General features: G+C 62.3%; 60 protein-coding genes and 1 pseudogene (2 of these 61 cut by a window edge). 50 read left to right on the plus strand and 11 right to left on the minus strand.

Features of this window, described 5'->3' with window-relative positions; genetic code table 11:
- The 7 genes from DBO86_RS01140 to DBO86_RS01170 form a co-directional block, all read left to right on the plus strand.
- Positions 1-3,652 carry the 3' end of a glycoside hydrolase family 94 protein gene (locus DBO86_RS01140; protein WP_167399090.1) on the plus strand. It extends 4,970 nt beyond the left edge of the window, so 3,652 of the gene's 8,622 nt are visible here — the last part of the coding sequence; its start codon lies beyond the left edge, outside the window; the stop codon is at positions 3,650-3,652.
- Positions 3,653-3,657: 5 nt separating this feature from the next.
- Positions 3,658-3,873, plus strand: coding sequence for a CsbD family protein (locus tag DBO86_RS01145; RefSeq protein ID WP_037002018.1), 216 nt, complete (start codon positions 3,658-3,660; stop codon positions 3,871-3,873).
- A gap of 558 nt (positions 3,874-4,431) precedes the next feature.
- Entirely contained in the window at positions 4,432-5,163 is a 732-nt protein-coding gene (locus tag DBO86_RS01150; protein ID WP_108232766.1) for a trypsin-like peptidase domain-containing protein, read from the plus strand.
- 107 nt (positions 5,164-5,270) lie between these two features.
- A complete protein-coding gene (locus tag DBO86_RS01155) occupies positions 5,271-5,519 on the plus strand; it encodes a hypothetical protein (protein ID WP_093051285.1) in 249 nt (82 codons plus the stop codon).
- Positions 5,516-5,728: a CsbD family protein gene (locus DBO86_RS01160; RefSeq protein ID WP_013715900.1), complete on the plus strand. Its 213-nt coding sequence runs from the start codon at positions 5,516-5,518 to the stop codon at positions 5,726-5,728. Before DBO86_RS01155 ends, DBO86_RS01160 begins: the two co-directional genes overlap by 4 nt.
- Positions 5,729-5,963: 235 nt before the next feature.
- Entirely contained in the window at positions 5,964-6,122 is a 159-nt protein-coding gene (locus DBO86_RS01165) for a DUF3309 family protein (protein ID WP_041769480.1), read from the plus strand.
- Positions 6,123-6,295: 173 nt separating this feature from the next.
- Positions 6,296-7,129: a BON domain-containing protein gene (locus DBO86_RS01170; RefSeq protein ID WP_108232767.1), complete on the plus strand. Its 834-nt coding sequence runs from the start codon at positions 6,296-6,298 to the stop codon at positions 7,127-7,129.
- Positions 7,130-7,327: 198 nt separating this feature from the next.
- On the opposite strand, the gene DBO86_RS01175 is transcribed toward DBO86_RS01170, so the two are convergent.
- The gene (locus tag DBO86_RS01175) at positions 7,328-7,870 is read right to left on the minus strand and encodes a hypothetical protein (RefSeq protein WP_108232768.1); all 543 of its coding nucleotides are present in this window, start codon (positions 7,868-7,870) and stop codon (positions 7,328-7,330) included.
- 222 nt (positions 7,871-8,092) lie between these two features.
- Between DBO86_RS01175 and DBO86_RS01180 the strand changes: the two genes are divergently transcribed.
- On the plus strand, positions 8,093-8,794 hold the full coding sequence (locus DBO86_RS01180; RefSeq protein ID WP_108232769.1) for an alpha/beta fold hydrolase: 702 nt from the start codon (positions 8,093-8,095) through the stop codon (positions 8,792-8,794).
- A gap of 36 nt (positions 8,795-8,830) precedes the next feature.
- On the opposite strand, the gene DBO86_RS27005 is transcribed toward DBO86_RS01180, so the two are convergent.
- A complete protein-coding gene (locus tag DBO86_RS27005) occupies positions 8,831-8,953 on the minus strand; it encodes a hypothetical protein (protein WP_269084503.1) in 123 nt (40 codons plus the stop codon).
- A gap of 678 nt (positions 8,954-9,631) precedes the next feature.
- Between DBO86_RS27005 and DBO86_RS01190 the strand changes: the two genes are divergently transcribed.
- Genes DBO86_RS01190 through DBO86_RS01200 form a run of 3 tightly spaced genes read left to right on the plus strand, consistent with a single transcriptional unit; the run spans position 9,632 to position 12,087 of the window.
- Entirely contained in the window at positions 9,632-10,027 is a 396-nt protein-coding gene (locus DBO86_RS01190; RefSeq protein ID WP_108232770.1) for a DUF4398 domain-containing protein, read from the plus strand.
- Complete coding sequence (locus DBO86_RS01195; protein WP_108232771.1) at positions 10,024-10,815, plus strand: OmpA family protein; 792 nt, start codon at positions 10,024-10,026, stop codon at positions 10,813-10,815. Before DBO86_RS01190 ends, DBO86_RS01195 begins: the two co-directional genes overlap by 4 nt.
- Positions 10,816-10,860: 45 nt before the next feature.
- Entirely contained in the window at positions 10,861-12,087 is a 1,227-nt protein-coding gene (locus DBO86_RS01200) for a diguanylate cyclase domain-containing protein (RefSeq protein ID WP_108232772.1), read from the plus strand.
- Positions 12,088-12,108: 21 nt separating this feature from the next.
- On the opposite strand, the gene DBO86_RS01205 is transcribed toward DBO86_RS01200, so the two are convergent.
- Positions 12,109-12,825 (minus strand): Crp/Fnr family transcriptional regulator, encoded by a 717-nt coding sequence (locus tag DBO86_RS01205; RefSeq protein ID WP_055985584.1) that lies wholly within the window; start codon positions 12,823-12,825, stop codon positions 12,109-12,111.
- A gap of 119 nt (positions 12,826-12,944) precedes the next feature.
- Positions 12,945-13,673 (minus strand): Crp/Fnr family transcriptional regulator, encoded by a 729-nt coding sequence (locus DBO86_RS01210; RefSeq protein ID WP_108232773.1) that lies wholly within the window; start codon positions 13,671-13,673, stop codon positions 12,945-12,947.
- A 282-nt stretch (positions 13,674-13,955) separates the two neighbouring features.
- Between DBO86_RS01210 and DBO86_RS01215 the strand changes: the two genes are divergently transcribed.
- The 9 genes from DBO86_RS01215 (at position 13,956) to DBO86_RS01255 (ending at position 21,258) form a co-directional block, all read left to right on the plus strand.
- Positions 13,956-14,291 carry a hypothetical protein gene (locus DBO86_RS01215; protein ID WP_244185490.1) on the plus strand — a complete coding sequence of 112 codons (336 nt, stop codon included), beginning with the start codon at positions 13,956-13,958 and terminating at the stop codon, positions 14,289-14,291.
- A 189-nt stretch (positions 14,292-14,480) separates the two neighbouring features.
- The gene (locus DBO86_RS26395; protein WP_244185491.1) at positions 14,481-14,645 is read left to right on the plus strand and encodes an ATP-binding protein; all 165 of its coding nucleotides are present in this window, start codon (positions 14,481-14,483) and stop codon (positions 14,643-14,645) included.
- 438 nt (positions 14,646-15,083) lie between these two features.
- The gene (locus tag DBO86_RS01225; protein ID WP_108232774.1) at positions 15,084-15,596 is read left to right on the plus strand and encodes an antirestriction protein ArdA; all 513 of its coding nucleotides are present in this window, start codon (positions 15,084-15,086) and stop codon (positions 15,594-15,596) included.
- A gap of 506 nt (positions 15,597-16,102) precedes the next feature.
- The gene (locus DBO86_RS01230; protein WP_108232775.1) at positions 16,103-16,474 is read left to right on the plus strand and encodes a helix-turn-helix transcriptional regulator; all 372 of its coding nucleotides are present in this window, start codon (positions 16,103-16,105) and stop codon (positions 16,472-16,474) included.
- Positions 16,475-16,485: 11 nt separating this feature from the next.
- Entirely contained in the window at positions 16,486-17,313 is an 828-nt protein-coding gene (locus DBO86_RS01235) for a replication initiator protein A (RefSeq protein WP_108232776.1), read from the plus strand.
- Positions 17,314-17,557: 244 nt separating this feature from the next.
- Positions 17,558-18,196, plus strand: coding sequence for a ParA family partition ATPase (gene parA, locus DBO86_RS01240; RefSeq protein WP_108232777.1), 639 nt, complete (start codon positions 17,558-17,560; stop codon positions 18,194-18,196).
- Positions 18,193-18,435, plus strand: a complete 243-nt coding sequence (locus tag DBO86_RS01245) for a hypothetical protein (RefSeq protein WP_108232803.1) — start codon at positions 18,193-18,195, stop codon at positions 18,433-18,435. The genes parA and DBO86_RS01245 overlap by 4 nt, the downstream gene beginning before the upstream one ends.
- Entirely contained in the window at positions 18,432-18,959 is a 528-nt protein-coding gene (locus DBO86_RS01250; protein WP_108232778.1) for a S26 family signal peptidase, read from the plus strand. Before DBO86_RS01245 ends, DBO86_RS01250 begins: the two co-directional genes overlap by 4 nt.
- A 349-nt stretch (positions 18,960-19,308) precedes the next feature.
- Positions 19,309-21,258 (plus strand): relaxase/mobilization nuclease and DUF3363 domain-containing protein, encoded by a 1,950-nt coding sequence (locus DBO86_RS01255; protein WP_108232779.1) that lies wholly within the window; start codon positions 19,309-19,311, stop codon positions 21,256-21,258.
- A 17-nt stretch (positions 21,259-21,275) separates the two neighbouring features.
- Here DBO86_RS01255 and DBO86_RS01260 read toward each other — a convergent pair whose 3' ends face one another.
- Positions 21,276-22,130, minus strand: a complete 855-nt coding sequence (locus DBO86_RS01260) for a helix-turn-helix transcriptional regulator (protein ID WP_108232780.1) — start codon at positions 22,128-22,130, stop codon at positions 21,276-21,278.
- Between the two features lie 156 nt (positions 22,131-22,286).
- Here DBO86_RS01260 and hemA point away from each other — a divergent pair, with 156 nt between their 5' ends.
- From hemA to DBO86_RS01315, 11 genes and pseudogenes are all read left to right on the plus strand, one after another.
- Entirely contained in the window at positions 22,287-23,519 is a 1,233-nt protein-coding gene (hemA, locus tag DBO86_RS01265) for a 5-aminolevulinate synthase (RefSeq protein WP_108232781.1), read from the plus strand.
- Between the two features lies 1 nt (position 23,520).
- Entirely contained in the window at positions 23,521-24,024 is a 504-nt protein-coding gene (locus tag DBO86_RS01270) for a GNAT family N-acetyltransferase (RefSeq protein WP_108232782.1), read from the plus strand.
- Positions 24,021-25,091 carry a Gfo/Idh/MocA family oxidoreductase gene (locus tag DBO86_RS01275; protein WP_108232783.1) on the plus strand — a complete coding sequence of 357 codons (1,071 nt, stop codon included), beginning with the start codon at positions 24,021-24,023 and terminating at the stop codon, positions 25,089-25,091. The genes DBO86_RS01270 and DBO86_RS01275 overlap by 4 nt, the downstream gene beginning before the upstream one ends.
- Positions 25,092-25,113: 22 nt before the next feature.
- Positions 25,114-26,967 (plus strand): asparagine synthase (glutamine-hydrolyzing), encoded by a 1,854-nt coding sequence (asnB, locus tag DBO86_RS01280; RefSeq protein ID WP_108232784.1) that lies wholly within the window; start codon positions 25,114-25,116, stop codon positions 26,965-26,967.
- An 85-nt stretch (positions 26,968-27,052) separates the two neighbouring features.
- A pseudogene (locus DBO86_RS01285) lies at positions 27,053-28,251 on the plus strand (MFS transporter).
- A gap of 13 nt (positions 28,252-28,264) precedes the next feature.
- The gene (locus tag DBO86_RS01290; RefSeq protein ID WP_108232785.1) at positions 28,265-29,191 is read left to right on the plus strand and encodes a LysR family transcriptional regulator; all 927 of its coding nucleotides are present in this window, start codon (positions 28,265-28,267) and stop codon (positions 29,189-29,191) included.
- The gene (locus DBO86_RS01295) at positions 29,191-29,472 is read left to right on the plus strand and encodes an EexN family lipoprotein (protein WP_108232786.1); all 282 of its coding nucleotides are present in this window, start codon (positions 29,191-29,193) and stop codon (positions 29,470-29,472) included. Before DBO86_RS01290 ends, DBO86_RS01295 begins: the two co-directional genes overlap by 1 nt.
- 70 nt (positions 29,473-29,542) lie before the next feature.
- Entirely contained in the window at positions 29,543-29,950 is a 408-nt protein-coding gene (locus tag DBO86_RS01300; RefSeq protein ID WP_108232804.1) for an antitoxin Xre-like helix-turn-helix domain-containing protein, read from the plus strand.
- Complete coding sequence (locus DBO86_RS01305) at positions 29,950-30,645, plus strand: RES family NAD+ phosphorylase (RefSeq protein ID WP_108232787.1); 696 nt, start codon at positions 29,950-29,952, stop codon at positions 30,643-30,645. The genes DBO86_RS01300 and DBO86_RS01305 overlap by 1 nt, the downstream gene beginning before the upstream one ends.
- Before the next feature lie 243 nt (positions 30,646-30,888).
- The gene (znuA, locus tag DBO86_RS01310) at positions 30,889-31,842 is read left to right on the plus strand and encodes a zinc ABC transporter substrate-binding protein ZnuA (RefSeq protein ID WP_105446803.1); all 954 of its coding nucleotides are present in this window, start codon (positions 30,889-30,891) and stop codon (positions 31,840-31,842) included.
- Between the two features lie 353 nt (positions 31,843-32,195).
- Positions 32,196-33,500, plus strand: a complete 1,305-nt coding sequence (locus tag DBO86_RS01315) for an MFS transporter (RefSeq protein WP_105446802.1) — start codon at positions 32,196-32,198, stop codon at positions 33,498-33,500.
- A gap of 18 nt (positions 33,501-33,518) precedes the next feature.
- Here the strand turns inward: DBO86_RS01315 and DBO86_RS01320 are convergent, their stop codons facing one another.
- The 4 genes from DBO86_RS01320 to DBO86_RS01335 form a co-directional block, all read right to left on the minus strand.
- Complete coding sequence (locus DBO86_RS01320; protein ID WP_105446801.1) at positions 33,519-34,538, minus strand: amidohydrolase family protein; 1,020 nt, start codon at positions 34,536-34,538, stop codon at positions 33,519-33,521.
- 194 nt (positions 34,539-34,732) lie between these two features.
- Positions 34,733-35,443, minus strand: a complete 711-nt coding sequence (locus DBO86_RS01325; RefSeq protein ID WP_105446800.1) for a transmembrane anchor protein — start codon at positions 35,441-35,443, stop codon at positions 34,733-34,735.
- A 12-nt stretch (positions 35,444-35,455) separates the two neighbouring features.
- Positions 35,456-36,193: a HupE/UreJ family protein gene (locus DBO86_RS01330; protein WP_105446799.1), complete on the minus strand. Its 738-nt coding sequence runs from the start codon at positions 36,191-36,193 to the stop codon at positions 35,456-35,458.
- A gap of 48 nt (positions 36,194-36,241) precedes the next feature.
- Entirely contained in the window at positions 36,242-36,571 is a 330-nt protein-coding gene (locus DBO86_RS01335) for a hypothetical protein (RefSeq protein ID WP_226033785.1), read from the minus strand.
- Positions 36,572-36,698: 127 nt separating this feature from the next.
- On the opposite strand from DBO86_RS01335, the gene DBO86_RS01340 reads away from it, so the two are divergent.
- The 4 genes from DBO86_RS01340 (at position 36,699) to DBO86_RS01355 (ending at position 38,437) form a co-directional block, all read left to right on the plus strand.
- Positions 36,699-36,986 carry a metal-sensing transcriptional repressor gene (locus tag DBO86_RS01340; protein WP_105446797.1) on the plus strand — a complete coding sequence of 96 codons (288 nt, stop codon included), beginning with the start codon at positions 36,699-36,701 and terminating at the stop codon, positions 36,984-36,986.
- Between the two features lie 67 nt (positions 36,987-37,053).
- Positions 37,054-37,494 carry a YqaA family protein gene (locus DBO86_RS01345; protein WP_105446796.1) on the plus strand — a complete coding sequence of 147 codons (441 nt, stop codon included), beginning with the start codon at positions 37,054-37,056 and terminating at the stop codon, positions 37,492-37,494.
- Positions 37,491-38,198 carry a TraX family protein gene (locus DBO86_RS01350; protein ID WP_105446795.1) on the plus strand — a complete coding sequence of 236 codons (708 nt, stop codon included), beginning with the start codon at positions 37,491-37,493 and terminating at the stop codon, positions 38,196-38,198. The genes DBO86_RS01345 and DBO86_RS01350 overlap by 4 nt, the downstream gene beginning before the upstream one ends.
- A gap of 104 nt (positions 38,199-38,302) precedes the next feature.
- Positions 38,303-38,437 carry a YHYH domain-containing protein gene (locus tag DBO86_RS01355; protein WP_105446794.1) on the plus strand — a complete coding sequence of 45 codons (135 nt, stop codon included), beginning with the start codon at positions 38,303-38,305 and terminating at the stop codon, positions 38,435-38,437.
- Between the two features lie 63 nt (positions 38,438-38,500).
- Here the strand turns inward: DBO86_RS01355 and chrA are convergent, their stop codons facing one another.
- Positions 38,501-39,862 carry a chromate efflux transporter gene (gene chrA, locus DBO86_RS01360; protein ID WP_105446793.1) on the minus strand — a complete coding sequence of 454 codons (1,362 nt, stop codon included), beginning with the start codon at positions 39,860-39,862 and terminating at the stop codon, positions 38,501-38,503.
- Positions 39,855-40,802, minus strand: coding sequence for a chromate resistance protein ChrB domain-containing protein (locus tag DBO86_RS01365; RefSeq protein WP_105446792.1), 948 nt, complete (start codon positions 40,800-40,802; stop codon positions 39,855-39,857). The genes chrA and DBO86_RS01365 overlap by 8 nt, the downstream gene beginning before the upstream one ends.
- 420 nt (positions 40,803-41,222) lie before the next feature.
- Between DBO86_RS01365 and DBO86_RS01370 the strand changes: the two genes are divergently transcribed.
- From DBO86_RS01370 to DBO86_RS01440, 15 genes are all read left to right on the plus strand, one after another.
- The gene (locus tag DBO86_RS01370; protein ID WP_108232788.1) at positions 41,223-43,214 is read left to right on the plus strand and encodes a conjugal transfer protein TraG; all 1,992 of its coding nucleotides are present in this window, start codon (positions 41,223-41,225) and stop codon (positions 43,212-43,214) included.
- On the plus strand, positions 43,211-43,645 hold the full coding sequence (locus DBO86_RS01375) for a CopG family transcriptional regulator (RefSeq protein WP_108232789.1): 435 nt from the start codon (positions 43,211-43,213) through the stop codon (positions 43,643-43,645). Before DBO86_RS01370 ends, DBO86_RS01375 begins: the two co-directional genes overlap by 4 nt.
- Positions 43,642-44,649: a P-type conjugative transfer ATPase TrbB gene (gene trbB, locus DBO86_RS01380; protein ID WP_108232790.1), complete on the plus strand. Its 1,008-nt coding sequence runs from the start codon at positions 43,642-43,644 to the stop codon at positions 44,647-44,649. The genes DBO86_RS01375 and trbB overlap by 4 nt, the downstream gene beginning before the upstream one ends.
- Positions 44,646-44,987, plus strand: coding sequence for a TrbC/VirB2 family type IV secretion system protein (locus DBO86_RS01385; protein WP_108232791.1), 342 nt, complete (start codon positions 44,646-44,648; stop codon positions 44,985-44,987). Before trbB ends, DBO86_RS01385 begins: the two co-directional genes overlap by 4 nt.
- A complete protein-coding gene (locus DBO86_RS01390) occupies positions 44,984-45,256 on the plus strand; it encodes a VirB3 family type IV secretion system protein (RefSeq protein ID WP_003116617.1) in 273 nt (90 codons plus the stop codon). Before DBO86_RS01385 ends, DBO86_RS01390 begins: the two co-directional genes overlap by 4 nt.
- 10 nt (positions 45,257-45,266) lie before the next feature.
- On the plus strand, positions 45,267-47,696 hold the full coding sequence (gene trbE / locus DBO86_RS01395) for a conjugal transfer protein TrbE (protein ID WP_108232792.1): 2,430 nt from the start codon (positions 45,267-45,269) through the stop codon (positions 47,694-47,696).
- Complete coding sequence (gene trbJ / locus DBO86_RS01400) at positions 47,693-48,427, plus strand: P-type conjugative transfer protein TrbJ (RefSeq protein WP_108232793.1); 735 nt, start codon at positions 47,693-47,695, stop codon at positions 48,425-48,427. Before trbE ends, trbJ begins: the two co-directional genes overlap by 4 nt.
- A gap of 12 nt (positions 48,428-48,439) precedes the next feature.
- Positions 48,440-48,625 carry a hypothetical protein gene (locus tag DBO86_RS01405; protein WP_108232794.1) on the plus strand — a complete coding sequence of 62 codons (186 nt, stop codon included), beginning with the start codon at positions 48,440-48,442 and terminating at the stop codon, positions 48,623-48,625.
- On the plus strand, positions 48,622-49,782 hold the full coding sequence (trbL, locus tag DBO86_RS01410; protein WP_108232795.1) for a P-type conjugative transfer protein TrbL: 1,161 nt from the start codon (positions 48,622-48,624) through the stop codon (positions 49,780-49,782). The genes DBO86_RS01405 and trbL overlap by 4 nt, the downstream gene beginning before the upstream one ends.
- Before the next feature lie 12 nt (positions 49,783-49,794).
- Positions 49,795-50,502 carry a conjugal transfer protein TrbF gene (trbF, locus tag DBO86_RS01415; RefSeq protein ID WP_108232796.1) on the plus strand — a complete coding sequence of 236 codons (708 nt, stop codon included), beginning with the start codon at positions 49,795-49,797 and terminating at the stop codon, positions 50,500-50,502.
- A complete protein-coding gene (gene trbG / locus DBO86_RS01420) occupies positions 50,499-51,485 on the plus strand; it encodes a P-type conjugative transfer protein TrbG (protein WP_108232797.1) in 987 nt (328 codons plus the stop codon). The genes trbF and trbG overlap by 4 nt, the downstream gene beginning before the upstream one ends.
- Before the next feature lie 2 nt (positions 51,486-51,487).
- Positions 51,488-52,750 (plus strand): TraB/TrbI/VirB10 family type IV secretion system protein, encoded by a 1,263-nt coding sequence (locus DBO86_RS01425; protein WP_108232798.1) that lies wholly within the window; start codon positions 51,488-51,490, stop codon positions 52,748-52,750.
- The gene (locus tag DBO86_RS01430; RefSeq protein ID WP_108232799.1) at positions 52,747-53,001 is read left to right on the plus strand and encodes a DUF2274 domain-containing protein; all 255 of its coding nucleotides are present in this window, start codon (positions 52,747-52,749) and stop codon (positions 52,999-53,001) included. Before DBO86_RS01425 ends, DBO86_RS01430 begins: the two co-directional genes overlap by 4 nt.
- 294 nt (positions 53,002-53,295) lie before the next feature.
- Complete coding sequence (locus DBO86_RS01435) at positions 53,296-53,592, plus strand: helix-turn-helix domain-containing protein (RefSeq protein ID WP_017679281.1); 297 nt, start codon at positions 53,296-53,298, stop codon at positions 53,590-53,592.
- On the plus strand, positions 53,589-54,650 hold the 5' portion of the coding sequence (locus tag DBO86_RS01440) for a type II toxin-antitoxin system HipA family toxin (protein WP_108232800.1). 177 nt of this gene lie beyond the right edge of the window; the window shows 1,062 of its 1,239 coding nt (coding positions 1-1,062); the start codon lies at positions 53,589-53,591; its stop codon lies beyond the right edge, outside the window. The genes DBO86_RS01435 and DBO86_RS01440 overlap by 4 nt, the downstream gene beginning before the upstream one ends.

The following is a 54,650-nucleotide window of genomic DNA, read 5'->3' on the forward strand; positions in this document are numbered from 1 at the left end:
CGCCAGAGCCGAATTCCGCGTGCGCGAACGGGATATCGACACGCACACTGAGATCGTCGTTTCCCCCGAGGACAATGCCGAGCTGCGTCGTCTGCATATCAGCAATCGTGGCGCCACGCGTCGCTCCATCGAGCTGACCAGCTACGCAGAAGTGGTGCTGGCGCCACAGCGCAGCGACTCGGCCCATCCAGCCTTCAGCAAGTTGTTCATAGAGACCGAGCTGCATGCGGATCTACAAGCGATTCTGTGTACCCGCCGACCGCGCTCGAAAACGGAACGCAGCACTTGGCTATGTCATTTGCTGGCAGCCCATGGCGTGGACATCCAAGCGATTTCCTACGAAACCGACCGAGCCCGATTCATCGGCCGCGGGCGCAACCTCGCACAACCGGCGGCGATGGACGTCGATGAGCTCTCAGGCACCGCCGGCGCCGTGCTCGATCCAATCGTGGCGATACGCTGCCGATTCGTTCTGGAGGCCGGCCAGGGTGCAATCATCGACCTGGTAAGCGGCGTCAGCGACAGCCGCGCCGGGTGCCTGCATCTGATCAACAAATACCGCGACCGTCACCTCGCCGATCGCGTCTTCGATCTGGCCTGGACGCATAGCCAGGTACTGCTGCGGCAATTGAATATCAGCCACGCCGATGCACGCCTGTTCGAGCAGATGGCCGCGTCGATCCTCTACAGCGCGCCCACATTGCGTGCGTCCCCTCAGATTCTGGCGGCCAACCAGCGTAATCAGAGTGGGCTATGGGGCCAGGCCATCTCGGGCGATCTGCCAATCGTACTGCTGCAAATTTCCAGCGCCGGTAACATCGAACTGGTGCGGCAACTGGTACAGGCCCACGCCTACTGGCGCCAGAAAGGGCTGGTGGTCGATCTTGTGATCTGGAACGAAGACCAGGCCGGCTATCGACAAAACCTGCAAGACCTCATCCTGGGCCTGGCGACCTCCGGCAGCGAGGCCCATCTGCTGGATCGACCCGGCGGCATTTTCGTGCGCCCGGTACAACAGTTGTCCAGCGAGGATCGGATTCTAATGCAGGCGGTGGCGCACCTCGTGCTCAGCGACAGGCACGGCCGTCTTTCCGAGCAGATCCGCCATCGCAAAGCCGGTCCGGCCTTGCCCGCATTCGATGCGCGTTTGCTGCGTAAGCCCGCGTGCAGCTCAATAATTCCGGAGCCAGATCCAAGCCTGTTGCTGAGCAATCCCTATGGAGGATTCAGCGCCGATGGCAACGAATACGTCATTGACCTGACACCAGGCCAACCCACACCGGCGCCCTGGGTCAACGTGATCGCCAACCCTCACTTCGGCACGGTGATCTCGGAAAGCGGCAGCGCCTACACCTGGCATGAGAATGCTCACGAATTCCGTCTCACGCCGTGGTGCAACGACCCCATCACCGACGCCAGCGAAGAGGCTATCTACGTGCGTGATGAGGACAGTGGCCACTACTGGTCGCCGACTGCCCTGCCCTGTCCGGGAAACGGTCGTTACCTCACCCGCCACGGGTTCGGCTACAGCCTGTTCGAGCATGATGAGGACGGCATCCAGACCGAGCTGCGCATCTACGTGGCACTGGAGGCACCGATAAAGTTCTCGCAGTTGCTGGTGCGCAACACCTCGGATTTGCCACGGCGACTCTCTATCACCGGCTATGTGGCCTGGGTTCTGGGCGAACTGCGCAGTCAATCGACCATGCACATCGTTACTGATGCAGACTTGGACACTGGCGCCCTGTTCGCACGCAACGCCTACTCGATCGAGTTCCCTGGCCGGGTGGCGTTCTTCGATGTCGATATGCCGCTCATGAGCAGTACGGCCGACCGCAGCGAATTCATCGGCCGCAATGGCAACCTCAAGGCACCGGCAGCCATGGCCCAGGAGCAGCTGTCAGGGCGTAGAGGTACTGGGCTCGACCCCTGCGCCGCGCTGCGCGTGGAGATCGAACTGGCGCCAGGGGAAAGCCGTGAGGTGATCTTTCGCCTCGGCGCCGAGCAGAACGCAAAAAGCGCCTCTCGCCTGGTTCAACGCATGCGTGGTAGCGCGACAGCAGCGATCGAGCTGGAAACCGTGCGCACCCACTGGCGCTCGACGCTGGCAGCGGTGCAGATTGAAACACCCGAGCCGGCGCTCGATGTCCTGGTGAACGGCTGGCTGATGTATCAGATCATCGCCAGCCGCTTCTGGGCACGCAGTGGTTACTACCAGTCTGGCGGCGCCATCGGCTTTCGCGATCAATTGCAGGACGGCATGGCCATGCTGCACACCGAGCCGGCAGCGGTGCGCCGACATCTGCTGCTGTGCGCAGCACACCAGTACATCGAGGGCGATGTGCAGCACTGGTGGCATCCACCGATGAACCGTGGTGTGCGTACTGGCTGTTCCGATGACTATCTCTGGCTGGCACTGGCAACCAGCCGCTACGTGCAAGTCACGGGTGACCACAGCGTACTTTCGGAAAGCGTTGGATACTTGGAAGGGCGCGCACTCAATAACGGAGAGGAATCCTACTACGACCTGCCCGGCCAGTCGGCCCGGTACGAGACCCTCTATCAGCACTGTGTGCGTGCCATCGACCACAGCCTGCCACGCGGCGTTCACGGCCTGCCGCTGATGGGGCATGGTGACTGGAATGACGGGATGAACCGGGTCGGTGAACAGGGCAAGGGGGAAAGCGTCTGGCTAGGTTTCTTCGGCCACGAGGTGTTGCGCCAGTTCGCGACAATCGCCGAGCTCAATGGCGACCCGGACTTTGCCCGCCTCTGCCTGGAACAAGCCGCAGCCCTCGGTAACAGCCTGGAAGCATCCGCCTGGGATGGTGCCTGGTATCGTCGTGCCTACTTCGACGACGGCACGCCGCTGGGCTCTGCCAGCAACGATGAGTGCCGTATCGACTCCATCACCCAGAGCTGGTGCGTACTCTCGGGCGCGGCCCCCGAGAAGCGCCAGCGCATGGCCATGGAGTCGCTCGACCATCACCTGTTTCGTCGCGACATGGGCCTGATCAAGCTGCTCACCCCGCCCTTCGACAGCGGCGCCATGGATCCTGGCTATATCAAGGGTTATCTACCCGGCATCCGCGAAAACGGCGGCCAGTACACCCACGCTGCGGTCTGGGCAAGCATGGCCTTCGCCGCGCTGGGCGACAGCGCGCGGGCCTGGGAAATCCTCCACGCCATCAACCCCATCACTCATGGTGACAGTGCCACTGCGATTGCGACCTACAAGATCGAGCCCTACGTGATGGCTGCCGATGTCTACGGCATGCCACCTCATGAGGGGCGTGGCGGCTGGAGTTGGTACACCGGCTCCGCCGGGTGGATGTACCGCTTGATCGTCGAGTCCTTGCTCGGTGTGCAACGCAACGGCGCCTGCCTGCATATTCGTCCGCTGTTGCCGGCACATTGGCCCGGTTTCACCTTGCACTACCGCTATGGCGCCACGCCTTACCGAATCACGGTGCTACGCACAGAGCAGAAAGAACAGACGATCGACCTCGATGACATCCGTCTTGAAGGCGATAGGGTGCCAATGCGTGATGATGATCGGGAACACCATGTGGACATCAAGCTGCCGCTGAATCTCATCAGCAGCCCTAATCCCGTCATGCCGCCCACTCAGCCTTTGGACATCACGGAGTAAGTCAAATGAGCAGACTACTTAGCGACATCATCAAAGGAAAATGGCGGCAGCTGGCTGGTCCGGCCATGATCAACTGGGATGAGTTGACCCTTAATGAACTGATCAAATCCGAAGGGGATCAAGATAAATTGACCCACCTCGTAGAGGCACGCTACGGCATGACCCACGAAGAAGCAGAAAAACAGGTGCTGAGCTTCTTCGAGCGCAATCGCACCACCTGATACCTACGCACGTCTTGAAGACGCAGCCTGCTGGAATGACCGAGCAGACGAGCAAAAGCCACCAGCCGAGCTAGCTATCCATCAAGTCATCTTGCAAGTCTCGTGTCGATTGTTCGCGCTTATCGCGCCTGAGAAGTCGACGCTCACGCTGCTCAACCTCTTGCTGGTGACTGCTCGAATCAGAGCTCCCGGGCAAGTACTGGTCAGCAGGTTTACTTGGTTGGTCAGATTTCTTGGGCTTGTGCATATCGTTCACCAATCGGAATTATCCGACGCGAAGCAGACGCGCCATCCATACGGATACTGCCACCCCGTATTCACTCGATCCGTACGCTGGCACGCATACGCTGCGGTCTTCACCCGATAGACTGCACTGCACCGAAACGAGGGATGGCCTCGCATTCATCGGTGATGCCATGGCTGGCTGCAGAATGGATGAAAGATCAGGACGCAATGGCACAAGTAGCACCGCTGGTTTGACTGTTTGCGGGCTAGCCCAAGGACTTGATGCAACATGTCAGTCGGTAAGCAAATTATCGACCGGAGGCCCTTAAGACGATGATCGATTCCCTGATGTTGAGCGTGGCACGTATCACCACCATTGCGGGTACGCAGGTGCTGACGAATGCCAGCGGCTTCTTCTTCGCCCGCGATGAGCGCTTGTTCCTGGTCACCAGCCGCCACGTGTTGATCGATGAGCCCACTGGTCATCACCCGGACAGCCTGGAGATAGAGGTCCACACCGATTCGAGCAACATGGCCAGTTCCACAGGCTTTTCCATCCCTCTTTACCGCAACGGCGGCAGTCTATGGCGCCAAGGCCTGGATAGTGCCGGCGAGATCGATGTGGCCGCCATCGAAATCGAGCGTTCAGCACTGCCCGATGCCATCGCCTACCACGCCTTCAGACCGGAACATTTAGTGCAGCCTCAGGAACATATCGAGATCGGCGCCCAGTTGCTGGTGGTTGGTTTTCCGCTCGGCTTCCATGACAGCCTTCACCACATGCCAGTGGTACGCCACGCAATTCTCGCGTCCTCTTTCGGCCTTCGCTTTCAGGGTCTCGGTTATTTTCTCACCGACGCTCGCACTCACCGCGGCACCAGTGGCTCACCGGTGGTGATGCGGACCAGCAATCCCGCGGCCGGGCAGCAATCCCTGCCGTGGCGCCTGCTGGGTATTCACTCGTCCCGGGTCGACCTGGGCAGCCGTGACCTGTTGCTGGACGAGGCGTTGGGCCTTAACTGCACCTGGTACGCCGATATTCTGATGACGCTGACCGAGCACTGACTTCCAACCTAAGCGCGACAACGCACCGACTGGCCCTTACCAGCCTGTCACAGTCCTCTTCCCGGCACCTCGCACCTTTGCAGTTGCCGGTTTCACCAGAGGTCACCATGCACAAGCCCACCTATCAACAACCGGCCAAGAATTCGGGTAAAGCCGAAGGCCAAACCCAGAAACCGTCAACCGCCAGCACCGCCCAGCCGTTCTACAAGGCGGATCGCGATCCGGTCATCAGCAAGGACACCTTCGAGGGGCCCGCCAAGTCGCCTCAACAACCCAAGGAAGCGGCCAACCAAGCCAAGCCGCAGGCCACTCAGGACAAGCGCAACGCGCAGAACCGGGAGCCGAAAAAGTCATGAGCCTGCCCAGTACGGATGCCCTCAAAGGCAAATGGCAGCAACAGGTCGGCGCCGCCAAGATCGCTTGGGGCAAACTGACCGAGGACGAGTTGCTGAAAACCGAAGGCCAGGAGCAGAAACTGGCTGGTCTGATCAAAGAGCGTTACGCCCTCACGCGTGACGAGGCCGACAAACAGGTCAAGAGCTTCCTGCAGAAATGCAAAAGCTGATCTGACCGCGCACTCCATCGCTCCGCCCTCTGCGGAGCGTTTGGCTTCCTGGCGTTCAGCGCCAAGCTCCCCTCTCCTGCCCGCCGCAACAGCTTGCAGCGCTATCGCCAGCTTACGTGCGCAGCCGTACAGATCGGCAGCCCTGTCTACGCCATGCTGATGTCATGTAGAGCACGGACCCACCACCGCGCTCCTGCTACACCCACCCCATCATCAATACCGCAAGGAGCCTGCCATGAGCCTGGGCACCATTCTGCTGATCGTGCTGATCCTGCTACTGGTCGGCGCCATTCCCACCTGGCCCCACAGCCGCAGTTGGGGCTACATGCCCAGTGGCGCCCTGGGCCTGATCGTCATCATCCTCGTCATTCTGGTGCTGCTCGGCCGGATATGAACCTGGGTCTGCCCTCGGTTCGCCAACGCACCGACTGCCGGCCCACGGGCTGCCAAGCTGCATCATCCGGTATCGGCCATAGCCGATACCGGTGCAACGCCCTCCCACCTACCATCGGCCAGGCGCCAGCTGCACGCGCATCGCCGCCGGTTCTCTCGTAAAGGACTCTTATCATGCACACGCAACCGCGCCCCCTTCTGCTGGCTTCATCGCTCGCTCTGGCCATCGCCACAGCGAGCGGTGGTGCGCTAGCGGAAAACATGTCCCAGGACATCACTGAGGCACGCCAGGAAAGCCAGATCTCGACAGCCTACTCCATCAGCCCCTATCTGCGCGCCAGCGACCTCAAGGTTTCGGTAGACAACGGCAAGGCGACCCTGAGCGGCCGAGTGACCGAAGAAGCCAACAAGGAACTGGCCAATGAGATCGCGCTCGGCGTCAGCGGCATCGATTCGGTGACCAACAACATCGTCGTCGATGCGAAGTTCACCCCGAGCAAATCCAGCGGCGAACGCAGCTTCGGCGACACCATAGACGATGCCAGCACCACGGCGGCGATCAAGTCCAAGTTGCTTTGGAGCCGATATGCTGAAGGTATGGATACCAAGGTGGTCACCCGCGACGGCAAGGTCACCCTCAGCGGCACCGTGGGCAGTAGCGAAGCCCGCGAGCACGCGGTTAGTCTGGCGATGAGCACCAATGGCGTGACTGCCGTCGACAATCAGCTCAGAGTCAAGGCGGACAAACCGGGCATGATCGACAGCGGCAAGCAGGCCGCCAGCGAAGCCGGCGACGACATCGCCGACAGCTGGATCACCACCAAGGTGAAATCCACTCTGCTCTATTCGCGCAATGTGGGCAGTACGGGGATCGATGTCAGCACCGAGAACGGTATTGTCACTCTCAGCGGCAAGGTTCACGATGGTGCCGAACGAGCCCTGGCGGTGAAACTTACGGAAAATGTACGCGGGGTGAGAAGCGTGCAATCGAAGGCGCTGACCTTCTAAGACGAGGAGGATATGCCAGGTCAGCCCTAGCAGGCTGACCGGCCATCGCCACTGCAAATTACGCCGCGCTAGCTGCCATGTATCAGGCAGACCGAGCGGGCTGATGCCGGACATGGCGCGCAACGCGGCGGCTGTACTGCTGGCACGAGGCAGTCGCCAGCAGGCGCTGAATGCGACCGTCACCGCCCTCTCAGCCCACTAGCTTAACCAGCCGTCACGCCCACTCTGGAGCATATCCACATCCTTGCAAGTACCACTGGAAGCCGTCAGCACTTCACGGACCATACTGGTTTGCTCGGCACTGCGGGTATTGGCCAACAGCACGCTACCGCCGGCGGCTATCTCCTCTGGAGTCAGGCTCGGACGCCACGGGACAACTGCAGCGAGGCCGGCCAGGGCACCTAGCAAGGCCCCAAGAAAAGCACCCCAGCCCATCAGCATGATCGGCGCAAGCGATGGGCTGGCAGTCAGCAGGCCCATGTCCGAGATGACCAGAGCAGCTTGGGCCAGTGCGCCCAGTACCCCGCCGACCACAGCACCGATGGCGCCATAGGTCAGCATCGCATTGCGCACCGAGCGGCTTTTGAGCCGAGCCGCCAGGCCCAGCGGCGTGTGCTCACTAGCATCCAGTATCTGCAACTGCTCACGTGATAAGCCGCGCTTGAGCAGCTTAGACAGGACGCGATCGGCCGCTGCACGCTGGGCAAAACTGGCGGATACATTATGACGATAGGTGTCCATCGCTCTACTCCCGATTGGCTCCACGCACAAAGCGCGTACGACTTCAGGCTATTGCCACGGTGGCGTGGCGTCTGTGCGTTCGCGTACCTCCACAGATCAGTGCCGCCGCCCCTGGGTGTGCTAACGCACGGTCGCCACGCTGCGCATGGCGCAACCTGAGCGGAAGCTGTGCCCAGCCTGTCCAGATTCCCATCATCTGCCGATAAAATTGCGAGGCCGACCATGACCAGACCACACCTGCTGCTGCTTCCGGGATTACTCTGCGATGCACGCCTTTGGCAATATCAGGCCGCAGCTCTCGCCGTCACCGCGCACGTTTCGGTCGCCGACATCAGCGATGAAGACTCCATTGCCGCCATGGCCAGCGCGGTGCTCGCCCTGGCACCGGCCGATGAGTTCGCCCTGGCCGGTTTTTCCCTGGGCGGCTATGTCGCCCTGGAAATTCTCCGCCAGGCACCGCAGCGCGTGCTAGCCCTGGCCTTGCTGGATACCAGCGCCAGGCCTGACACGGACGGAAATAGCGAAGCCAGAATGCAGTCGATACGCCTGGCGGCAATGGACTTTCCTGCCGTCATCGAAGGGCTGCTACCAAAACTGGTGCACCCGGCACATCTGGATGATCCGGGCTTGCTGGAGGTGATCCGTGCCATGGCCAACAGTCAAGGTGCGCAAGTCTGTATCAACCAGCAGCGGGCCATGATCGGCCGTATAGATAGCCGTCCGGACCTTTACCGGATCGCCTGTCCAACCCTGGTGCTGTGCGGCAGCGACGATGCCATTACACCACCGGAAGTCCACCGGGAAATGGCCGACGCCATCACCGCCGCGCATCTGGCCATTATCGAGACCTGTGGCCACCTGGCTCCGCTGGAGCAGCCGGACGCCGTCTCAAAGGAACTAAAACACTGGCTGGCTAGGCTGTAGCCGCAAACGGCGCCAGAGATCAGGCGTCCAGCGGGCTCAAATCAGGCGCTGCCAGACCTCCGTATCGGCCAGATCGTCGAGTGTGGCGTGGCGCGCCTGGCCGTACAGCGGATTGAGCTCATAGCTCCAGGCCGACTCGAGACTGGCGGCATAGCGCATGCCACTGGGTTTGTGCAGGTAGAGCGCGAGTGGCTAGCACTGCGCATTGATATGCCTGACGGGGGATTCGATCATTCCATGCATGACGAAACCTGCTGCGGCGCTGGCCGCTCTGTTTCTGGTCAGCTTCATGCTGTGCCCAGTGCAAAGCCGTTGTATGTACGCCAGCGTACTTCCCAGACACGTTACTTCAGGAACTTTGGCCGAGTGCTTGAAACTGAGGTGACGAGCAACCTGCTCCGCCGTCGCAGGCACATCTGTGCGCCAGTGAACGCCGTTCCCCAGCAGGTCGACGCAACGCCCCTCTATGCGCGGCAACGTACCGACGCCGATCCGTACAACAGGCAATCTGCTGCATCAGGGTCAGGCACTCCCGTCGGCCCCGCTCCCCAGCAGAGGTGCACGATGCACGACCCCACGCAACCCGACCCCACCTATCAACCACCAAAGGTGACCGAGCGCCGCCGCCCGCCGGAGCCGGGCTCGTTCTCTGAGCCCGGTTTTCAACCCAAGCGCCGGGGCGATACGGACAAGAGCATGCCCCCGCAGCAGTCGCCGGGGTCATTGGCCGGGGCACCTGACGGGCGCCATACGTTGGACGCCAAACACCGCTGAGGCGCCGTCGATTTATCACTGTGCAGGCGGATGCTCAGGCTCCGCCGGCCCGAGGACAACTAGATGAACAAGACCAGGAAAACCACCCGCATCGGAGCGCTACTGGGCCTTGCAGGAACCACCCTGCTGCTCGCGGCCTGCGCATCGCAACCTGTGCCGCCTATCCAGGAACTGCAAGCCGCGCAATTTGCTATCCAGAGTGCCGAACAGGGCCGTGCCGGCGAACATGCAGCCTTCGAACTAGGCATGGCCCGGGAGAAACTGGCAGCCGCAGAAGTGGCGGTGCAGAACGAGGACATGCCGCTCGCCACACGCATGGCCGAACAATCGCGGGCTGAAGCCGAGCTGGCCATGGCCCGTTCGCAAATGACCAAGGCGCTCATCGTCAATCAGGAAATGCGTGACGGCACCGAAAGCCTGAAGCAGGAAATGCAACGCAACACGGGAGTGAGGCCATGAACGTGCACTACACGCAAGTCTATCTATTGGTTGCCACCTTCTCCCTCGTTGGCTGTGCAGCTACACCAGTGACACCGCCGGGCGCAGCCGATGCACGCAACCGGTTGACCCAGCTGCAAAACGACCCGCAGTTGGCCAGCCGTGTACCGGTCTCACTGGAGGCTGCAGAAATCGCCGTACTGGCTGCCGAACAGCCACGAACCGATGAAGTCCTGGGCCAACACCTTGTGGTGATGGCTGATCGCAAGGTGGAGATCGCCCGTGCTCGCGCCCTGGAGCGCTTCTATGAGGACCAACGTCGGCAACTGGGCGAGCAACGCGAAAGCGCCCGCCTCGACTCACGCACCCGCGAAGCCGATCAAGCGCAGCGACGCAATGTCGATCTGCAACGACAGATCGACGGCCTCAACGCCGAAGAAACCGAACGCGGCCTGTTGGTAACCCTGGGGGACCTGTTATTCGCCAGCGGCCGAGCGGAGCTCAATGGCAACGCCAACCATAACCTGACCATGCTCACCGACTTCCTCAATCGTCACCCGGAACGCACGGTGACAATTGAAGGCCACACCGACAACGTCGGCAGCGAGAGCGCCAACTTCGATCTGTCTCAACGTCGTGCCGACAGCGTGAAATCTCACCTGCAAAGCCAGGGTATCGCCGCCAGCCGCCTGCTCGCCTCAGGCAAGGGCGAAGGCTCGCCGGTGGCCGGCAACGACTCGGCCGCGGGGCGGCAACTGAACCGTCGGGTCGAGATCATCATCAGCAACAATCTCACCTCGGCGCGCTGAAGCGGCCGGCAGCGAGGCTCCCGGCAATCAGTAAGGGGAAACGCCATGACCTATCGAATTCTCCTGGTCACGGCAGATGCCGCAGCCGGCTGCGAGCTCCAGGCCGTACTGAACCTGGCCGGCGACGGCTGTTTCGTCGTCGAATGTCTGGATCGGCTGGACGATGCGGTCACGCGCGCGCAGGCAGGCGGCCTGGATATCGCCTTGTTCGAGCAGAGCCTTTACCCCGGTAACGCTCTGACCAACTTCGAGCTGTTATCACGCATCGCCGCGGCCGTACCGCTGATGCTCTATCGAGCCCTCGGTGATGGCCGCGATTCTCGGACCACGCAGGCGTTCTGCGCGCTGATCCCGGCAGACCGGCTTGCTCATGAGCACGCACACGCCCAGGTCATTCTCGATTCTATCGGCGCTGCGGTGATTACAACCGACCTGCTAGGCCGGGTCGATTACCTCAACCGCGCAGCCCAGCGCATCAGCGGCTGGACGCTGGAACAAGCGCGCGGGCACTCCATCGCAGAAGTGATGCCGTCGCCCGATGGCGAGGCCAGCCGCTGCGCTGCCACGGCACCGCAAAACCTGAGAGAGCATTTTCCAACGCCCCCTGACAAGGGCACTCGTGCACCGCGAGCGTTCGAGGACTCCTCGTCACCGATCCACAATGGCGATGGGCAAATCAGAGGAGCGGTGGTCGTCTTTCACGACGTCAGTGCGGCGCAGGCGATGGCGGACAAGATGACGCACCTGGCCCAGCACGACATCCTTACCCACCTGCCCAATCGTCTGTTGCTTGACGACCGTATTGCCCAGGCAATCCACCTGGCGAAGCGGCATGCCAGTTCACTGGCACTGATGTTTCTTGACCTAGACGACTTCAAGCAGATCAACGATTCGCTCGGCCATGCTGTCGGCGATCATTTGCTGCAATCCGTCGCCCGACGACTGCTTGCCTGCGTGCGCAGCTCGGACACCGTCAGCCGGACCGGCGGCGATGAATTCATCGTATTGCTGAGCGAAATCCAGGGCGAACGGGATGCAGCCATCAGCGCACGGAAAATTCTCGACGCCCTGGCGACGCAGCACTGTATCGGGCAGGTCGAGGTACAGATCACCTGCAGCATCGGTATCAGCCTGTTCCCGGCCGACGGCGGCAGTTCCGAGGCATTGCTGCGCCATGCCGACAGCGCCATGTATCAGGCCAAGCAGGCCGGCCACAACCGCTATCGGTTCTTCCACGACAGCATTGAGGTGCGCGCGGATGGCAGCCGGTAAGCCGCGCAGACAGTACCTGACTCAGGCCAAATGGCGCAGCGGCAGGCTGAACTGCCGGCTGTAGTCGTCGAGCATCTCGGCATAGCACTCGCAGGCCGCCGCCTCCAGTCGCGGTCGATCAAGAATGCTGATTTCGCCGCGGCTGTAGTGGATCAACCCACGCAACTGCAGCGCGCCAGCGGCAATGGTCACCCCACTGCGGCGCACCCCGAGCATGTTTGCCAGGTATTGATGGGTCAGGTGGAAATGGTCGGCATGGGCGCGGTCGTGTGTCATTAGAAGCCAGCGTGCCAGACGCGGCTCCAGGGCATGGAAGTGACCGCAGGCGGCGTTCTGCGAGAGCTGTACCAGCAACACATAGAGATAGCGCTTGAGTCGACGCTGCAGTCGCGGACTGGCCAGCAGTTCCTCGCGCATTGCTTCAATCGTGATACGCAACGCGCTGCCTGCGCCCTGCACCACAGCCCGGCTGGGCGCCGTCTCTACCCCCAAGACAAGCGTGACACCGAGCATGCCTTCGTGGCCGATCAACCCCAATTCCAGTGGATGATGGCCGCTCAGGATGTTCACCTGCGAGATAAAGGCGGTGAGCGGAAAATACAGATAGTGCATCGGCTGGTTGGCATCACACAGGAGGCTGCCGAATTGCAGCTGAACCACCTCGCAGTGCTGTAGGACGGCAGTACGCTCTTTGACCGGCAAGCCGGCGAGGAGCAGGTTCTGGATGACCCCTGACATGGGCGAATCCCTGCGGCACGGGCGAATAGGAGGGGTGCGGAGCAGGTGCCTGACCATCCCGCTTCGCCAGTCTGGGGCAAGCCGGTGGCGGCGCTCTGTTCGCTACGGCACGCAACGCCTCAGTTGCCCTGACGCAGCGGCAAGTAAGGCAGCAGGCGGTCGGTCTCCTTTTTTACCACCGCGTAGCACTCGCAGCTGAGCTGTTCCAACTGGTGCCGGTCGAGCACGGTGATATGCCCACGGCTGTACTCGATCACGCCCTGGCGCTGCAATTTTCCAGCCGCCTCGGTCACGCCTTCGCGCCGTACGCCAAGCATGTTGGCGATCAGCTCCTGAGTCATGGTCAGTTGGTTGCTCGGCAAGCGGTCGAGTGACAACAGCAACCAGCGACACAACTGCTGGTCGATGGAGTGGTGACGGTTGCACACTGCGGTCTGCGCCATCTGGGTGATCAGCGCCTGGGTATAACGCAGCATCAGCACCAGCAGTTCACCGTGGCGATCGAACTCGGCCTTGAGCAGCGGCCCCTTGAGCCGGAAGGCATGCCCACCGCTCTGCACTACGGCCCGGCTCGGCGTGCTCTCACCGCCCATGAACAAGGCGATACCGACTAGTCCCTCATTACCGACCACGGAAATTTCCGCAGAAGCGCCACTCTCCATCACATAGATCAGCGAGATGATCGAATCGGTGGGAAAGTAGACATGGCGCATGGTATCGCCAGATTCATAGAGCACCTTGCCAAGCGGCAAGGGTACAAGCTCGAGGTGCGCGAACAGACGCTGGCGCACCTCGGCTGTCAGGGCTGCCAGCAGATGGTTCTGCTGCGGCTGATGCAACTCGTGCATGATCGGACTCTCTCGGTGCAAAACGCAGCGCAAGGGCTCCAGCATACGCCCAATAGTCGGGCACTCTGTACGCTATCGCACAAAGTCCGATACACGGCTGTTTAGGAAGGGCCAATAGCCATAGCTGGATTACGCCCCTGCCCTTCTACCCCATCAACCGCGAGATCGGCTGGCCCACCTCCCAGTGTCCGAGGCGCACAAGCAATGCGCTCCCCCTTCTTACCCGAGAGCTCCGTCTTTGGCTTCAGGTCTTGCAGTCCACCTCTGCTCAGGAGGTGCGCCATGGCTGAGTTCGAATCCTGCGTTGTACCTTTCCCGTTCCAGCGACGCCCGCTGCATGAATGCGAACGCTTTCCTCTTCCCTCTGACGCTGCAGCTGAACTGCGTGGCGTCATGCTCGGCAATCTGCTCGATCAAGTGGCTGAACCTGACGGCTTGCAGCCAGCCGATCTGCGTGTGCGCATCGCTGCTTACTCTGCGCTGGCTCTGCTCGATGAAATGGTCGTGCTCTATCGCCGCGCCCTCTCCGAGGTCCGAGGAGGTGCACCAAGAAGCAACGCGAAACACCAACCAGGACACGGCTCTTCCACTGTAGAGCGAGCGGAGGGCCGCCCCTAACCAAAGCCATGGACAGTTGGAAGCAGAACCGGAGCTCCTGCGTCGGGCCTTGGCTAACCTTTCTTCTAACGCTCTTCGTTATGGTGCCGCTGATAGCCTAGTCACAGTCAGTACAAAGATGGAGGCGAATACCCTGGAAATCATGGTCCACAACCGGGCATCCCCATCGAGGCAAGGCACCTGCCTCACCTGTTCGAGCGTTTCTATCGCTGTGATGCCTCACGCAATCAACCTGATGACTCCGGCGGACTGGGGCTGGCAATTGTCCAATCAATCATGCACGTTCATTCGGGTGAGGCCAGCGTCGAAAGCGACAATGCGGGGACGGTGTTTAGCTTGCACTTTTACCGTTGAGGAGTTTCAGTTCCGGTAGGATAACGCCAGGCAGTACTCAAATTAGGATTAACGCTCCGATGGACGATAAACAGAGGCGATGTCCAGAGTGTAAAATATCGTGCCTGATGAAGCTTACGAATGCGCATACTGCGCACGTCAGGCCAATATCCTCTGGTGGTTGAACGTAGGTAGCCTAATTTTTATCAGTGCCGCATTTGGTTATCTGATATTCCTTTTCTGACACGCAACGATGTCGTCGACTCCACTTTTTCACTAAGAGCAGGGGTTCTTGCCCCCTCAAAATCAAGAAAAATAGACGGTTTCCACCCGGCCGCTGCGCTGGGTGGATCCTCCGCGATTTTTCCTGATTTTTTCACGACCGCCTTAGTCGCCCTAGTCGGCAGGGGTTCATGCGCAGCGCAAGCGCAGAACCCTGAAGACGAAGGAGCGAAAGCCATGAGCGAACACATCAGGATCTACGTTGCCGACCTGGCCGCCTACAACGCCGGTCACCTGCATGGCGTCTGGATCGACGCCACCCTGGAGCTGGACGACATCCAGGCGCAGGTCAGTGCCATGCTGGCGGCCTCGCCGGTCGAGGGTGCGGAGGAATACGCCATCCACGACTTCGAGGGCTTCGACGGCTACTGCCTAAGCGAGTACGAGGGCCTTGAATGCGCCCATGAGATCGCCTGCTTCGTCGAGGAGTACCCCGAGTTCGGCGGCGCCCTGCTCGCTCACTTCAACGACCTGGAGCAGGCGCGTAAGGCGGCAGAGGAAGACTATTGCGGCTGCTACAGCTCACTGGCCGACTACGCCCAGGAGCTGACCGAGGAAACCAACAGCATCCCTCAGCAACTGGCTATGTACATCGACTACCGAGCCATGGCCCGCGACATGGAGTACAGCGGCGACGTGTTCACCCTGGAGACCGCCTCCGAGCAGGTGCATGTGTTCTGGAATCGCTAACCCAGCAGAAGGCACCGGGGCGACCCGGTGCCTTGTTTTTTGCGCCCCTGTCCTGCCGGCCACCCGCGCGCCCCACCCGGACGGCTGATGCACAGGCGTCTGCACCCAGCGATCAGCCTGGAGCAACCTCGTTGGGTCGTCCGCTGATTGAGACCGTTACGGTCTTACGGTTTTGCCCAAATCCGTCGATCCGTATCCACGGATTTACGGATTGGTTGGGAGGCGGATTTACGCTTTTACGGATTTACGGAAATCCGCCGATGCGGTTTTCCGGTTTTATGGAAAGCCGCAGATCCATATATCCGTGGGGCTACGCGTGCGGAGCTTGGCGTGCTTGAGCACCATGGCCGGTGACGCGCGTAGATGGGCGTACACGGTCAGCGTCCAGACCTTCCCGGTATCAATCCTCGCCCCTCCTCCCTGCGTATTCGCCCAGACCCAACCCGGCATGATCGAATGCGACGGCTGCCGCACGGTGCACCTCCCACGTCAACGGAGGACACACCATGTCGCACTCAACCAATCTTTCCCGTCAGCCACGTCGCATCGATCTCGATGCCCCGCTGCATCGCAAGGCCGGGCCGAAGGTGCATGCCATGCGGCCCGTGGAGGGCGCTATTGAGGCGCAAGCGCTACAGGCCAGCCCTGCCCCTCGCTACCTCACCAACAACGAAGCAGCGGCCTTCCTGCGGCTGTCGCCGCGCACGCTGGAGAAGCAGCGGGTGATCGGCGGCGGGCCGCGCTTCCACAAGTTCGGCCGGAGGGTGATGTATGCGCTTACCGATCTCGAAGCCTGGGCCAGTGAGCGCAGTTTCGAGACCACCTTCGATCCCGAGTACATCGACCGCCACCCGGGAGCGCTGCGTGATGATCAGTGAAACCTTCGCCTATGAACTGTCGGCATCTAGATTTGACTTCGCAGAGCGAGCAACTGGATCTGTTCCGCGCCCTGCCGGGAGATATGGCGCCACGCGATGCCCAGGATCTGATGGCGCATCCGTTCTTCTCGCTGGCCAAGTCGCGGCGCACAGTGCCGATCGACTTTCGTTCGGGCGAGGTGACGGTGCGCGTGGAGGGCACGCTGGAGCATGGCATCGCCACGATCTGGGATGCCGACATCCTGATCTGGGCTGCCAGCCAGCTTGTCGAGGCGCGCGATGCGGGCATCCCCACTTCGCGACTGATGCGTGCAACGCCTTTCCAGATCCTGCGTTTCATCGGCCGGGGCACCTCGCTACGCGACTACCAGCGCCTGAAGGCCGCCCTGGATCGGCTGCAGTCGACCAGCGTGGCCACCTCGATCCGCGAGACCACCGGCCGACGTCTACATCGTTTTTCCTGGATCAACGAGTGGAAGGAGCTGGCCGCGGTAGATGGCCGGCCACTGGGTATCGAGCTGATCCTGCCGGACTGGTTCTACAGCGGGGTACTGGATCAGGCACTGGTGCTGACCATCGACCCGGCTTACTTCCGCCTCACCGGCGGTATCGAGCGCTGGCTGTACCGCCTAGTGCGAAAGCACGGCGGCAAGCAGGAGGACGGCTGGCAGTTCGACTTTCGCCACCTGTACCGCAAATCCGGCAGCTCTGCGCGCTATTCGGACTTTGCTTTGGATGTGCGCGCTCTGGTCGCCCGTCAGCCACTTCCAGGGTATCGCCTGGAGGTTGTTCACCTGCCCCCATCGACCGAGCTGCTGGCCTTCCGGCGCGTGCCGTAGACGGCACGGGGATAACTTCGGGAAAAGCTGTGAATGCAGTCGTGCTATCAGGCGCACGCCGGCACGTGCTATCAGGCGCATCCCCCTCGTGCTATCGGGCGCACGAACTCCGCTGCAGGCCACGGCTGGCAGGGCTTCCAGCCTCCCTTAACTTAACTAACTTAAAAGCTCTAACTTGTTATTGGGGCAGCGCCGGTTTGTGGACAGCTGCTGATTGGGGCGGTTTGGTCGGGGAGATCCGGCCATGATCGTCGCCCTGCTCAACCAGAAAGGTGGGGTGGGCAAGACCACCCTCGCCACCCATATCGCCGGCGAACTGGCCCTGCGCGGACAGAACGTCATCCTGCTCGATGCCGACCCGCAGGGCTCGGCGCTGGACTGGACGCAGCGACGCAGCCAGCAGGGCTTGCCCAGGCTGTTCAGCGCCGTCGGCCTAGCGCGCGAGACGCTGCACCAGGAGGCACCGGAGCTGGCTCGTCGCGCCGATCATGTGATCATCGACGGGCCACCGCGCATCGCCGCCCTCGCCCGCTCGGCGTTGCTGGCGGCCGATCGCGTGTTGATCCCGGTGCAGCCCAGCCCCTACGACCTGTGGGCCAGCGCGGAGATGGTCAACCTGATCCGCGAAGCGCAGGTGTTCAGGCCCACACTGCGCGCAGCGTTCGCCATCAACCGCCGCGTCAGCACCACGGTGATCGGCCGCGAAGCCCGCGGCGCCTTGGCCGACCAACCGCTGCCGGCGCTGCAGGCCGAGGTACGCCAGCGCATCGTCTTCGCCGAGAGCGTGGCAGCCGGTCGCCTGGCACGCGAACTGGCGCCGGACAGCGCCGCCGCGCACGAGGTCAGCAGTCTGGTCGACGAGTTGCTGAGGTGGTCGCCATGAGCAGCAAGCGCATCGGTATCGGCGCACGCCCGCTGACCGATCCGAACGCCGAAGCCTGGATACGCCAGGGCGCCGCCGTCGACAGCGGCAAGGCCGAGCGCTACAGCGCCCGGCTGACGCTGGACGTGACGCCGGCACTGCGTACGCGGATCAAGTTGGCGGCCTTCGACCGCGGCGTGACCATGGCGGAGATGCTGCGTGAAGTACTGGAGCGGCAGTTTCCGGAGGCCACGTCATGATGCAGGGTGCTCACGGCGTGCGGTGGCCACTGGCGCTGATCGCCTGCAGCTTGTTGGCCCTGGGTTGGGCAGCAATTGCGGCGTCGCCACCACGACTGGTCTACAACGCTTCCGACAGCGTGCCCATCGGTTGGTACCGCATTTCGCCAGCCGACTCGTTGGCACCGGGCGATCTGGTACTGGTTGGCCTGCCGCCGGAGGCGAGGTCGCTGGCAGCGCAGCGCGGCTACCTGCCGACGAACGTGCCGTTGCTGAAGACCGTTGCGGCGATGGCGCCGCAGCGAGTGTGCATATTGGGCAATCAGGTGCGCATCGATGGCGTCGTTGTTGCCAGGCGCTTGAAGTGGGATCTACAGGGTCGCGCGCTGCCAAGCCGGCAGACCTGTCGGCGCCTGGTGGGCGACGAGCTATTCCTGCTCAGCAGCAAAAACCCGGCGTCGTTCGACAGCCGCTACTTCGGCCCGATATCCGCCGACGCGGTGATCGGTCGGGCGCAGCCCTTGTGGCTGGAGTCGCGTCGATGAGCAGACCTTCTCCGTGGCGATCCGCCTGCCGACTGCATGCGCTCGGTGTGCGCACTCGCGCGCCGCCTGGCTGCAGATACCTCTGCCCTCGCCTGCCGGCCAGGAGCTTTGGAAGTCGCCGTCCCGCCTCTCCTGATTACCCAGCCCAGCAGCGCCAAGGCACGGAAAAAGCGGAGGGCAAGATAAAAGGGGGCGGCACTTCGTTGGCCCAGAAAGCAGTCTGCACGGGGGTTGGCGGCGACACAGCGCCGGTGTCGCCAGGTGCCACAATCGTGTTCGCCCCGCAGCGGCAACGGCCTGGGAGCGTGCCTGACACGCCGTACTGCGATCAACTTGGAGGAGTCCAAACATGAGCAAGGGAAGTCGTCAGGACGACGAATTGCGCTTTCGCCCGCAGCCGGGCAAGCCGCAGCAACGCGGCCAACCCTTCGTCAACCAGGTGCTGCGCCACGCCAACAAGGCCGGCACCGGCAAGCCGCGCAAGGCGGGCCAGCAGCCCGGCGCCCGTCTCGGCCGCGGGCATGTCGCCGCTCGCTTCAGCGCACAGCAACTGCCGTCCAACGCCCGTCGCGTTACCATCAAGACGCGCCTGGTAAACCTACGCCAGGCTGGCAAGCGCTCGACCGCGAGCCACCTGCGCTACATCGAGCGCGACGGCGTCAGTCGCGAGGGCGATCCGGGCAAGGCCTACGGGCCGCTGACCGACCAGGCCGACCTCAATGCGTTCGAGGAGCGTGGCCGGGACGACCGCCACCAGTTTCGCTTTATCGTCTCGCCCGAGGATGCCGAGCAACTCGACGACCTGCGCACCTACACCCGCCATCTGATGAGCCGGATGGAGGCCGACCTCGGCACCCGGCTCGACTGGGTGGCGGTCGACCACTGGAACACCGACAATCCGCACACCCATATCGTCCTGCGCGGCAAGGACGATAACGGCAAGGACCTGGTGATCGCCCGCGACTACATCGCCGAGGGCATGCGCAACCGCGCCTCGGAGCTGGCCACCGAATGGCTGGGACCGCGTACCGAGCTGGAGATCCAGCAGAGTCTGCAGCGCGAGGTGCAGCAGGAGCGTTTCACCAGCCTGGATCGCACCCTGCTGCGCGAACGCCTGGCCGGCGTGCTCAGCCTGAAATCGCTCGCCAACCATCCGCGCCGGCAGTTGCTGATCGGCCGCCTGCAGCAATTGCAGAAGCTTGAACTCGCCCATGAAGGTCGGCCCGGACAATGGCTCCTGCATGACGACGCCGAGGCCACTCTGCGTGCCATGGGTGAACGCGGCGATATCGTGCGCACGATGCAGCGGGCCATGGGTAGCGTGCAGCGCGAGCTGGCGGTCTTCGAGCCGGGCAAGGATAGTTCTGTTGTGGTAGGTCGGATCGTAGCCAAGGGGCTGGCCGACGAGTTACACGACCGCGGCTACCTGGTGGTCGACGGTCTCGACGGCAAGGCTCACTACCTGGCCTTGCCTACCCGCGCGGAACTGGCCGACTACCCAATCGGCGGCCTGGTGGAAACACGCAGTCTGAGCGAGCCGCGCGCGGTGGATCGCTCGATTGCTTCGCTGGCTGCGGACGGCCTTTATCGCAGCGATCACCACCTGGCCCTGGCACGCTCGCAGTCGAGCGACGGGCATGACACCGAGGCATTGGTCGAGCGCCATGTACGGCGTCTGGAAGCCCTGCGCCGGGCCGGTATCGTCGAGCGGTTGGCCGAGGGTGTCTGGCGCGTGCCGGCCGACCTGCCCGAGCAAGGCCGGCAGCATGATGCTCGCCGCCTGGGCGATGTCGCCGTCGAGCTGCGCACACCGCTGCCCCTCGAGCAGCAGGTACGCGCCGTCGGCGCGACCTGGCTGGACCAACAGCTGATCGGCGGCAACCGCGAGCTGGTCGACAAGGGCTTCGGCAAGGAGGTGCGTGAAGCGTTGCGACAGCGTGCCGACTTCCTGGTGGAACTGGGGCTGGCCGAACGCCAAGGCCAACGCGTGGCGCTCTCACGCAACCTGCTGGCCACCCTGCGAGGACGGGAGCTGGCCGCAACGGCGCGCGAGATCTCGGAGCAGACAGGTATGCAGTACCGCCCGACGACGGAGGGCCAGCGCGTCAGTGGGATCTACCGGCGCAGCGTGCAGTTGGCCAGCGGCCGTTATGCCCTGCTCGACGATGGCATCGGCTTCAGCCTGGCGCCGTGGAAGCCGGTGATCGAGCAGAGGCTCGGGCAGAGCGTGTCGGCGGTGATTCAGGGCAACAGCGTGTCCTGGCAACTGGGTCGCCAGCGCGGGCCGTCGATTGGTTGAGCAACAGGCGCCGGGGCTTATACCAGCGCCGGCTCCTGTTGCAGCCACTGCTCGAAGTCGCGGCTCTGCGGCATACCTTCCTTGGCTGCGTAGTAGACCAGCCGCAGGTGGCGATCCTCGTCGATGGTCAGCGTGGTGTGTTCGAACACCACCTGGCCGACCGAATCGATCTTCAGATGGCGGATCCCCTGGCACGGGCCGTGGATGTCCTGCTGCCGCCACCATTCCCTGAAGTCCGGCGAGGCCTTCTCCAGATCCTTCACCAGCGCGGCGATATCCGAATCCTGGGTCGCCCGCACGAAGTCACGGCGGAAGCTGGAGAGTATCTGCAGCGCCTGCTCATCCCAAGGGTTGAACAACTCGCGCATGGCCGGGCTGGTGAACAGCATCCACAGCAGGTTGCGGCGATCCGCCGGCAGCGCAGAGAAACCGAACACCCGATCTGCCGCAGCGTTCCAGGCCAATACATCCCAGCGCAGGTTGAGCACATAAGCCGGGCGGGACGGCAGATCCCCCATCAGTCGGTGAATCAGCGCAGGCACCGTACACCAGGTCTTGCCCGGCTCTGGCGGCAGACGCTGGTGAGCGAGCAGGAACAGGTGACGACGCTCGGTGGCATCCAGCTTGAGCGTGCGCGAGAGGTTGTCGAGGAAGGTCGCGGACACGCTGATGTCCCGTCCTTGTTCCAGCCAGGTGTACCAGGACAAACCCACCCCGGCCAGGGCCGCGACCTCCTCGCGGCGCAGCCCCGGCGTGCGCCGCCGACTACCGGCGGGCAGGCCCACCTCCTCCGGCGAAATGCGTTCGCGGCGACTACGCAGGAATTCGGCCAGCTCTACCCGAGTGCGTTCAGCTGTGCGAGGCGCGCTCATCCGGTTACCTCCAGTACTAGGATAAACAGTCAAATTGTAACCCCTATAAATCCCGAGAAGAATACCCCGACCTGGCCGCGAATGCCCGAGCCAGGGCTCTTGCTTGATGAGGAACCACACAGAGACGTGTCATCAACTCGCTAAGGAGATAAACGGATGTACCAAGCACTTCTTCGGGAACAACTGGAGACATTGAAGTCCTCTAACCAGTACCGCACCTTCACCACCCTGAGCCGTATCTGCGGCCAGTACCCGCTGGCCAAGCTGGATGGCCGCGAGCAGGAACCCGTGGTGGTCTGGTGCAGCAACGACTACCTCGGAATGTCGCAACATCCTGCAGTGCGCGAACAAATGCACGATGCGTTGGAGACCTACGGAGCGGGCTCCGGCGGCTCGCGCAATATTGGCGGCTCGCACGAGGTGTATACCAGTCTGGAAGCTAGCCTGGCCGACTGGCACGGCAAGGAGGCGGCGCTGGTCTTCCCCACCGGATTCGGCTCCAACGACGCCACCCTCCAGTGTCTGCTGCGGCGTATCCCCGATTGCGTAGTCATCAGTGACGAACTGAACCACGCCTCCATCGTCAACGGCATTCGCTCGACGCCCAACGAGCGCAAGATCTTCCGCCATAACGACGTCGAACATCTGGAGCAGATTCTCGCCAGCTACCCGCTGGGTCAGCCGAAGATTGTGGTGTTCGAGTCGATTTACTCGATGGATGGGGACATTGCCCCAATCGCCGAAATCGTTGCGATCGCCAAGCGCTACAACGCCCTCACCTACCTCGACGAAGTGCATGCGGTGGGCATGTACGGCCCGCGCGGCGCCGGTATCGCCGCCGAGCTGGACGTGGCCGATCAGGTCGACATCATCCAGGGAACCATGGCCAAGGCCATCGGCGTGATCGGCGGCTATATCGCCTCGGACCAGGTGATCGTGGATGCCGTGCGCTCCTTCGCTGTGGGTTTCATCTTCACCACCTCGCTGCCGCCAGCGATCACCGCCGGCTGCCTGGCCAGCGTCGAGCATCTCAAGGCCAGCCGCTTCGAGCGCGATCAGTTGCATACCCAGACCGCCAAGCTGCGCGAGCGGCTCAAGCACTATGACGTGCCGGTGATGCCCTGCTCGCAGACCCACGTGCTACCGGTGCGGGTAGGTGAAGCCAAGCGCTGCAAAGCGGCAGCCGAACGTCTGCTGCATAACCATGGTGTGTACCTACAGCCGATCAACTATCCATCCGTGCCGGTAGGGACGGAACGCTTCCGCGTCAACGCCACGCCGAACCACAGCGATGCGCAGATCGAGCATCTGGCCGTGTCGCTACGCGAGACCTTCGACTACTTCAGCATCCCGCTGGCGTCCGAGGTGTTTGCTGCGGAGGTGGCGTGAGATGGCACAGTCCTTCTTCACAGTACGTCCGGCGACCCAGGCCGACCTGGCCAGTTTGGTTGAACTGCGCGCGTATCTGCTGGACGGCACCAACGCAAGCTATTCGAGCAAGACGCCGGAGGACGCGGCGCGCTGGCGGGCGGCCTACCGTACCTGGCTGAGCAGCCGCCTGAACGACAGTGACTGCGTGCAGATCCTCGCCGCCGAGCACAAGGAATCCGGCCAGGTGCTGGGCTGCGCGACGGCCATCATCGACCAACGCGCGCCAGCGCCGGGCTGCCTCACCGGCCTGTCCGGCTGGGTGCAGTCGGTGGTGGTGGAACCGCAGTGGCGGGGCCGTGGCATCGCTAAGCAACTGATGCAACACCTGCTGCGCTGGTTCGCCAACCGCGGCATCGGCTGCGTGGTGCTGCAGAGCACCGCGGATGCCGGCACGCTGTACCAGGCCCTTGGCTTCGCCGTCAGCGACGAGCGCCTGCTGATTCGTCAGGAGGCCTCGGCATGAAGATCCTGATCATCGGCCTGGGCTACGCCGGCAACCGCTACCGCCGCGCCTTCGAGCATATCGCCACGAGCACTGGCCTGCCGCTGTCGCTGGCCTATGTCGGGCGCCAGCAGAAGACGACCGAACTGCCCTACTTCGACAGCGTCACCCGCGCACTGGAAGGCTTCGCGCCGGACATCGTCGTGGTCAGCGTCAACGACCACAGCCATGCGCCGGTGCTCAAGCAACTGGCCGGCTACCAGGGCTTCGTGCTCTGCGAGAAGCCGCTGGTCACGCCCGGTGACAACCTGGACGAACTGTACGGTGCACTGGACCAGGTACGCGGTTTTGCCTTGGACCTGGTGGAGCGCTATTCGGACGCGACCCAGCAGTTGCGTGAGTGGGTCGAGCGTCACGACTGGCAACTGGTCCGCGCCAACTTCCACTGGGGCAAGGACCGCATCAACGACTACCGCCCCACCTGCGGCGTGACCAGCGAGGTGATCCATGCCTTGGACCTGCTCGGCTGGATCTGCCCTCGCGCCGGCCAGCTCCGGCTCGAGGGCGTGCTCGGAGTGCGCTCGGATTTCTCCATCTCCGGCGCAGAGGTACTCGACACCGTGCAACTCACCGCCAGCCTGGGCGAGGCGCGGGTCACCGGCTACGCCAGCTTCGTCAACATCGTGCGCCAGCGCACCCTGGACTTCAGCTTCATCGACCGCGACGCCCGGCTGATCCATGCGCGCCTGGTGTTCGACACGCCGCGCTGGGATCACGACCAGTTGCGCATCTGGACGCGCGCCGCCGACGGCAGCGAGGAGCTGTTGCACGAGTTCGCCACAGCTCCCGACGAGCCAGGCCTGGACACCCTGCACAAGCTTTCGCGGCTTTGCCGGCAGGTGGTACGTGCCGTAGCGCTCAAGGAACCACCCCGCCAGCCCTTCGCCGGCCTTGATACCGCCGTGGCGCTGCAGCGCCTGCTCAACGACCTAGAAACCCACGCCCAAACCCCAGCACCGGCGCGCTACGTCCATGGCGAGACGCGCGTGCTGCTGGCCGAGGACAGCGACCTGGAAAGCCTCGGGTAACTCAATCACAAGGAGAACGACTATGTGTGGAATCGCTGGATGGCTGTCCTACAGCCAGAACCTGGAAACGCAACGCGACACCCTGCAACGCATGACCGACACCATGGCCCTGCGCGGGCCGGATGCTGGCGGGCTGTGGATCGAGGGCCCGGTCGGCCTGGGTCACCGGCGCCTGTCAATCATCGATCTGGAGGGCGGTCGCCAACCGATGACGGCGATGCACGGTGGCCCGCGCGAGGTCGCCGCGATCACTTACAGCGGCGAGGTCTACAACTTCCGCGAGCTGCGCACCGAACTGCAACGACTTGGCCATCGTTTCGAGACCCGCAGCGACACCGAGGTGGTGCTGCGTGCCTATGTCGAATGGGGTGAGGCCTTCGTCGAGCGGCTCAACGGCATGTATGCCTTCGCCATCTGGGACCTGCGTTCGCAGGAGCTGCTGCTGATCCGTGACCGCATGGGCGTCAAGCCTCTGTACTACTTCCCCACCTCCGACGGCGTGGTGTTCGGCTCAGAACCCAAGGGGCTGCTGGCCAACCCGCTGGTGCCGCGCAAGGTGCGTGCAGACGGCCTGCGCGAGATCCTGGAGATGGTGAAGACGCCAGGCCATGCCGTGTTCGATGGCATGCGCGAGGTGATGCCGGGCGAGATCGTGCGCATCAACCGTCAGGGTCTGGGCCGCCGCCACTACTGGAAGCTAGAAGCACGCGAGCACGAACACACGCTGGACGAGACCATCCGCAATACCCGCGATCTGCTGGAGGACATCGTCGACCGCCAGATCGTCGCCGACGTACCGCTGTGCAGCCTGCTCTCTGGCGGCCTGGATTCCTCGATCATCACCGCGCTGGCGTCAAAGAAGCTGTTGGCCGCCGGCAAGGAGAACATCCGCTCCTTCTCCGTCGACTTCGTCGACCACGGCAGCGGCTTCACCGGCGATGCCGTGCGCGGCACGCCGGACGCACCCTTCGTGCGCGACCTGGTGGAGAAGATCCGCTCCAGTCACCAGGAGATCGTCCTCGACAGCCGCGAGCTGGCCGATCCGGCGTTGCGTGCGCAGATCGTCCGCGCCCTCGACCTACCGCCGGCGTTCTGGGGCGACATGTGGCCATCGCTCTATCGGCTGTTCCAGGAGGTGCGCAAGCACTCGACGGTGGCACTGTCCGGCGAGAGCGCGGATGAGGTGTTCGGCGGCTACCGCTGGTTCCACGATCCAGAGGCGATCCAGGCCGACACCTTCCCCTGGCTGACCTCGGTGACCGGCAAGTACTTCGACGGCAAGACCCTGTTCGACCCGGGCCTGTTGGCCCAACTCGACATGCACAGCTTCCTGCGCGACAGCTATGCCCAGGCCATAGCCAAGGCGCCGGTACTGCCTGGCGAGAGCACGGTCGACCAGCGCATGCGGCAGATGAGCTACGTCAACCTGACCCGCTTCGTGCAGACCCTGCTCGACCGTAAGGATCGCATGAGCATGGCCGTCGGCCTCGAGGTGCGAGTGCCCTTCTGCGACCACCGCCTGGTCGAGTACGCCTTCAACATCCCTTGGGCGATGAAGGCCTTCGACGGGCGGGAGAAAAGCATCCTGCGCGCGGCGACCCGCGACCTGCTGCCGGAGTCAATCAGCGAACGGGTCAAGAGCCCCTACCCCTCGACCCAGGATCCGGCCTACGAGCAGGCACTGCGTGATGCCCTGGCCGCCATCCAGGCGGATCGCAATGCACCGGTGACGCCCCTGCTCGACAGCGGCCGTGTCCAGCAAACCCTGGCCAAACCGCTCGGCAGCGTCTCGCCCATGTACGAGCGCATGGGCATGGAGCTGGCGGTCGGCCTCAACACCTGGCTGAGCGAGTACGACGTCAGCCTCGAACTTTAGTCCCCAACCGGGTGAGGCCCCGGTGCGGGGCCGCATCCTTCCGCTGTACCACCCACGCGTTCCTGCAACGCAAGCGAGTCCGAGCATGCACACACCCAACCAATCACCCATCTACCTCATAGCGCTGGGGGCCTTTGCCCTCGGCATGGCCTCCTACGTCACCGCCGGGTTGATCCCGATGATCGAGGCCTCGTTCGCGGTCTCCGTCGCGGTGGCCGCGCAGCTGGTCACCGCCTTCACCCTGGCCTACGGCCTGGGCTCGCCAATCTTCGTCGCACTGACCCCAGCACACCGTCAGCGCGCCGGCTTGCTACTGGCCCTAGGCCTGTTCGTCATCGCAAACGCCGCCAGTGCACTGGCCGAGAGCTTCACCGTGCTGATGGTCTGGCGCGCCATCGCCGGTATCGGCGCCGGCGTCTACCTGGCGATGGGCATCGGCGCCTCGGCCGCCGTGTCCACGCCGGAACGCCGTGGCAAGGCCATCGCCATCATCATGGGCGGTATGGCCAGCGGTGTGGTGCTGGGCGTGCCGCTCAGCCTGCTGATCGCCGAACAGCTCGGCTGGCAGGCCGCCCTGTGGCTGGTCACCCTGCTTGGCCTGGTGGCCTTCTTCGGCCTGCTGCTGAAGCTCCCTTCACTGCCTGCGGCCACCGCCACCACGCTGGGCCAGAAGCTGGCGATCCTCGGCGATGGTCATGTGCTGGTCATTCTGCTGGTGTCGCTGCTGGCCGCCATTGCCAGCCTGGGCATGTACACCTTCATCGCCCCGCTGCTGGCTGACCCGGCCTATGGCGGGGTGCGCTCGGTCACGCCCTATCTGTGGGTCTGGGGCATCGGCGGCGTGCTGGGCAGCTTCCTGATCGGCCCGCTGGTGGATCGCATCAAGGGCCCGATGCTTACCTTTGCCATCATGCTGATCCTCGCCGTGTCGCTGTTCGTACTGCCGCTGGCGGCGGCCCTCAGCACCTGGCTGGTGATGCTGCCCATCGCCCTGTGGGGCGCGGTCGGCTGGGCGCTGCAGGTGCCGCAGAATAACGAGCTGATCCTGGCGCGCCAGGCCCAAGGCGACGGCAACCTGGCCATCGCCCTGAACAGTCGGCGCTGTACCTGGGCAGCGCCATTGGTGCCGCGGCTGGCGGTTTCGTGCTGCTGTTACAGCTGCCCACCTGGACCCTGGCTGCCAGTGCCGGCGGTGTCGCCGCGCTGGGCGCCCTGCTGCAGATCGTCAACCTGCGTCGTCAGCCAAACTGGAACGGCGACGTGCAAGCCGAACCCTACAACTGACGGAGGAAAGGCCGTGGAACTGCGCCACCTTCGCTGTTTCATCGCCGTCGCAGAAGAACTGCATTTCGCCCGTGCCGCCGCGCGCCTGCATATCGAACAATCGCCCCTGTCGCGGATCATCAAGGAACTGGAGTACCGCCTGGGCGTACAGCTGTTCGAGCGCACAACGCGGCGCACTCGGCTGACCTGGGCCGGCAAGGTGCTCTTGGAAGAGGCGCGTCGGGTGCTCGCCGTGGTCGACCAGGCCAAGGCCAGCGTCAAGAGTGCGGCTGCCGGCTACCGCGGGCGAATCCGAGTCGCGCTATCCGATGGCATTCCGCAGGCGCGCCTGGCCGCCCTGCTCGCCCAGTGCCGCGAAGAGGAACCCGAAGTCGAAATCTGCCTGTCGGAGGTTACCTTCAGCGAACAGGTCAGAGGCCTCAACGACGACATGTTCGACATCGGGCTCGCCCAGTCCGACGAGGTTGGCGAAGGACTTGTGGCCGAGCCGGTCTGGTTCGATCCATTGGTCGTGGCAGTACCTGCCCGCCACCCACTGCTGAGTTACCGGCGTGTGCCGCTCGATGATGTCGTGCGCTACCCGTTGATCCTTTGCGATCCGCAAGTTTGTGAGGGCTTCTGGCAACAGCTGCAGCGGGTGCTGGGCGCCGTAGATACGCGACTGACCATTGCCGACCACGTTCCCACTCTGGATCTGATGATGGCGCTGGTAGCCGCGGGTTACGGCCTCGGCTTCTCCAGCCTGGCGCGCATCAGCGAACTGAACAATCCGGACGTCGTGGCCAGACCGCTAGACGGCTGTGCATCGATGCTAACCACCTACTTGGTAAGGCGCGAAGGCGATCCGGCCGAGCAACTGGCCCGGTTTATCGGGCGGGTGAATCCGGCGGAAAGCCAAGCGTTGCTTCCTGATCACGTTTCTCACAAGGAGATCGCTTGATGAAGAAAATGTCGTTATTGCTAACTGCCGTGCTCTTGAGCGCATGCGAAAAACCGATGCCGTTCGAGTCGGCTAAAGCGCTTGCAGAGAATCCCGAGCGGCTCAAGGAACTGCTGCTGCAGTGCCGGGACAATCGAGCAGAGTTGGGTGAGGCCCAGTGCAACGCAGTCAGCGATGCCCAGCGCATACGGTTTATGGGTAAAGGCACACCCTACACTCCTCACCCCGTCCAATTCTTCCACTCGGACACTGACAATGGACGCCAGGGGCGGCGCCAGTGAAATAGCCACCTTTAGTCTGCAGACTCAAATATGCTATATTTTGATCTATAGATTAAATCGAGGGCTCTCCATGACAGCTGCCGCTATCCAAACTCAGGACTTCTCGAAAAGCCAGTGCGCCGCCGGCCTGCGTGCAGCGCTGAACATTCTGGACAAGTGGAAAGCCACCTGCGAGCAGGCTTGCCGGGTGCTGCGGATTTCCCGGAGCACCTACACCCGCGCTAGTCAGAAGGATTCGGCGTGGGCGGTGAGCCTGGACTCCGATCAGATGCAGCGCATCAGTCTTGTGTTGAACATCCACGCAGCGCTGCGCGTTGTGTTCGACAACCCCGAGAACGTCTACGGCTTCCCCACGATGGAGAACCGCAATGAGTTTTTCAACGGCCGTGCGCCGCTCGACATCATGGCGCAGGGCGACATGATCTCGCTGTACGAGACATTCCGGCGGATCGACGCACTGCGAGGTGCCCAGTGGTGATGCTCGGAGACCTTCCCGTGTTGGAAGGTGAAAGCCTGCAGGCATACCGCTTGGTCAACTCCAAGTTTCCACCCATTGCCTTATTCGACGATGTCGCCGACGCCGAGGACTTCGAAGCCCTCTATCAGATCCAGGCGCTGACCAATCCACGGCTGCAGAACGAGATTGGTCGCCTGGAGCTTATTCCCCGCGACCAGATTCCGTTTGGCATTCCTGGTTGCTCGTATGCGACAGCGCCCTTCACCCACGTCAACCCCGCCGGCTCGCGCTTCAGCAACGGCAGCTTCGGCGTGCTCTACCTGGCTGACAGAATGGACACCGCGATTGCCGAGGTGCGTCATCACCAGGAGAGCTACTGGTCGAATGTGCCGGAGCTTAACTATGAGCGTTTCGTCTTCAGAGGGCTGACCGCCAGCTTCAGCGACAGCGGGATGAGGGACGCCACCGCGGTGCCGCTTTCAGACCCCATCTATGCGCCGGACGACTACGCACATTCGAATCGATTGGGAAGCGAAGTGAAACGAGCGGGATACCCAGGCCTGCGCTACAACTCGGTTCGCGCTCCGAGCAACATCTGTTGGGCGCTGATGACGCCGCGACCTGTTACCTCGATCATCCAGGCCGCGCATTTCGAGATGATCTGGAGCGGGCAAGTTATCAGTGTCAATCAGATCACTACCCTTCTAGCCACGTAGCTCAAAGTGGGCTGAAATCGGCCCCCTAGCAGCCGATGAGACAGGCAGAAACCGGCCAAAAGCGGACGTTTGCAAGAAGGATCGTGAGATGGAAAGGGAGCCCTGTTTCAGGGGCGGAGTGAAAAGCCTCTAGTCATTTTGATACTGAATTCACTGTTCGTCGGGCGGTCATGGGCAAATCTTCCTGATACTTAATGCCACTGTTATGTTATGTAGTAACATAATCTCCCCTGCGGGTTACCCATGCGCTGCCTCTTTTTCATCTTCTCCACAATTGCATACCTAACCACAACCTCTGCACTAGCAGAGGTACGTATCGTAGCCAGCATCAAGCCCTTACAACTCATTGCAGCAGCGGTACAGGATGGCGTTGGCACGCCTGAGGTACTACTCCCGCCAGGCGCATCTCCCCATCATTTCACCCTGCGGCCTTCCGACATCCGCAAGGTGCGGGAGGCCGATTTGTTCTATTGGATTGGCCCTGATCTCGAGACGTTTATGCCAAAGGTTCTGGAAGGGCGAAATGCACCCAGCTTGGCGGTACAGCACATCGATGGTCTTCACCTGCGTCGCTTTGGCGACGAACATCGGCACGACGACCACGCAGACGAGCATGCAAATGAGTCACAGGCTGATGGGGATGCGGAGGGCGCGCATGATGAGCTCCACCGACCTGGAACTCTGGATGCCCACCTCTGGCTGGCACCTGACAACGCACGACTGATTGCCAAGCGCATGGCAGACGATTTATCGGCTTCTGACCCAAGCAATGCACGTCGATATGACGCCAACCTCGCTGCATTCAACGAGCGTCTTTCGAATCAGGATGGTCAGTTGAAAGCCCGGCTCAAGCCGCTCGCAGGCAAGCCGTTCTTTGTCTTTCATGAGGCGTTCGACTATTTCGAAGAAGCCTACGCTCTGAAGCACGCGGGAGTGTTTGCAGTCAGCGCTGATGTGCCCCCCGGCGCCAGGAAGGTGGCCAATATGCGTAACCGCTTGGTTTCTGCTGGCCCCAGTTGCGTGTTTAGTGAACCGCCAGTACAGCCTCGTCTGGCCCAAACCTTGAGTGAAGGCTTGCCGGTGCGAATGGCGGTGCTGGATGCGCTTGGCTATGACATCGAAGTGAGTGCAGTTGGGTATGAGCGCTTACTGTCATCGCTTGGCAGTGATCTGGCGGAGTGCCTTGAGCAGCTGTAACAACCGGGTGAGCATGGGCAGCCGCGGTAACGAAGCATGATCGTCCTGCTCTATCGATAACCTTTCACATCCCGTCCATGTCCTGGTGCTGATACCGCACCAGGGTATGGAGCTTCGTTTCATCATTGCTTTGGCGTGAGCCTGAAGCGAATCACATTCCTCCTCCCTTCGTTGACCATATCCCCCTGGGGGGGATAGGATTTGACCAGCGCTCTCTTCTGGGCGCCGGCCATGGCGAAGATCAGTAACTCTGCACCTCTGGTCATCCGAAGGGCTATTTCGTCTACCCGGAACCTATGCCGCGCCGCTGAACATCAGTTCTGCCCTGCGGTGACTTGGTATTGGAGGTTCACATGCTTTCCGTTTTGGCCAATCGCACTTACCGGCATTTGTTCTTTGCCCAGGTAATCGCGTTAGTCGGTACAGGCCTGGCGACTGTTGCTCTCGGATTGTTGGCCTTCGATCTTGCCGGGGCGCAGGCCGGTGCCGTATTGGGTACAGCGCTGGCCATCAAGATGCTCGCATACATTGGCGTGGCTCCCGTTGCGGCAGCCTTTGCCGAGCGCCTGCCAAGAAAGGGCATGTTGATCACCCTGGATCTGATTCGAGCGTCTGTGGCAGTCGTGCTGCCGTTCGTCACGGAGATCTGGCAGGTCTACGTGCTCATCTTCGTTCTGCAGTCTGCGTCCGCGGCCTTTACGCCAACGTTCCAGGCGACCATTCCAGACATCCTTCCTGACGAACGAGAGTACACGCGGGCGCTCTCTCTTTCGCGGCTGGCCTATGACCTGGAGAGTGTCATCAGCCCCATGGCGGCGGCGCTGCTACTCACCGTGGTCAGCTTCCACAGTCTGTTCGGCGGAACCGTCGTAGGCTTCCTGATTTCGGCAGCAATGGTCGCAAGCGTTACCTTGCCGGCTGCGCTTGCCGGGCCCAAGAGGAGTATCTACGAGCGCACCACCAGGGGGATGCGGATATTTCTGGCGACACCGCGCCTGCGCGGGCTTCTGGCACTCAATCTGGCTATTGCTGCAGCCAGCGCCATGGTCATCGTCAACACCGTGGTACTCGTGCAATCCCGATTTGGCTTGCCGCAAAGTTCGACAGCCACGGCCCTGATGGCCTTTGGGGCTGGCTCCATGCTGGTGGCTCTGATTCTGCCGCGCTTGCTGGATCGGCTTGATGATCGCAAGGTCATGCTGGCCGGTGGCGGTGTTCTGGTTGCAGGCCTCTTCCTGGGGATACTCCTGCCCAGTTACCCGAGCCTCTTGGTGCTATGGCTGCTGCTCGGCGCAGGCTACTCACTGGCTCAGACCCCATCCGGTCGGGTGTTGAGGCGCTCATCGAGTACTCAGGATCGGCCGGCGCTGTTTGCTGCACAGTTCGCCCTGTCCCACGCCTGCTGGTTGATCACTTATCCGCTGGCCGGGTGGGTCGGGGCGAATTGGGGAATGACCGCATCCTTCGTTGGACTGAGCCTGCTGGCTCTGGCCGCTCTCCTTGTCAGCCTGCGAATCTGGCAGCCAGAGCATGACCGTGATGTGGTTGAACATCGCCATGAGGATCTGCCGGAAAGCCATCCCCATGTTTCCAGTGGCAAAACCCATGCTCATACCTTCGTCATCGACGATGAGCACCAACGCTGGCCAAAGGACTGAGGACGGTGTGATCGGGGCTCACTGAATCGACCTGCGTCGCTCTGCCGGCAAGATAGCGAGGAAGTTCGACAGAGCGACCTGGTGTGCCACCTGGTGTGGGAGTGCATTCAGGAAGGGGGCGAAGCTGAACATGTACTTTTTCAGGCTGCCAAAAGTACCCACGACATCGGAGCCCAGCATGAAGCGAGTCGGGTAGCGGCTAACCAGCTGTATCCAGGCTGGATCTGGGTCACCTTGCTCATCCAGCAGATAAGGGGTCAGCACCGTCCAGGACAGATCGATGTAGAGGTTCGGGTACCGGGCAAGCAACTGCGCCAGGGCTGGAAGAAGGAAGTCCATCTTGCCCTGTGTGCGATGGATTTCCATGCTCGTTCCTGCATGGGCCCAGATGAAGCGCACGTCCGGGTTGTCGCGTAATGCCGCTTCAAACTCTTCCAGGTAGAGCGGATAGCGTTCTCGCTTGGAGGTGATGTTGGAGTGCATCAGAACCGGCAGGTCGAATTCGGCAGCGACCCGATAGACTCTCGCAAGCGCCTTGCTGTTTGCCCGCGGTGCCTTGCCGTAGACCAAGGCTGTCAGGTAGTCGTGACGGGTAAAGACCTCTCCGATTCCTTGCCATAGGCCAGGATCGAGCTCCAATAAACGTCGCACTTGAACATCGGCATTCATGTCGTTCGGATTGAATCCGGAGATGAATGGGTGAAAGCGCCTTCGCTCATCCTCGGGCAACTGTTTGTACGCGTGGGCAATCAATGTGTCGGTCGCGCTGTACCAGTAGGCTCTGGCATCGTCACCTGCGTAGTAGCGGGGTCGAGTGGGCTCGTTTTCATCCCACTCCTTGGCGACCGAGATACCAGTAAGCATGGCGTGATCAATCCTGGCAGCCGTCATTTCCTTGAGCAGTGACGCTGTCCCTGCCGTGCTCTGGAAGAAGTCGACGTAATGCAGGTGCGTGTCGCTATAGCGGAAGTTGTCGGCTTGAGCATTGATCGCCAGAAGGCCGGCAATCAGGCTCGGAAGAATGGTTTTTACAGGCATAGGTTTCCCCTTGGAGATGGCGTTTATGCTCAATCTCCAGCGGCGGGTCGAGTGGCTAATAAGTGAAAGTCGGTTTCTGCAGGTGCAGATTTACGCAGGCATGACTTTCCCGTATCGCCCGCACCGGGGCGGCGGGAAGGATTCAGGGGTATGACAGCGCCCCTTTCCCGATAATGGGAAAGGGGCGCCTCGCTTCAGATCACACGCTTGATGCTGATGTAGTCGCCCTGCGTACGCAGGGTGACAGTGACTGGCTTGTTGGTGCGGTTACGCCAGAACCAACCATGCTTGCCGTCGAATGCCGCTTCCAGAACGCCAGAATCCTCTGGGGTAGCACGGCCTTTGCCATAGCCGTGGTAGAAGTCGCGCGGAGCGTTGTAGGGGTCACCGTGGGTGTCGTAGTTCACGACGCTGCCGTTGGCAGTCCACAGATAGTTCACCTTGGCACCTTCCTTCATTTCCAGCTTCACTTCAGCGCCTTGGCTCGGTTCCAGCGTGATGCTCATTTCATGTTGCTGACCTGCCACCTGTGGTTCCGGCGCAGCCGGCTGAGTTTGCGCCGGGGCTTGAACCTGGGGAGCTACTGCGGGGGCGGGGGCTGGCATCGGAGCAGGAGCTGCAACTGGTGGAGTCGGTGCAGCAGCCACCGCTGGGGCCGACGGCGTAGCGATCGCCTGGGCAGCCGCCTCGTCAGCAGCCGCTTCTTCAGCGAGTTGCAGTTTGATCTCACCCATCTGGGTCAGCCCAAGGGCACCGCCTACACCGGTGGGATCGATTGCGTACTCCGATGGCATCACAACAGTCACGAGCAGCACGCCAGCAGCGATCAGGGCGATCACGGTGGAGCGCAGCAGTTGGGCCGAGGATGGGAGTTCGTTGAGCGTCGGGAGTTTGGTATTGAACATGCTGAGAATTCCTTACTGGGAGACGATAAGACCGGTGAGCTGGTAGCCCATTAGCAGGAAGCCTGCGCTCATCATGGCGACGTTGGCGCTGTATGCGTGGCGCCAGAAACTGGCGGTACGTCGCCAGTAGCCCATCAGGATGAGGATGCCTCCGAGGGCCAGGAGCTGGCCTATTTCGACACCGACGTTGAAAGCAATCAGATTGGTTATCAGGCCGTCCGGGGATATCTCGAACTCCTGGATCTTGGTCGCAAGACCGAAGCCATGTAGGAGGCCAAAGATCAGCGTGGCAGCGCGTGTGTCGGGCTGGTAACCGAACCAGCGCTGGAAGGCTCCGAGGTTGTCGAGAGCCTTGTAGACCACGGAGAAACCGATGATGGCGTCAATCACATAGGAACTGATGCTGATGTCGCTCAATACCCCAAACAGCAACGTGACCGAATGGCCCGCCGCAAAGAGAGTGACGTACAGCCCGACGTCCTTCATGCGGTAGAGGAAGAAGATCACCCCGAACAGAAACAGCAGGTGGTCATAGCCGGTAATCATGTGTTTGGCGCCCATGTAGATGAAGGGCATCAACAGGACACCGGTGCTCTCCTGGATGAAGCCTTTGTCACCTTCGGGGACACCATGTGCGAGCGCTTCTGGAACCGACACCAGCAACAAAATGATGGCGAGCAGAGGCAAGTAGAGCGGTCGGCGCAGGCGTGCGAAGAATGCGCCTGCACCGCTCAGCGGGAACGAATGCATGAGATGTATTCCTGGAACTAATGATCTGGAGCCGCAAAGCGGCTGGTTTCAGAGCACGAACCTGGAGCGGGGTGGGCGTTCGATGAGAAACACCGGGCCGGTAGGGCGGACGGAAATCTGTGGCACGTCGAGAATGCGACGATCTGGCAAGGAAGCCAGGTCGAGCAGCGCATTCAGATGAGGCGTTTCATGCACATGGTCTGCGGTAAAAGGCGCATGAAAATGGTCGGAGCATGCCTGGCAGGCGATTATCTCCGGCTCGTCGTGGGAGTGAGGATGCCCGTCGCTTATCACCGTCTGCTGGTTGGCAGGCATCAACAAAGCCGAGGCATGCCCTACCCATCCCATGAACATGGTCAGGAGCAGTGCAAATACCACACGGGTTGTGACGGTCCTACTTAGCATTCCGAGCTACCAGAGCGCGACAAGGCGAAACGGTTGATTTGACCGCATCCCCCCTGGGGGATAGGATGCCGCGGCCAGTATGGTTGCACGGACCTCATCGATGAGCAAGCACGAACACGGACACCAGCACCAAAGTCATAAGGACATCATCAAAAGGTTGAAGCGCGCTGAAGGACACATGCGCAGCATCGTCACCATGATCGAAGACGGTCGCGCCTGTGTGGACATCGCCCAACAGCTGTATGCGGTTGAAAAAGCGGTCTGCCAGGCCAAGCGCACTCTGATTCAGGATCACATTGATCACTGCCTGGAGCACACCGTCGGCGCCTTAAACAGCGGTGAACGCGCACCACTGGAAGAGTTCAAGCAGATAACCAAGTACCTGTAGAGCCCACCATGGCGACTCACATCTTCTCGATCATGGCAGGACTGGCTTAGTCACCTAGGGAGTCTATGTGTGGGACTTGCCGGCCTACCTCGGCCTGTTCATCGCAGCCTTCGGCGCTGCGACCCTTCTGCCTCTGCAGTCAGAGGCGGTGCTGGTTGGCCTGCTGCTGACAAGCGATTACTCCATTACTGCACTGTTGCTGGTGGCCACTGCCGGCAACGTCCTAGGCTCAGCAGTCAACTGGGTACTCGGTCGCTATATCGAGCGATACCGGAGTAGACGTTGGTTTCCGCTCAGTGAAGAAAAGCTAGGCCGTGCACAACGTGCCTATCACCGATACGGGCGCTGGTCGTTACTGTTGAGCTGGGTGCCAGTCATTGGTGATCCGCTAACCATGATCGCTGGGGTAATGCGCGAGCCACTCTGGAGCTTCCTGTTGATCGTCTTGGTCGCCAAAGCTACTCGCTACATGGTACTTGCAGCACTGACTCTGGGTATCGCGGGATGAGGCGTGACGCAGGCCTAGATCTCATTAAGTGGCTGGCCATGCTGACGATGGTCATCGACCACCTACGCTACCTGTGGCCACAAGCAGAAGGGTGGTTGTTTTTTATTGGCCGGCTGGCCTTTCCGCTGTTCTGCCTGGGTATTGCTGCCAACGTATCCCGTTCACGCCCAGGGCAGTTGTACACCACAGGTAATGCTCGATACCTGATATGGCTGGGGGTTTTCTCGGTTGTATCTGAGCTGCCTTATCACATGCTTTCCACCGAAAGCAGTTCGATGAACATCATGCCTACGCTCATGCTGGGCTTGTTGATAGCTTGGAGCGTCCATCATCAAGGACGAGACGGCTTGCTTATCGGTGTTGTGAGCCTAGCTGTCGCATTCATGCTGCATGACCGGCTCATGTATGGCTCTTTTGGAGTACTGCTTCCTGCCGCATTGGTTGTGGCCATACAGCGCCCGGGCCCAGCCTGGCTTCTTCCAGCAGTGCTCTGTGTCTTGGCCAACAGCCGTAATCGCTGGGCTGAAGGCTGGGGGCTCGAATCTGCGGAGGCCAGTATTGTCGCGGAGTTCACGGCCCCTCTGATCGGTTTATGGCTACTGCGTGCGCCCATCATGTGGCGTATCTGGCCGGTGAGGCGGTGGGGATACTTCTTCTATCCCGCTCATTTGCTCATGCTCTCAGGCCTTCGGTCAGTGGTGTAAAAACTATTGTTCCTGGCGCGTCTTGCGCTATGAAGGCCTTTTGCCATACTGCGACTTCATGGCCTGATGCTGTGAGTGAGAACATCAAGGAATAGGAGTTCCAGATGAAAAAGCTTTCTGCTGCACTTATCGCCGCCCTAATTGCCCTGACCTCTGTAACGGCACTCGCCCACAGCGGTGGTACTGACTCAAAGGGATGCCATCGTAACCATAAGACTGGCGACAACCACTGCCATTGAGTTAGGTACAGGCCAAACCGCCAATGATTGGCGGCTTGGCTCTTTAAACGATTAACTTCTTTCTTAATAGAGCAGCCAATACGTCAGTAGCCCTGTCAGGGCACATCCGATCAGTACTTGAATGACGCTGCGCTTGTAGCGGAACAGAGCGACAGCGGCGCCCAGCGCAATCAACGCAGAAGGCCAGTCGAATTGCCCACCGAAGCCCTGAGGCCAGAGGACGTGGTAGCCGAAGAACAAGGCAAGGTTGAGGATCACCCCCACGACAGCGGCCGTGATACCGGTCAGCGGCGCAGTGAACTTAAGCTCATTGTGGGTGGATTCCACTAGAGGGCCGCCGGCAAGGATGAACAGGAATGACGGCAGGAAGGTAAACCAGGTGACCAGTGTCGCGGCCACCGCTCCGGCGAGAAAAGCCTGATCCGCCCCAAAGACCTGCTGAACGTATGCCCCCACGAAAGCAACGAACGCCACCACCATGATCAGTGGGCCAGGCGTACTTTCCCCAAGGGCCAGGCCGTCGATCATCTGTGTAGGCGTCAGCCAGCCGTAGTGGCCGATAGCGCCCTGGTACACGTAGGGCAATACCGCGTAGGCACCCCCGAACGTGAGCAGCGCGGCCTTGGTGAAGAACCAGCCCATTTGGGTCAGGGTGCCGTCCCAGCCGAAGGAGATGATCAGCAACCCCATCGGCAGCACCCAGAGCGCCACACCTGCCACCAGTAACATTGCCAGACGCGACCATCGAAAACGTGCGTGCTCGGGCGTGGGGGTGTCATCGTCGATCAACGCCGGGCCAAAGCTCTTCTTACCGGCAGCGTGTCCGCCACCTACGCGAAACTTCTCCGGGGCCAGTTTGCCGCCTATGAAGCCGAGGATCGCCGCACCCAGCACAATCAATGGGAACGGTACGTTGAGCGCGAAGATGGCGACGAAGGAAGCCGCGGCAATAGCCCACAGCCAATTGTTCTGCAGCGCCCGGGAACCGATCCGATGGGCTGCTTGCACGACGATGGCGGTTACCGCTGGCTTGATGCCATAGAAGATCCCGGCCACCAATGGAACGTCACCATAGGCGATGTATACCCACGACAGCCCGATCAGGATGAACAGCGAGGGCAGCACGAATAGTACGCCGGCGATCACCCCACCCCAGGTTCGATGCAGCAGCCAACCTATGTAAGTCGCCAGCTGCTGCGCCTCTGGCCCAGGTAGGAGCATGCAGTAGTTGAGGGCATGCAGGAACCGGCGTTCGGATATCCAGCGTCGGCGCTCGACCAACTCCTGGTGCAGAATCGAAATCTGCCCGGCGGGCCCCCCGAAGCTGATGAAGCCAATCTTGAGCCAGAACAGCACAGCCTGAATCAGACTGACGGATTCGACGCGTTCCAGATCCTGGGTACTGCTCGTGGTGACTTCACTCATCGCCTTTCTCTTCTTTCTCGAAGGCCGCCAGTAGCCCATCGAAGATGGCGCAAGCTGCTGTCAGCAAGTGGTCGTCGTTGGTAATGGTTTCCCGCAGTCCAGCCAATACTCGCTCGATCCCCGAGGCCTCGGGCGGCTGCGAGCCCCCTACATCCAGGTAGTGCACCAAGGCTGAAACGCGATCCAGGCCCGGCTCATTCAGGGCAAAGCAGGCTTGCAGGGTCTCGAATGTGACGAGCGGCCCGACATGACTGAAGGCCGCACCATCGAAGTCGAAACCTAGCGCATCAGGCGGGCAATCACCTGGGGACTCCAACCAGAGGATCGTGGCTTTCGGGTCGATGAAGCGCCGTATCAGCCAGGCGCTGGCCAGGCGATCTACCCAGGGTCTCCTGCGGGTCGCCCAAACTCGTCCTTGATAGCTGTGTCGCTCAAGCTGCTCGATGGGATGGTCATGGCTGCTCGGTTCGTCCTGCGACAGCGCTCGGCTAATGGCGAGTTCCAGCGCTTGCAGCGCAGCGTCGGTGTGCTGTCGAACCGCCGTGGGAAAGAAGTCGATGGCGGTAATCTGAGCAAACGCCTTACGCAGCTTGCGTACCTGCTTGGTACTGGCAAGGGCGTTGTCCGGTGTGAGTTGCGCTTGGCACGCCTCGATCTCGATTCGCAACTTGGCGTAATCCTCGTTACGGTCGAACAGCTCAACAAACCGAGAGCCCTGCGGATCATCGATAGGAAGCAGAAAGGCCGTGCCGTTGATAGAGAGAATATCGCGCTCAACAGCAGACAAGGCTTCTAGGCACTCTTCATTGTTCGGCAGAAGGTATACGCCGTCGCGAAGGACGGCGGCGCCGCTGGCCTTCAGCGCACGCCACGCCCGCATACGAGCTGTGGCGTTTGCCGTAGGAAGTCCGATAACGAGCGCTAGCCAGTGATTTTTCATGTAGAGAGTGAAACATAAATTGATGTTATATCTACATTAAACTTTGTTGCGATAGCTGAGAAGCCCCCTGCGTTGATTTCCAAGCAGGCGGGGACTAAAGAACGTATGGGGTCAGGATTGGTTATCTGAGCAATCTAGGGCACTGAGCTAGGCGGTATCTACTACCACTCCTAATGAGCGTGTAGTCAACGTCGCCTTCTGGCCGGTATCTGCCAGTCGCCAGATGCGGCTTCGGATCGACATCTACCTCATGTACACACCCTGCTGAGTTTATCTGCTAACCGCCACAGTCTGCTGTGTTGCCCCATCCTTCTTAGTCCTCGCCGAAACGGTCTTTGACCCCGACTCCTCCAGTACCGAACCTTTCGCCCGCGGCACATCTGCGTGCCGTGCGTATTGCCTGGGAGGTTGGGTTCAGGGATGCATGCAACAACGGTTCTGTACGGCCAAGTGCTGGTGGTGTTGGCCATTACCCTGTCCGGGGTGTGGGGTGCCACGCAGTGGACGGCTGCTGCGCTCGGCTATCAAGCTCGCCTGGGGGCGCCCTGGTTCGAATTGCTGGGCACGCCGGTCTATTACCCCTGGCGTCTGTTCGAGTGGTGGTTCGCCTTCGATGCCTACGCCCCTGAGGTCTTCAACGTCGGCGGCAGCATCGCCGCCTGCAGCAGCTTGCTGGCATTGGTAGTGGCCATCGGCATGGCGATTTGGCGCGCCCGCCAAGCGCGCCGGGTCACCACCTACGGCTCGGCGCGCTGGGCCGATGCCGATGAGGTGCGCCAGGCCGGCCTGACCCAGCCCGCGGGTGTGTTCCTCGGCCAGTTCGACGATCAGTACCTACGTCACGAAGGCCCCGAGCATGTGCTGACCTTCGCGCCGACGCGCTCGGGCAAGGGCGTCGGCCTGGTGGTACCCACCCTGCTCTCCTGGCCGGCCTCGGCGGTCATCCACGACATCAAGGGCGAGAACTGGAGCCTTACCGCAGGATGGCGATCACGCTTCTCACACTGTCTGTTATTCAACCCCACCGACCTGGCCTCAGCCGCCTACAACCCGCTGCTGGAAGTACGTCGCGGTGCCCATGAGGTGCGCGACGTACAGAACATCGCAGACATCCTGGTCGATCCTGAAGGCGCGCTGGAGCGACGCAATCACTGGGAGAAGACCAGTCACGCGCTGCTGGTCGGGGCCATCCTGCACGTGCTCTACGCCGGCCAGGACAAGACCCTGCGCGGCGTCGCCAACTTCCTCTCCGATCCGGCCTGCACCTTCGAGCTGACGCTGCACCGGATGATGACCACGCCGCACCTGGGCGATGCTCCGCATCCAGTGGTGGCTTCGGCGGCGCGGGAGGTACTGAATAAGAGCGACAACGAGCGCTCGGGCGTGCTGTCCACGGCGATGTCCTTCCTCGGCCTTTACCGCGACCCGACGGTGGCCGAGGTCACCTCTCGCTGCGACTGGCGCATCGCCGACCTGATCACGGCCGAGCATCCGGTGTCGCTGTACCTAGTGGTGCCGCCCTCGGATATCAGCCGCACCAAGCCGCTGATCCGCCTGATCCTCAACCAGGTAGGCAGGCGCCTGACCGAGTCGCTCGACGGCTCCGACGGCATCGAGCGGAGGCACAAGCTGCTGCTGATGCTCGATGAGTTTCCGGCGCTGGGGCGGCTGGATTTCTTCGAGACGGCGCTGGCCTTCATGGCCGGCTATGGGCTGCGCGCCTTCCTCATATCGCAGTCGCTGAACCAGATCGACAAGGCCTACGGCCAGAACCACTCGATCCTCGATAACTGCCATGTGCGGGTGACCTTCGCCACCAACGACGAACGCACCGCCAAACGCATCTCCGAGACCCTGGGCACTGCTACCGAACTGCGCGCGCAGCGCAACTATGCCGGCCACCGATTGGCACCCTGGCTCGGCCATCTGATGGTGTCGCGCCAGGAAACCGCACGCCCGCTGCTGACCCCGGGAGAGGTGATGCAACTGCCCAGCGAGGAGGCCGTGGTGATGCTCTCCGGCCTGGCGCCAATCCGCGCGAAGAAGCTGCGCTACTTCACCGATGCCAACTTCCAGAGCCGAGTGCTGCCCGCCCCGCGCTTGCAGCCGGGCCGCTATGCCGACGCACCGTCGCCACGCACAGACGATTGGAGCGACCTGGCCGTGCCTTCGCCCCCCGGCGCTGCGCCGGCTCACTTGGCCGATGTAGAGAGCGTCGAGGACGGCGGCCCACGCCGTCAGCCCGAACTAGAGGAGCTCGCCCAGTTGCCGGATCACGACGAGCTAGCTAGCGACCTGCTGCTGCTCGACGAGGACGACATCCCACCGCCCTTCCCCACCCAGCCGGATCCGCGCCTGCAGCGCGTGGCGCGGCTGGCCGCCCTCGACCCTGACGATGGAATAGCCCTATGAGCCGAGCCCGCCTCAACCTGTTTATCCAACCCGAGCATGCCAAGCGCCTGAACGAACTGGCGATCACCAAGGGTGTGTCGAAATCCTCGATCATCGCCGCGGCGCTGGCTTCCTGGCTGTCGCCCGAGTCGGGCGAGCAGCGCGAGGTGGCCATGGCCAAACGCCTGGATCGCCTGTCGCGCCAATTCGAGCGCCTGGAGCGCGACCAGCACATCCTGATCGAGACCGTGGCGCTCTACGTGCGCTACTACCTCACGGTGAGCACACCGGTACCAGAGGCGCATCAGGAAGCAGCACGCGCGCAGGGCAAGCTGCGCTTCAGCCAGTTCGTCGAACAACTGGGGCGCCACCTGCAGCGCGGACGCAGCCTGGTCAGAGACGTACACGAAGAGGTTCAGGCAGAGGCTCAGGTCTCGGGAGAGCGTTCATGACTGTCCCCTCCTCCCCAGTGCTGAGCGCCGCGGCAACTTCCCTGGATCGTCGCACCCGCATGCTGCGCACAGCGATGGGCCCGCTGATCGCTACCGCCCTGGACGACCCGGACGTGGTCGAGGTGATGCTCAACCCCGACGGCGTGCTTTGGCTGGATCGCCTGTCCGCCGGTCGCTCCCATCTGGGCACGCTGGCGGCTGCCGATGGTGAACGGATCATCCGCCTGGTGGCAGCGCATGTCGGCCAGGAGGTACACCGTAACAAGCCGCTGCTGAGCGCCGAGTTGCCGGAAACCGGCGAGCGCTTCGAAGGTGTACTGCCGCCCGTAGTGGCCGGGCCGACCTTCGCCCTGCGCAAACGCGCCGCCGGTGTCATCCCGCTGCAGCAGTACGTGGCCGACGGCATTCTCAGCGCCGCGCAGGCTGAGCACCTGCACGTGGCCGTGCGTGAGCGGCAGAACATCCTGGTGGCCGGCGGTACCAGCAGCGGCAAGACCACCCTGGCCAATGCACTGCTGGCCGAGGTAGCCGGCAGCGGCGACCGCGTGCTGGTGCTGGAGGACACGGTCGAGCTGCAGTGCCCGGCCCTCGACCATGTCGCCCTGCGTACCAAACCCGGCGTGGTGTCCATGGCCGATCTGGTGCGCAGCACGCTGCGCCTGCGCCCCGATCGCGTGGTGGTCGGCGAGGTGCGCGGCGGCGAGGCGCTGGATCTGGTCAAGGCCTGGGGCACCGGCCATCCCGGTGGCATCGCCACCATTCACGCCGGTTCCGCCCAGGGCGCGCTGCTGCGCCTGGAGCAACTGATTCTGGAAGTCGCCCTGACCGCGCCGCGGGCGTTGATCGCCGAAGCGGTCAACCTGGTGGTGTTCCTCGCCGGGCGTGGCCGCACGCGCCATGTCCAGCAGATCGCCCGCGTGATCGGCCATGACGAGCGCGGCTACCAGCTCAGCTCCCTCGACACCTTCCTTCGCTCTACCTCTGCTTCAGGAGCTCAGTCATGACTGTCCTTCAGCTTTCCGCTGCTTATCGCCGCCGCGTCATCGGTGCCTTGATGCTCGGCGCCTTCTGCCTGGGCGCTTCCCTGCCCGTGCTCGCCGCCGGCTCCGGCATGCCCTGGGAGGGACCGCTGCAATCGATCCTTGACTCGGTACAGGGCCCGGTGGCGCGCATCATCGCGGTGATCATCATCATTACCACTGGCCTGACGCTGGCCTTCGGCGACACCAGCGGCGGATTTCGAAAGCTGATCCAGATCGTCTTCGGCCTGTCGATCGCCTTCGCCGCCTCGTCGTTCTTCCTCAGCTTCTTCAGCTTTGCCGGCGGGGCGGTGATCGCATGAACGGCGAGCGCGAACTCATCCCCGGTTTCGAGGTGCCACTGCACCGCTCGCTGGCCGAGCCGATTCTGCTCGGTGGCGCGCCGCGCAACGTGGCGATCCTCAACGGCACTCTGGCGGCAGTGGTCGGCCTGGGCCTGCAGCTGTGGCTGCCGGGCTTGGCGCTCTGGTTGGTCGGCCACTCGCTGGCGGTGTGGGGTGCCCGTCTGGACCCGCAGTTCCTGCAGGTGTTTGCCCGGCACATCAAGCAGCCGTCGCTGCTGGATGTGTGAGGAGGCCGCCATGCTGAACCTCACCGAATACCAGCGCCGCCCCACACAGCTTTCAGACTGGCTGCCCTGGGCCGGCCTGGTCGCCCCCGGCGTCGTGTTGAACAAGGACGGTTCGTTCCAACGTAGCTTGCGCTTTCGCGGGCCAGATTTGGACAGCGCCACCCAAGGCGAACTGGTTGCCACCTCGGCGCGCCTGAACAATGCCCTGCGCCGCCTTGGCTCGGGCTGGGCGCTGTTTATCGAGGCCGAGCGTCTGGCGGCGGCGGATTACCCCGATAGCGACTTTCCTGAATCCTTGTCCTGGTTGGTGGACGAGGAGCGTCGCGCCGCCCTCGAGGCTCACGGAAGTCATTTCGAGAGCAGTTATCACCTGACGCTGCTCTACCTGCCGCCGGAGGAGTCGCGCTCGCGCGCTGCCGGCCTGCTCTACGAGCATAGGCCGCAGCGCGGCGTCGACTGGCGCGAACGGCTAGCCGCCTTCGTCGCTGAGACGGATCGTTTTTTCGATCTGCTAGACGGAGTGATGCCAGAGCTCGCCTGGCTCGATGACAGCCAGACGCTGACTTATCTGCATACCACGATTTCGACCCACCGCCAGCGGGTGGCCGTACCCGAGGTGCCCCTCCACCTCGATGCCCTGCTGGCTGACAGTCCGCTGACAACTGGCCTGGCGCCGCGCTTGGGTGAGCAGCATCTGCGCGTGCTGTCAGTACGTGGCTTCCCCACCTCGACCTGGCCAGGCGTGCTGGACGATCTCAACCGTCTGGGCTTCGCCTATCGCTGGTCGACCCGCTTCATCTGCTTGGACAAGGACGAGGCCGAGAAGGAACTGGTGCGCCTGCGCCGGCAGTGGTTCGCCAAGCGCAAGGGCGTCCTGGCACTGCTGCGCGAAGCAATCTTCCAGCAGGAAAGCCCACTGCTCGACAGCGACGCCGCGAACAAGGCCAGCGATGCCGACGCAGCGCTGCAGGAACTCGGTGCCGATCAGGTCGCCTTCGGCTATGTGACCGCCACCGTGACGGTGAACGATGCCGACGCCCAGGTCGCCGACGAGAAGCTGCGTCGGGTCGAGCGGGTGATCCTGGGACGCGGCTTCGTCACCATCACCGAGAGTCTCAACGCGGTGGAGGCCTGGCTATCGTCGATCCCCGGCAACGCCTACGCCAACGTCCGCCAGCCGTTGATCTCCACGCTCAATCTGGCGCACCTGATGCCGGTCTCGGCAGTCTGGGCTGGCCCGGCACGCAACGAACATCTGGATGGCCCGCCATTGGTGATCACCCGCACCGATGGCGCAACGCCGTTTCGCCTGGTTACCCACGTCGGCGACGTCGGCCACACCCTGGTGGCCGGCCCCACCGGCATGGGCAAGTCGGTGTTGCTGGCGACCCTGGCCCTGCAGTTTCGCCGCTACCCGGGCTCGCGCCTGTTTCTGTTCGATATGGGACGTTCGCTGCGCGCGACGGTGCTGGGGCTGGGTGGCGAGCACTACGACCTGGGCGGCGACGGCGACCTGGCCTTCCAGCCTCTGGCGCGTATCGATCGGCCGGGATACCGCGCCTGGGCCGCCGAGTGGCTGGAGGCTCGCTTGCTGCAGGAAGGCGTGGCCGTTAGCCCCGAGCAGAAGGCCGCGCTGTGGACGGCGCTGGACAGCCTGGCCGGCGCGCCCGAGGCGCAGCGCACACTGACCGGTTTATCCGTGCTGCTGCAGGACAACGCCCTGCGCCAGGCGCTGCAACCCTACGTGCTGGGCGGTGCCCATGGCGCATTGCTGGACGCCGATCAGGATCGGCTGGGCAACGCCGACGTACAGTGCTTCGAGATGGAAGAGCTGATGCACAGCAAGGCGGCGGTGGCTGCCGTGCTGAGCTACCTGTTCGCCCGTTTCGAGGAGCGCTTCGACGGCGCGCCGACCCTGCTGATCCTCGACGAGGCCTGGCTGTTTCTCGACGACCCGCTGTTCGCCGCGCGCATCCGCCAGTGGCTCAAGACCCTGCGCAAGAAGAACGTCAGCGTCGTCTTCGCCACCCAATCGCTGGCCGACATTCAGGACTCCAACATCGCCGCGGCGATCATCGAGAGCTGTACCAGCCGCATCTTCCTGCCCAACCCGCAGGCGGGCGAGCCGCAGATCCGAGACATCTACCAAGGCTTCGGCCTCAACGAGCGACAGATCGAGATCATCGCCCAGGCCACGCCCAAGCGTGACTACTACTACCAGTCGCGCCTGGGCAACCGCCTATTCGACCTCGACCTGGGGCCGGTGGCGCTGGCCTTCGCCGCCTCGGCCAGCCCGGCCGAGCAGCGCGAGATCGACCGCATCCTGCAGGCGTCCGGCGCGGCCGATTTCGCCCCTGCCTGGTTGCGTCACCGCGGCCTGGACTGGGCCGCCGACCTGCTCACCACTTATCCCTCGCCACGCAAGGAGTGCCTGCCATGAATCACCGAATCCGCCGTTATCCATCCGCCGCCCTGCTGACGCTGGGCCTGCTGGTATTGCAGCCGGCCAGCGCCTTCACCGTGATCGACCCGACCAACCTGGTGCAGAACACCCTCACTGCGGTGCGCACCCTGGAGATGGCGAACAACCAGGTTCGCCAGTTGCAGAACGAGACCCAGATGCTGCTGAACCAGGCCCGTCATCTGCAGCGCTTGGACTACAACGTGGTCGGACAGTTGCGCGCGAGCTTGGCCAATACCGAGCGGCTGCTCGCCGAGGCGCGAGGGCTGGCCTACGAAGTACAGCGCCTGGATCAGGAGTTCAGCCGACTCTACCCGAACGAGTACACCGCTGACGTCAGCAGCCAACGCCTGGCAGAAGAAGCCCGCGAGCGCTGGCAGCAGGGCCTCGACGGGCTGCATACGGCCCTGCGCGTACAGGCTCAGGTGAAACAGAGCCTGGCTGAGGATGAAAGCGCCTTGGCCGCTCTGGTGCAACAGAGCCAGTCCTCGGGTGGCGCCTTACAGGCGGCCCAGGCCACCAACCAGTTGCTGGCCCTACAGGCCAAGCAGTCGATCCAGGCGCAGCAACTGCAGATCACCCAAAACCGCGCCGTCGCCCTGGAGCTGGCCCGCCAGGCTGCCGCAGCCGAGGAGGCGCGCGAACGGCGGCGGCGCTTTATGGGCAATGGCACGCCGTACACCCCCTACCCCGTTCAGTTCTATCGGTAGGGAGGCGTCCTCATGAGATTCCTGACACTGCTGCCGCTGCTGGTACTGGTCGCCTGCGGACAGGACGACAAAGGGGTCATGGCCCGGCAAGAAGATGCGACTAAGCGCTTCTACTCCGGCTGTGCTCGGCCCAGCGAGTTTCTCCGGCTTACCGACTTGCCCGCGATCCCGCCAAGCTTCGACGAGGACGTGCAATGAACGACGTCAGCGTGATCGACCGTTTCCTCGAGGTGTTCGGGCTGTATATCGACACCGGCTTCGGCCTGCTCGGCGGTGAGGTGGCCTTTCTCACCATGACCCTGGTGGTGATCGACATGACCCTGGCCGGGCTGTTCTGGGCCATGGGCGGTGAGGACGTCAGCGCCAAGCTGATCCGCAAGACCCTCTATGTCGGTGCCTTCGCGTTCATCATCGGCAACTTCAACGTGCTGGCCAAGATCGTCTTCAACTCCTTCGCCGGGTTGGGCCTGCTGGCCTCAGGTTCCGGGTTGAGTCATGCGGAGTTTCTGCAGCCAGGGCGGTTGGCCGCGATTGGGGTTGATGCCGGAGGGCCGCTACTTGAGCAGATCAGCAGCCTCAGCGGCTTTCCCAAGGTGTTCGGCAATCTCGACAGCATCCTGGTGCTGTTCCTGGCCTGGCTGGTGGTGATCGTCAGTTTCTTCTTCCTGGCCATTCAGCTGTTCGTCACCTTGGTCGAATTCAAGCTGACCACCCTCGCCGGCTTCGTGCTGGTGCCCTTCGCGCTTTGGAACAAGACTGCCTTTCTCGCCGAGAAGGTGCTGGGCAACGTGGTCGCGTCCGGCATCAAGGTGCTGGTGCTGGCCGTGATCGTCGGCATTGGCAGCGGGCTGTTCGCCGAGTTCCAGTCTATGCCGGACGAGCCCTCCATCGACCATGCACTGGTGGTCATGCTCGCCTCGCTGGCCTTGCTCGGCCTGGGCATCTTCGGGCCGGGTATTGCTACCGGGTTGGTCGCCGGGGCACCACAACTGGGTGCTGGTGCAGCAGCCGGTGCTGCACTCGGCGCGGCGGGCATGGCAGCAGGTGCTGCTGCAGTCGCCACAGGTGTCGGCGGCGCGGTATTGGCCGGCGCGCGCATGGCACCCGGTGCAGCACGCTTGGCAATGGGCGGCGCTCGCTCTCTGGCAGGTGTCCCCTCCGGCGCTGCAGCAGGTGGCGCCCCCGCAGCTTCCGATCCTGCAACTGCCCCAGCCAAACAGCCCGACTGGGCCAGGCGTCTGCAGCGCAGGCAGCAACTCTCACAGGCCACCAGCACGGTCGCCCACACCCTTCGTGGCGGCGATGGCGGTGGCTCATCATCTGGGCCGCAGATCCGCGACCCATCGAATTCGTAAAGGAGGACGAAGATGCGATTCACACGTCCACGGGTGCGCTACAGCGACACTCCTCAACCTGTCACCCCTTATCAGGCAGCGGCACAGGCCTGGGACCTGCGCATGGGCAGCAGCCTGGCACAGGCACGCAACTGGCGACTGATGGCCTTCGGCTGCCTGGGCCTGGCGCTGCTGATGGCGGGCGGCCTGGTCTGGCGTTCGGCGCAGTCGTCGGTCACGCCCTACGTGGTGGAGGTCGACAACCTCGGCCAGGTGCGCGCCGTCGGCGAAGCCGCTAGCCCCTACCAACCCCAGGATGCGCAGATCGCCCATCACCTGGCGCGCTTTATCGAGCAGGTGCGCTCGCTATCAATCGACCCGGTGGTGGTGCGGCAGAACTGGCTGGAGGCCTATCACTCCACCACCGACCGCGGCGCGGCCACGCTCAACGATTATGCCCGCGCCAACGATCCCTTCACCCGGGTCGGCAAGGAGTCGGTGTCGGTGGAAGTCACCAGCGTAGTACGTGCCAGCGACAGCTCGTTCCAGGTGCGCTGGATCGAACGCCGTTTTGTGAATGGCGCGGCAGCCGGCCTGGAGCGCTGGACGGGGGTGATCTCGCTGGTGCTGCAGCCTCCACGCACCGAGGAAAAGCTGCGCCGCAACCCACTCGGCATCTACGTCAACGGCCTGTCCTGGAGCCGTGAGCTGGACACTACGGAAGGAGCCAAGAAACCATGAAAACCTCCCTTAACCTCTGTATATGCCCTCTGCTGCTGAGCGTGCTGGTCGGCTGTGCCAGCCAGCAGCCGCCAGTGATCGAGCTGGATGAACCGGTAGAAGCGCAGCGCCTGCCGGAACCGCCCAAGCCCATCGAGGTCGTGGAAGTACCCAAGCCCCTGGCCCTGCCCGCACAGCTCAAGCCACTGCCGGAAACTCAGCGCAGCAAGCCGGCCAAGGAACCGGCCGACGAGCGCGTGCGGGTCTCGCGCGCCAATCGCGACGCTCGAGTCGCGCCGAGTCGGGAAGGCTATATCAACGCCATCCAGGTTTGGCCCTACTCCGATGGCGCGCTGTATCAGGTATACGCCAGCCCAGGACGGGTGACCGCGATCAACCTGCAGCCCGGCGAAGAGTTGATCACTGTGGCCGCCGGCGACACCGTGCGCTGGATCGTCGGCGACACTACCAGTGGTAGCAGCGACGAGTTGCGCACCAGTGTGCTGATCAAGCCGACGCGGGTCGACCTCAAGACCAACCTGGTGATCACCACCACGCGCCGCACCTACCTGATCGAGCTGAGTTCCACCGAGCAGGCCTGGATGGCGTCGGTGTCCTGGGACTATCCGAAGGATCACATGCTCGCCCTGCAACGCCGCGCCAGCATCGCCCAGGCCGCAGCGCCGGTGGATGCCGGCCTAACGCTGGAGCAGCTGCGCTTTCGTTATGCGATCAGCGGCAGCAATCCACCCTGGAAACCGCTGCGCGCTTTCGATGACGGCCGCAAGGTGTATATCCAGTTCCCCGCCGGTATCGCCCAAGGCGAGCTGCCGCCGCTGTTCGTAATTGGCCCCGAAGGTGATGGACAGCTGGTCAACTATCGCTTCCGCTCGCCCTACTACATCGTCGACCGTCTATTCGGCGCAGCCGAGCTGCGCCTGGGCGCCGACAAGGGTGACGTGGTGCGGATTGAGCGCACCGATGGCGTGGCACGGAGGCCCTGAGCATGACGGCCAAGGACGACAAACAAACCGCCGCAACCTCGCTACCGCCCAAGGAAGCGCCGGAGTCGCTGGAGCTGCGCGCCAAGCCGCGCCCGGTCACTCGCCTCAATCCGCGCATGCTGGCGGTAGTGGTCGGCGGCCTATCGGCTGCAGTACTCGGAGCCATGCTGTGGTCGCTGCAGCCGCAGCAGCGCCGCCAGGGCGCCGAGCCGAACGAGCTATACAACGTCGACCGCGTGGCACGCTCCGAGGGGCTGGAGCAGTTGCCGGCAGACTACTCGCAGCTGCCGCCTCCCCCTGCACCCGAGGTGCCGCAACTGGGCCCGCCGCTGCCCGGCGATCTGGGCGGGCCAATCCTCAGGGCGGAGCAGCAGGCGCAAGGTTATGGACATGGGCCAGATGCCGTCGAAGCAGAGCGCCTGGCCCTGCTCAAGGAAGCTGAGGAAGCAGCGCAGTCCTCGGTGTTTTTCCAGACCAGCAGCGCGCGGAAATCGAACGTCGCATCTGTTAGTGGCGCTCAACTCGATTCCCCGGCTCTGGGTATGGCTTCGTCAGGCGCAGTAGCCGCCGCAGGAACACCAACGCAGCAGGAGCGGAACGAGGCGTTTCTCAGTAAATCCGTAAACGCACAAATCCGTAATTCCGGATTGCTGCAGATGCCTGAATCGCCCTACCAAGTGATGGCCGGCACCGTCATCGCGGCAGCACTGGTAACTGGCATCAAGTCGGATCTACCCGGCGACGTGATCGCCACAGTGACCGAGCCGGTCTATGACAGCGCCACCGGTGAACACGTGCTGATCCCCCAAGGTGCCCGCCTGCTCGGTCGCTACAACAGCCAGGTGAACTACGGGCAGAGCCGCGTGCAGGTGGTATGGCAGCGGGTGATCTTGCCGGACACCTCGTCCTTCCAGCTCGACAATCTGGTTGGTACCGACGCCGCCGGCTATGCCGGCCTCGAGGATGGCGTCGACTGGCACTGGAATCGGATCGTCGCCGGCGCGGCCATGACCAGCCTACTGGGCATCGGTGCCGAGTTGGCGGCACCGGCCAACCGCACCGACGGCGACCGCGTCATCATCGCCGGGCGCGACAGCCTGCAGGACACAGTGAACCAGGTCGGCCAGGAGGTCACCCGCCGCAACCTCGATATCCAGCCCACGCTGACCCAGCGCCCTGGGCTGCCCCTGCGCGTGATCGTCAACCGCGACCTGGTACTGCGCCCCTTTCAACCTTTCTCCACTCAACAGAGGAGCCTGCAATGAGCACGACCAAGCTGCGTCTCGGCCCGCTGCCGAAAACCGAGAACCTGAAGCTGACCTTCACCTGCCCGGCCAGCCTGAAGGCTGACCTCGAGCGCTACGCGGCGCTGCACTCGCAAACCTATGGTGAAGAAGTCGACGCTCTGACGCTCATCCCGCACATGCTGGAAGCTTTCATGGCGAGGGATAGGGTATTCAAAAGAACTAACAAGCCTGCACTACCCGCTGCGCCGCAAACCACCGATCCACGCTAAAAGCGGAAAGTGGATTTTTTCATGCGCCGGACTGAATTGATAAAAATCCTCAAGATCGTGAGGTTTTCAATGCTATCTATGGTCCACCACCTTTAATCCTCACGATCATGCGGATTGATGACTGGAACAGACTTATGACAGCACAGTCCGCTTGAGCATTGAAGGCCAGGGCGTGCGGTGTCTCCACCCCAGATCAATCTAGGTCAGGCAAAAAACAATAGGCCATATTTGAACCAATAATAGCCATAATGACGTATAATGGATCTATAATGAACCATTATACGAGGCTTATCCTTGGCCCTAACCCATTCTCTGCTCGCTCCAGGCGAACTGGCCCAGAAGATCGGCGCCAACGCTCGAGAAGCGCGACTCGCACAGAACCTCTCCCGCAAATCCTTGGCGAAGATGGCGGGTGTTTCAGAATCGACCATCAAGCGATTCGAGTCCACTGGGCAGATCACCCTTGATGCTCTGGTGCTCATCGCTACAGCACTTGGTGCAACACGCCAAATCGCTGAACTGTTCAAGCATGAGCGGCCTGTCTCGCTTGAAGAAATCAAACAAACAGGACGTACCCGGGGGCGCCAATGAAATCCATAAACACCGTAGAGGTATTGCTCGCAGGCACGCCGGTCGGTGAGCTGGTTGCCAGTCGACAGGGTATCTACTTTGCCTATCATCCACAGTGGGTGGCGCAAGGCTTCAATCTGTCACCCCTGAACATGGACTTCACAACCCAACCCCAGAAAGCGGCTGATCCAGTCCTTTTCGCAGGCCTACCAGGCGCGATTGCCGACTCCCTCCCAGACGGATGGGGCATGTTGCTAATGGATCGTTATTTCCTTGCCAATCATGGCATAGACCGTAGACACATTTCCCCGCTCGATCGGCTGGCTTACATGGCAGACAGGGGCATGGGTGCACTGGAATATCGCCCGGTGCTTGAGCACGCCACCGGTGAAGATGATATTGATCTGGCCCAGCTCTACCAGGAGTCCCAGGCGGTCTACGAAGGAGACACCTCGTCCATTCTTGATGCTCTGCGCCTCGCTGGTGGCTCCCCTGCCGGCGCTCGCCCCAAGGTCGTCGTTGCACTGTCCCCAGATAGAAAACAATGCAATACATCTTTCCGGCAGCTCCCAGCCGGCTACCAACACTGGCTAGTGAAATTCCGATCACCAACCGAACATCGTGATACCGGCACCATCGAATATGCCTACGCGCTCTTGGCAGAACGTGCTGGAGTGAAGATGGCTGCGAGCGACTTGCTCACAGTCAGCTCTGCAAACGGCACCGAGCGATTCTTTGCTGCCCAACGTTTCGACCGACACGGCAATAGCAAACTCCACATGATGACTGCCAGCGGTATTCTCTATGCAGATCACCGCGCGCCCTCACTGGACTATTCAGATCTCTTGAAAACAACCCACGCGGTCACCAACCATGCAGCGGAGGTAGAGCGCATGGCAAGACTCATGGTTTTTAATGCGCTGACCCACAACCATGATGATCACGCCAAGAACTTCGCATTCCTACACGACCAAGGACGGTGGACGTTAGCTCCGGCCTATGACCTGACCTACGCCCCTGTCCAGGGTTTCGCGGACGAGCACACGACTTCTTTCAACGGCTCCGGGCTGGCAACACGT

It is taken from the genome of Ectopseudomonas oleovorans, from assembly GCF_003052605.1.
Classification (GTDB): domain Bacteria; phylum Pseudomonadota; class Gammaproteobacteria; order Pseudomonadales; family Pseudomonadaceae; genus Aquipseudomonas; species Aquipseudomonas oleovorans_A.

What these genes read in the sequence shown, in the direction of transcription:
- DBO86_RS01145 (WP_037002018.1), top strand. Translation starts at nt 3,658, where the DNA reads ATGAGCAGACTACTTAGCGACATCATCAAAGGAAAATGGCGGCAGCTG.
- DBO86_RS01150 (WP_108232766.1), top strand. Translation starts at nt 4,432, where the DNA reads ATGATCGATTCCCTGATGTTGAGCGTGGCACGTATCACCACCATTGCG.
- DBO86_RS01155 (WP_093051285.1), top strand. Translation starts at nt 5,271, where the DNA reads ATGCACAAGCCCACCTATCAACAACCGGCCAAGAATTCGGGTAAAGCC.
- DBO86_RS01160 (WP_013715900.1), top strand. Translation starts at nt 5,516, where the DNA reads ATGAGCCTGCCCAGTACGGATGCCCTCAAAGGCAAATGGCAGCAACAG.
- DBO86_RS01165 (WP_041769480.1), top strand. Translation starts at nt 5,964, where the DNA reads ATGAGCCTGGGCACCATTCTGCTGATCGTGCTGATCCTGCTACTGGTC.
- DBO86_RS01170 (WP_108232767.1), top strand. Translation starts at nt 6,296, where the DNA reads ATGCACACGCAACCGCGCCCCCTTCTGCTGGCTTCATCGCTCGCTCTG.
- DBO86_RS01175 (WP_108232768.1), bottom strand. Translation starts at nt 7,870, where the DNA reads ATGGACACCTATCGTCATAATGTATCCGCCAGTTTTGCCCAGCGTGCA.
- DBO86_RS01180 (WP_108232769.1), top strand. Translation starts at nt 8,093, where the DNA reads ATGACCAGACCACACCTGCTGCTGCTTCCGGGATTACTCTGCGATGCA.
- DBO86_RS27005 (WP_269084503.1), bottom strand. Translation starts at nt 8,953, where the DNA reads ATGCGCTATGCCGCCAGTCTCGAGTCGGCCTGGAGCTATGAGCTCAAT.
- DBO86_RS01190 (WP_108232770.1), top strand. Translation starts at nt 9,632, where the DNA reads ATGAACAAGACCAGGAAAACCACCCGCATCGGAGCGCTACTGGGCCTT.
- DBO86_RS01195 (WP_108232771.1), top strand. Translation starts at nt 10,024, where the DNA reads ATGAACGTGCACTACACGCAAGTCTATCTATTGGTTGCCACCTTCTCC.
- DBO86_RS01200 (WP_108232772.1), top strand. Translation starts at nt 10,861, where the DNA reads ATGACCTATCGAATTCTCCTGGTCACGGCAGATGCCGCAGCCGGCTGC.
- DBO86_RS01205 (WP_055985584.1), bottom strand. Translation starts at nt 12,825, where the DNA reads ATGTCAGGGGTCATCCAGAACCTGCTCCTCGCCGGCTTGCCGGTCAAA.
- DBO86_RS01210 (WP_108232773.1), bottom strand. Translation starts at nt 13,673, where the DNA reads ATGCACGAGTTGCATCAGCCGCAGCAGAACCATCTGCTGGCAGCCCTG.
- DBO86_RS01215 (WP_244185490.1), top strand. Translation starts at nt 13,956, where the DNA reads ATGGCTGAGTTCGAATCCTGCGTTGTACCTTTCCCGTTCCAGCGACGC.
- DBO86_RS01225 (WP_108232774.1), top strand. Translation starts at nt 15,084, where the DNA reads ATGAGCGAACACATCAGGATCTACGTTGCCGACCTGGCCGCCTACAAC.
- DBO86_RS01230 (WP_108232775.1), top strand. Translation starts at nt 16,103, where the DNA reads ATGTCGCACTCAACCAATCTTTCCCGTCAGCCACGTCGCATCGATCTC.
- DBO86_RS01235 (WP_108232776.1), top strand. Translation starts at nt 16,486, where the DNA reads ATGAACTGTCGGCATCTAGATTTGACTTCGCAGAGCGAGCAACTGGAT.
- parA (WP_108232777.1), top strand. Translation starts at nt 17,558, where the DNA reads ATGATCGTCGCCCTGCTCAACCAGAAAGGTGGGGTGGGCAAGACCACC.
- DBO86_RS01245 (WP_108232803.1), top strand. Translation starts at nt 18,193, where the DNA reads ATGAGCAGCAAGCGCATCGGTATCGGCGCACGCCCGCTGACCGATCCG.
- DBO86_RS01250 (WP_108232778.1), top strand. Translation starts at nt 18,432, where the DNA reads ATGATGCAGGGTGCTCACGGCGTGCGGTGGCCACTGGCGCTGATCGCC.
- DBO86_RS01255 (WP_108232779.1), top strand. Translation starts at nt 19,309, where the DNA reads ATGAGCAAGGGAAGTCGTCAGGACGACGAATTGCGCTTTCGCCCGCAG.
- DBO86_RS01260 (WP_108232780.1), bottom strand. Translation starts at nt 22,130, where the DNA reads ATGAGCGCGCCTCGCACAGCTGAACGCACTCGGGTAGAGCTGGCCGAA.
- hemA (WP_108232781.1), top strand. Translation starts at nt 22,287, where the DNA reads ATGTACCAAGCACTTCTTCGGGAACAACTGGAGACATTGAAGTCCTCT.
- DBO86_RS01270 (WP_108232782.1), top strand. Translation starts at nt 23,521, where the DNA reads ATGGCACAGTCCTTCTTCACAGTACGTCCGGCGACCCAGGCCGACCTG.
- DBO86_RS01275 (WP_108232783.1), top strand. Translation starts at nt 24,021, where the DNA reads ATGAAGATCCTGATCATCGGCCTGGGCTACGCCGGCAACCGCTACCGC.
- asnB (WP_108232784.1), top strand. Translation starts at nt 25,114, where the DNA reads ATGTGTGGAATCGCTGGATGGCTGTCCTACAGCCAGAACCTGGAAACG.
- DBO86_RS01295 (WP_108232786.1), top strand. Translation starts at nt 29,191, where the DNA reads ATGAAGAAAATGTCGTTATTGCTAACTGCCGTGCTCTTGAGCGCATGC.
- DBO86_RS01300 (WP_108232804.1), top strand. Translation starts at nt 29,543, where the DNA reads ATGACAGCTGCCGCTATCCAAACTCAGGACTTCTCGAAAAGCCAGTGC.
- DBO86_RS01305 (WP_108232787.1), top strand. Translation starts at nt 29,950, where the DNA reads ATGCTCGGAGACCTTCCCGTGTTGGAAGGTGAAAGCCTGCAGGCATAC.
- znuA (WP_105446803.1), top strand. Translation starts at nt 30,889, where the DNA reads ATGCGCTGCCTCTTTTTCATCTTCTCCACAATTGCATACCTAACCACA.
- DBO86_RS01315 (WP_105446802.1), top strand. Translation starts at nt 32,196, where the DNA reads ATGCTTTCCGTTTTGGCCAATCGCACTTACCGGCATTTGTTCTTTGCC.
- DBO86_RS01320 (WP_105446801.1), bottom strand. Translation starts at nt 34,538, where the DNA reads ATGCCTGTAAAAACCATTCTTCCGAGCCTGATTGCCGGCCTTCTGGCG.
- DBO86_RS01325 (WP_105446800.1), bottom strand. Translation starts at nt 35,443, where the DNA reads ATGTTCAATACCAAACTCCCGACGCTCAACGAACTCCCATCCTCGGCC.
- DBO86_RS01330 (WP_105446799.1), bottom strand. Translation starts at nt 36,193, where the DNA reads ATGCATTCGTTCCCGCTGAGCGGTGCAGGCGCATTCTTCGCACGCCTG.
- DBO86_RS01340 (WP_105446797.1), top strand. Translation starts at nt 36,699, where the DNA reads ATGAGCAAGCACGAACACGGACACCAGCACCAAAGTCATAAGGACATC.
- DBO86_RS01350 (WP_105446795.1), top strand. Translation starts at nt 37,491, where the DNA reads ATGAGGCGTGACGCAGGCCTAGATCTCATTAAGTGGCTGGCCATGCTG.
- DBO86_RS01355 (WP_105446794.1), top strand. Translation starts at nt 38,303, where the DNA reads ATGAAAAAGCTTTCTGCTGCACTTATCGCCGCCCTAATTGCCCTGACC.
- chrA (WP_105446793.1), bottom strand. Translation starts at nt 39,862, where the DNA reads ATGAGTGAAGTCACCACGAGCAGTACCCAGGATCTGGAACGCGTCGAA.
- DBO86_RS01365 (WP_105446792.1), bottom strand. Translation starts at nt 40,802, where the DNA reads ATGAAAAATCACTGGCTAGCGCTCGTTATCGGACTTCCTACGGCAAAC.
- DBO86_RS01370 (WP_108232788.1), top strand. Translation starts at nt 41,223, where the DNA reads ATGCATGCAACAACGGTTCTGTACGGCCAAGTGCTGGTGGTGTTGGCC.
- DBO86_RS01375 (WP_108232789.1), top strand. Translation starts at nt 43,211, where the DNA reads ATGAGCCGAGCCCGCCTCAACCTGTTTATCCAACCCGAGCATGCCAAG.
- trbB (WP_108232790.1), top strand. Translation starts at nt 43,642, where the DNA reads ATGACTGTCCCCTCCTCCCCAGTGCTGAGCGCCGCGGCAACTTCCCTG.
- DBO86_RS01385 (WP_108232791.1), top strand. Translation starts at nt 44,646, where the DNA reads ATGACTGTCCTTCAGCTTTCCGCTGCTTATCGCCGCCGCGTCATCGGT.
- DBO86_RS01390 (WP_003116617.1), top strand. Translation starts at nt 44,984, where the DNA reads ATGAACGGCGAGCGCGAACTCATCCCCGGTTTCGAGGTGCCACTGCAC.
- trbE (WP_108232792.1), top strand. Translation starts at nt 45,267, where the DNA reads ATGCTGAACCTCACCGAATACCAGCGCCGCCCCACACAGCTTTCAGAC.
- trbJ (WP_108232793.1), top strand. Translation starts at nt 47,693, where the DNA reads ATGAATCACCGAATCCGCCGTTATCCATCCGCCGCCCTGCTGACGCTG.
- DBO86_RS01405 (WP_108232794.1), top strand. Translation starts at nt 48,440, where the DNA reads ATGAGATTCCTGACACTGCTGCCGCTGCTGGTACTGGTCGCCTGCGGA.
- trbL (WP_108232795.1), top strand. Translation starts at nt 48,622, where the DNA reads ATGAACGACGTCAGCGTGATCGACCGTTTCCTCGAGGTGTTCGGGCTG.
- trbF (WP_108232796.1), top strand. Translation starts at nt 49,795, where the DNA reads ATGCGATTCACACGTCCACGGGTGCGCTACAGCGACACTCCTCAACCT.
- trbG (WP_108232797.1), top strand. Translation starts at nt 50,499, where the DNA reads ATGAAAACCTCCCTTAACCTCTGTATATGCCCTCTGCTGCTGAGCGTG.
- DBO86_RS01425 (WP_108232798.1), top strand. Translation starts at nt 51,488, where the DNA reads ATGACGGCCAAGGACGACAAACAAACCGCCGCAACCTCGCTACCGCCC.
- DBO86_RS01430 (WP_108232799.1), top strand. Translation starts at nt 52,747, where the DNA reads ATGAGCACGACCAAGCTGCGTCTCGGCCCGCTGCCGAAAACCGAGAAC.